Source organism: Mycobacterium hackensackense (assembly GCF_025822555.1).
In the GTDB taxonomy this organism is placed as follows: domain Bacteria; phylum Actinomycetota; class Actinomycetes; order Mycobacteriales; family Mycobacteriaceae; genus Mycobacterium; species Mycobacterium fluoranthenivorans.
Window position 1 is genome coordinate 112,539 of sequence record NZ_JACKUC010000029.1, and the last position, 56,375, is coordinate 168,913.

Genomic DNA, 56,375 nt, shown 5'->3' on the forward strand with positions numbered 1-56,375 from the left:
GCGAAGACTATTCGGGGTCGCGTAACGACCCGCTGCTGGTCGCGATGCGCGCGCTGACCGAGCCCTACGCCGAGTCCCGGGACGACTACGACACGTTCGCCGCCCTGGCCGAGCGCCTCGGTGTGGGTGACCAGTTCACCCAGGGCCGCACCGCGCGGCAATGGCTGCAGCACATGTACGAAAAGTGGGCGGCCGGACTCGATTTCGCGGCACCGACCTTCGACCAGTTCTGGGCCGACGGGCAGCTGCGGCTGCCCACCGAGCCCGGGCTGACCCTGCTGTCGGACTTCCGCGCCGACCCGCACACCCACCGGTTGCACACCCCGAGCGGGCGCATCGAGATCTTCTCGGCCGATATCGATGGTTTCGGTTATGCCGACTGCGTGGGCCATCCGGCCTGGTTCGAACCCACCGAATGGCTCGGCGGCGGGCGGGCCGCCACCTTCCCCCTGCATCTGCTGGCCAACCAGCCCGCGTCCCGCCTGCACAGCCAGCTCGATACCGGCGCACTCAGTCAGGGATCGAAAGTGTCTGGGCGCGAACCGATCCGGATGCACCCCGAGGATGCCGCCGAACGCGGGTTGGCCGACGGCGACGTGGTGCGGGTGTACAACGACCGGGGCGCATGCCTGGCCGGGGTGGTGACCGACGCCGGTGTGCGCGCCCGCGTGGTCCAGCTGTCGACGGGCGCCTGGTACGACCCGCTGGACCCGGCGGACCCGGATGCGCTGTGCGTGCACGGCAACCCGAACGTGCTCACCGACGACGTCGGCACATCCGCCTTGGCGCGGGGCTGCACCGGCGCGCACGTGCTGGTGCAGGTGGAGAAATTCGCCGGGCCCCTACCACCGGTGCGGGCTCATCAGCCTCCGGTGTTCGCCGAGCGCTGATCGGCGGGCAGCCGAGGGGCCACCAGGTCGATGAACGCGTCGGCCACCCGGTAGGCGTCCCCGATCGGGTAACCGTTGTGGATCGCCCCGGACAGCATGGTGCTGATGATGCCCCACAACATGATTGCGGTGTCGAACGACTCCTGGTGCCCCAGCGCGGCGAAGTCCGCGGCCAGGGTGCGCTGAGCGGTCTCGGCGAACTGCTGCATCAACGGCTGGGCGTTGGCATCGGTGGTGTTCTGCAACAGCATGCACACCTTGAAGAAGGCGGGCCAGCGCTCGAAGCTGGTGATGATATCGCGCACCTTCTGTCGCACCCGGCGCTCGGCCGGGCGGTCGTCCCGGGCATTGTCGTCGAACACCGGCTGCGCCCACTCCATCAGCACGGCGGCGTAGACGTGCTCCTTGGAACTGAAGTAGCGGTAGAGCGTGCCCAGCGCGACATCGGCCGCGACGGCGACGTCACGCATCTGGATCTGCTCATAGTCGTGCACCTTGAGCGCCGCCAGCGCCGCCGCCACGATCTGCGACCGGCGCGCCTGCTTGTAGCCCGGCAAGTCCGTGCTCGCGGTCATCGGACCTCAATTCTTCGGCAGTCCCAGGATCATCGTCGCGATGATATTCAGCTGGATCTCGACGGTGCCACCCCCGATCACCTCGGCGGGCATCATCAGACTCTGCGCCACGGCCGAGTGCTCGCCGCCGCCCACCATCGCCGCACGTCCGCTGAAGGCCAGCGCATCGGCGGTGACCCGCCGCACGATCTGCGCGGTCGCCACCTTGCCGACGCTGGAGGCCGGCCCCGGGCCGTGGCCCGCCAGGCGATTGAGGGTGTCCCGGACGGCAAGCGCGCCAATGGCATTCGAGCCGGCCCTGACCTCGCCGAGAGCCTGCCGGACCGCGCCCGCGTCTGCGCCGGACCGGCTCGCCAACGTGCGCAGTTCGCTCTCCTTGTCCAGCTTGATATAGGCCCCGATGGCGACCCGCTCGTTGGCCATCGTCGCCAGCGCATGCGACCAGCCCGCGGTCGGCTCCCCCACCAGCATGGCGTCGGGCACGAAGACGTCGTCGAAGAACACCTCGTTGAAGTGTTCTTCACCGCTTGCCGTGCGCAACGGCCGCACCCGAATGCCCGGTGTCGCCATGTCCACCAGGAAGTACCCGATTCCCTTGTGCTTCTTGGCATCGGGATCGGTGCGGGCCAGCAGAGCACCCCAGTCGGCACGCTGCGCCGACGAGGTCCAGACCTTCTGCCCGTTCACCAGCCAGCCGCCGTCGGTCTTGGTGGCCCGGGTCGACAGCGACGCCAGATCGGAACCCGCGCCGGGCTCGGAGAACAGCTGGCACCAGCCGATCTCGCCGCGCAGTGTCGGATCGGCGAACTGGGCCCGCTGCGCATCGGATCCGGCGGCCAGCACGGTCGGCAGGATCCACTGCGCGATGCCCAGTGACGGGCGGACCAGATTCGGCCGCTTCTCGAACTCCTCGTCGATGATCAACTGTTGGACGGGACTGGCATCCAGTCCCCACGGCGCGGGCAGGTACGGCGCGACCAGGCCCGCGGCCGCCAGGGCGGTCCGCTGCGGCCCGGTCCAGAATTCCGCGTATTCCGGGTTCTGCCGGCCCGGAGTGTCGTTGCTCAACTGCGCCGCACGGTCCAGCGTCGAGGCGACGATGGCCCGGAAATCCGGTTCCACGTCCTCGATCTCGATGCTGAAATCGCGTCCCGGCCAGCTCGGATCACCCAGGGCGTGTGCCCATTCGCTGCGCGATCCCACGGCTGCGGCCAGGCTGATCGCGCGCTTCCAGTACAGATGCAAATCGTGCTCCCAGGTGTAGCCGATGGCGCCGAACATGGTCAGCGCGTCGATCACCAGCTCGGGCAGCCGGCAGACGGCCACGATGGCGGCGCCGGCGGCGGCGATATGGTGCTGGGGTACGGACTGGTCCGCGGCGCGGACCGCGTCCCACGCCGACGCGGCGGCCAGCTCACTGTTGATGAACAGCATCGCCGCTTTGTGCTGGAGGGCCTGAAACGACCCGATGGGGCGGCCGAACTGTTCCCGGACCTTCAGGTAGGCCACCACGTTGTCCACACACCAGCGGGCGATACCGGCGGCTTCGGCTGCCAGCAGGCTCACGGCGATACACCGGGCACGCACCGCATCGATACCGGTGAGCACATCGTCGACGCCGACGCGGACACCGTCGATCTGCAGCACGCCCACATCACGGGTCAGGTCGGTGGGGGTCTGCGCCGCCACGTGCACCCCGGCCGTGGCGGTGTCGAGGACGAACCAGTGCAGCGCACCGGAATCGGTGCCCGCACTGACGATGACCCGTTCGGCCCCGCACAGGCCGATCTCCGGGCCGACGGCCCCTGACAACGACCAGCCGACGTCGGTGGCCGCCGCGCGCAGCTGCCCGGCCTGCGGCAGGACCAGCGTCGCCGGGTGGCCGGCCACGATATCGGCGAGCAGCCGCGCGGCGGCGGTTGCCGGTTCCGCGGTCGCGGCCACCGCCCCGGCGATCACGGTCGGTAGCAGCGGTCCGGGCAGCAGACCGTAGCCGGCGGCGTCGATGACGCAGGCGGCCTCGGCCAGGCCGCCACCCTGTCCGCCGATGTGTTCGGGCAGGTGTACCGCGTGCAGGCCCTGATCCACCAGCGCGGCCCAGAACCCCGGTCGCCCGCCGGCCGCGAGCTCGTCGAACTGCGACCGGGTCAGCTCCAGGCCGCCGTGCCTGGCCGCGAAACCTGCCATCGCGTCGGTGATCTGCACCTGCTCGTCGGTCAGCGCCAATGCCACGGTGTGGGCCCTCCCTAGCCTGCGGTGTAGTGCAAGAGTGTCACCCCGGCGTCCGGTTCGTCGCCGGGGATGTCGGTGAACACCGGGGTGACCGGCATTCCCACCCGCAGTGCGTCGGCATCGATGCCGACGAACTCGGTGGCCAACCGCGGCCCTTCCCGCCACTGCACGACCCCGAGCAGGTGCGGCACGGCGTCGGCGAACTGCGGCGCGACGGGCCGCTGCGCGACAGCGAAGCTGACGACCGTTCCCGCGCCCGAGATCTGGCGCCATTCCAGGTCATCGGCCAGGGTGCCGGGTGCCAGGACCCGAGGGTAGAACACGTACGCGTCCGACGACGGCGAGTACTGGATCCAGATCTCGTGGCGGCGCAACCCATCCCAGAACGGCGCGGAGGTCGGCGTGGCCAGCGGAAGCGGCCTGCCCAACGGAATGGTCATCTAGTCGCCCTCCAAGACGAGCGCTTCCTGTTCGCTCAGCACACCGCCGTTGCCCGAGACGAAGGCGCGGTGACAGTCGGGCACCTGGGTCTGGCCGGCGCGACCCATCAACTGCCGGGTGGCATCGCAGATATGGTGCATCCCACCGGCATTGCCCGGCTGGCCGTAGCCCAACTGGCCGCCCGCGGTGTTCATCGGGAAGTCGCCGCGGAACGTGAGGTCGTGGTCGGTGACGAATTGCATCCCCTTGCCCTTCTCGCAGAAGCCGGCGTCTTCGAGGGTGAGCAGCGCGGTGATGGTGTAGCAGTCATAGATCGACACCATGTCCATATCGGCGGGAGTCAGTCCCGCCATGCCGAAGGCCGACCCGGCGACCTTGACCATCGGGGTCTGCAACGGGTCTGCCGCGTAGACGGGCGACTTGTAGGGCACCCGCTCGCCGAAGCCCTTCACCCAGACCGGCCGGTGACGGCTTTTACGGGCCAGTTCCGCGCTGGTGACCAGCACCGCCGAACCGCCCATGCACGGCATCACGATCTCGAGCATGTGCAGCGGGGACGCGATGATGGGACTGTCGAGCACATCGGCGACGGTCAGCGGTTTGTCCTTGAACACCGCCCCCGGGGTGTGGTTGGCGTTGACCCGTTGGTCGACGACGATCTTGGCCATCGCCGACTCGTCGTAACCGTATGCGGCGGCGTACATCTGGGCGACCTGCGCGTAGGGACCGTTCTGTCCCAGGTAACCGTAGGGAATCTCGAATTCGGCCTGCGGGGACCCGTAGCGAAAGCTGGACGCACCGAAGTACAGGGCGTCCCCCGGGTCGTACGGCCGCTGCGCCGACATCGGGGTGAGGTAGTTGGCCGGGATCGCGCAGAGCACCGCCTGACAGATCCCCAATTCGATGGCCGCCGCGGCGCGCCAGACCATCGCCGCACCGGAGGCGCCGCCCAGATCGACGATTTCGGCGAAGTTCACCGCCAGCCCCAGATATTCGGCGACGGTCGACGGAACGAACAGCTGCGATTCCATCACTCCGCAGGTCACCAGGCCGTCGACCTGATCGGCCGACAGTCCCGCGTCGGCGATCGCCGCCGCGGCCAACCGGGCCCACTGTTCGAGGATGAACTCCGGTGCACCGGTCGGCCTCCGGGTGGCCGGCAACTCGTGGAAGCCGACGATGGCGGCCTCGCCCCGCAATCCCATGCGGCGCTCCCTTCTCCAGACCAGGCGACATTATTAGAATGAGATTCTACTTTCAATTCCTCCACAAAGGAAGCCGCCTGGATCGCAGGTCGCCGCGGCAACTTCGCTATTAACGTCTCCGTTACCGCGCCCGGTGCGACGATCGCTGCGGGACGATGCCGTCGGACGACGAGGTGAGCAGATGGATATCGCAAAACGATCCGTACTGACCGTGCTGGCGCTGCTGACGGCGGTGTTCGTCGCCATCGGTGCGACGATGAGCATGGCCGTCGCCCTGGCCGCGACCGTGCTCCTGGTGCCCGGCACCGGTGTCCCGGATGCGACCAAGGTGGACAACTACATCGCCCACGCGCTGGACTACTACGTCGCGCCCTACACACCGTCGTGCTCGAGCACGTCGACCGACTGCACGGTGAAACCCATCGACTACCCGGCACAGTTCTGGCCCATCCCGCTGGCCGGGTGGGGCGGCCTCAGCGGCGCCAAGTGGGATGTGTCGACGGGTAAGGGCCTGGCCACCCTCGAATCCACACTCGACGGGACACTGCATCCGACGCCACCCGGAACACCGAACACCCCGATCGTCATCTTCGGGTACTCGCAAGGCGGCAATATCGTCAGCCGCGAGAAGCGCAATCTCGGTGATCTGGGCGCCAATCCGGACGCCATCTCATTCGTGATGATCGGGAACACCAACCGGCCCAACGGCGGACTGTTCGAACGGCTCGCCCTCCTGGGGCACGTACCGATCCTGGACGCCACCTTCGGCCTGCCCGCGCCGACCAACACCTGTGACGAGCGCTGCGCCACCGATATCGCGTTCGAGTACGACGGCGTATCCGACTTCCCGCTTTATCCGCTCAACGCACTGGCCACCCTCAACGCCCTGGCCGGCTTCTGGTACGTGCACGGCAGTTACCTGGCACCCAATGGCCGCACCGGTCCGAACGAACTACCCGACGGATACACCGAAGACGAGCTGAAAGCTGAACTCGACAACCAGGCCAACTGGAGCGACTACGGCGACACCCGCTACATCACCATCCCCACCAAGACGCTGCCGCTGGTGCGGCCGTTCCTGGAATTCGGCGGGTTCACCCACACCACCTTCATCGTCAAGCCGATCGTGGACCTGCTCGAACCGGTCCTGCGCGTGCTCATCGACACCGGGTACGACCGCACCCTCAGCCCCGGCGTGCCAGCCCCCTTCCGGCTGATCCCGCTCAACATCAACCCCGTCAAGCTCACCGGCGACATCGTCAAGGCCCTCGGCGAAGGCGTCAAGGCCGCGCTCGCCGATATCGGCATCAAAGCACCGCCGAAGCCCGCACCTGTCACCTCGACCAACCTGGCCGCGGCGAATGCCACCTCAAACAACCTGGCGACCGCCAAGAAGGATGCTCAGCAAGCCCCGAAAACCTTGGTGGACAACAAGACCGAAGCCACCGAAGCCGGCGACAACAAGAAGACCGAGACCCCGGAGGCCACCGACACCAAGACCGAGCCGCCCAGCACGCCCGTCACACCCCGGCCCAAGGTGCGTGGGCCGATCGGCTCCGGGCCGCTGGCCCAGCTGGTACGTCAGTTCCACGACGCCGTGACCGGCAAGCACGGCACCACCTCCGGCACCACCAAGACCGGCACCGACGCGCAGACCCCGCCTGAGACCAAACCGGACACCACATCTGAATCGAAGCCCGAAACCACGAGCACCACCGCAGAATCCACCACACCGGCGGCCGCCAAGGACAGCAGCTCAACAGCCGCGGCGGCGGCCTGACCCGTCCGCGTCTATCCGCTGCTGTACTCGCGCAGGCTCGCGGCCAGCGAAACCGGCACCCGCGCGGCGATTCTGGTGCCGTCCGCGGTGTGCTCGGTCGTGTCGATACGCCCCTCGGCGTGCACCCGGGCCACCAGGTCACCCCGGTCGTACGGGATGGTCACGTCGACGAAGGCGTCGGTCGGTTCGACCAGGGCGGTCAACCGCTGCTGCAGCAGGTCGAGTCCCTCGCCGGTGCGTGCGGACACGAACACCGCGTCGGGTAGCGCACGGCGCAGTTGGGCCAGGGCCAGATCCCCGGCGGCGTCGATCTTGTTGACCACCACGAGTTCGGGCGCCACGGGCCGGTCATGCTCGGCGTACACATCGCGCACCACCTGGCGCACGGCACTGATCTGGGCCATCGGATTCACATCGGAGCCGTCGACGACGTGTACCAGCAGATCCGCATCGACGACCTCCTCCAGCGTCGAGCGGAACGCCTCGACCAGCTGAGTGGGCAGGTGCCGCACGAATCCGACGGTATCGGTGAGCACGAACGGGCGACCGTCCGCCAGTTGCCCGCGCCGCGTGGTGGGTTCCAGGGTGGCGAACAACGCGTTCTCCACCAGCACCCCGGCACCCGTGAGCGCGTTGAGCAGACTGGACTTACCCGCGTTGGTATAGCCGACGATCGCCACCGCGGGGATGTCGGCCGAGCGCCGCTTGCCCCGCTGGGTATCGCGAATCTTCTTCATATCGCGAATCTCGCGGCGCAGCTTGCTCATTCGCTCGCGGATGCGGCGCCGGTCGGTCTCGATCTTCGTCTCACCGGGACCGCGGGTGCCCACCCCACCGCTGCTGCCGCCGGCGCCGCCGCCCTGGCGCGACATCGACTCGCCCCAGCCCCGCAGCCTGGGCAGCATGTACTCCATCTGCGCGAAGGCCACCTGAGCCTTGCCCTCGGCGGAGGTCGCGTGCTGGGCGAAGATGTCCAGGATCAACGCGGTGCGGTCGATGACCTTGACCTTGACGATCTTTTCCAGCGAGTTCAGCTGGGCCGGGGACAGCTCGCCGTCGCAGATGACGGTGTCGGCACCGGTGGCCAGCACCATCTCGCGCAGTTCCTGTGCCTTGCCCGATCCGATGTAGGTCGAGGGATCCGGCTTGTCGCGGCGCTGGACCAGCCCTTCGAGCACTTCCGAGCCGGCGGTCTCGGCCAGGGCGGCCAATTCGGCCAGGCTGGCATCGGCATCCGCGGCGCTGCCCTCGGTCCACACCCCCACCAGCACCACCCGCTCGAGGCGCAACTGGCGGTATTCGACCTCGGTGACATCGGCCAGTTCGGTCGACAGGCCGGCCACGCGGCGCAGCGCGGCGCGGTCTTCGAGGGCGAGTTCGCCGACGGTCGGGTCGCGATGCGGAGATTCAGTCATGAGTGATACCGATGGTGGCACGCCCGGTTGCCGATTGGCGAACCGTTTTCGGCGATGCCGAAGATCGGGCCCGGTTCAAATCTGTGCATCCCACCAGGTGTCGGCGAGCTCGCCGTGGGCGACGAGCACCGATGGGCCGCGCAGGTAGCTGGTCGCCTCGGTGACGGTGACGGTGACCTCGCCGCCGGGGATCCGCACCAGCAGCGAACCGGTGCTCGCCCCGGTGTGCTGCAGGGCTGCGACCACTGCGGCCACCGTTCCCGTTCCACAGGAACGGGTTTCGCCGACACCACGTTCGTGTACCCGCATCGAGACGAACCCGTCGACCGGCGGGCCGGAGCGCCGCGACTCGGGGAGTTTCTGGGGCGCGGTCAGCACCTCGACGTTGACCCCTTCGGGGAACTGCGCCGCATCGAAGGACACCGGCGCCGCGACATCGAGCACCGCCAGCGCCGTCGTGCTGAGGTCGGTCACGCACGCCAGGTGCGGGTTGCCGACGTCGACGGCCAGCCCGTCGAAGCTGCGCCCGGCGACGACGGCCGATCCGCTTCCCACCACGTTCGCCTTGCCCATGTCGACGGTCACCTCGGCGTTGACGCCATCGCCGTGGTGCACCACCACCGGGCGCGGCCCGGCCAGCGATCCCACGACGAATTCGTCGCGTCGCTCCAGCCCGGAGGCCCGCAGGTAGTGGGTGAACACCCGGACCCCGTTCCCGCACATCTGGGCGATCGAACCGTCGGCATTGCGGTAGTCCATGTACCAGTCCTGCGCAGCCACCCCTTCGGGCAGCACCCCGAAGACCCCGGCGCGCAATGCCGCGCCGGCGGTGGTGACACGCAGCACGCCGTCTGCCCCCAGTCCGCGGCGCCGGTCGCACAATGCGGACACCGCGGCCGGTGTCAGATCCAGGGCGGCGTTGAGGTCGGGCAGCAGCACGAAATCGTTCTGCGTACCGTGCCCCTTCGCGAACTTCATTTGTCCAGGATAGCCATTGCGGCCTTGGCCAGGTCCGCCGCCGAACCGTCGAGCCAGTGCACCCGGTGGTCGCGGCGGAACCAGGACCGTTGCCGGCGCACATAGCGGCGGGTACCCACGAAGGTCGGTTCCCGCGCGGACGATCCGTCGCCGCCGGCGTCCAAGTCGGCCAGCACCTGGGCGTAACCCAGCGCCCGCGACGCCGTCACGCCCGTGCGCAGCCCCTCGGCGATCAGTCCCGTCACTTCGGCGACCAGCCCGTCATCGAACATCGCATCGGTGCGTTGCTGCAGCCGCTCGTCCAAAACAGCGGTGTCCCAGTCCAATCCGATGATCGCGGTGTCCCAGCGCGGTGTGCCGATCCGGGGCGCCGAGGCGGCGAACGGCTGGCCGGTGAGTTCCACCACCTCCAGCGCGCGCACGATGCGCCTGCCGTCACTGTCCAGGATGGAAGCGCCGGCCTGCGGATCGACCCGGGTGAGTTCGGCGTGCAGGGCCGCGACACCCACCTCGGCCAGCCGCGCCTCCCAGCGGGCCCGCACCTCCGGGTCGGTGGCCGGGAACGACCACTGATCCAACAGCGACTGGATGTAGAGCATCGATCCGCCGACGATCACCGGTACCGCGCCGCGGTTCATGATCGCCTCGATATCGGCGGCGGCGCTTTCCTGGTAGCGCGCGACCGACGCGTTCACGGTGACGTCGATGACATCGAGTTGGTGATGCGGGATGCCGCGGCGCTGCGCGACGGGAAGTTTGGCGGTGCCGATGTCCATGCCCCGGTAGAGCTGCATCGCGTCGGCGTTCACGATCTCCCCGCCGAGCTGTTCGGCCAGGTCCAGCGCCAGCGCCGATTTGCCGGTGCCGGTGGGTCCGATGACGGCGACCGGCCTCACGGTGCATCTCCCCCGGTCGCTGCGCTCCAGCCCGCCGGTGCATCTCCCCCGGTCGCTGCGCTCCAGCCCGCCGGTGCACATCCCCCCGCCGGCGTCCACACACCCACGAAGTAGCCCACCCCGTAGGGCGCCCCGCGGTAGAGCTCCTGGGCGACGGAGGGATTCCCCAGCCCGGCCAGCACCTGATAGGCGGCCCGGCCCACCACATTCGGGTCCAGCCGGGCCAGCGCTGCGGTGTCACCCGTGGCCAGGGCATCGTCGAGCGCCTGCTGGACGGCAGGCGAATCCGGGTCGTGCCCACCGGGGGCCGACGCGGTCAGGGTGTGCATACCGTCGGCGACGACGAGCACGCCGATGGCGTCGCCGGTCTGGTCGATCGCGGCGCGCAGCTCACGCCCGGCGGCCAGTGCCGCGGGCGTATCCAGATCGTCGCGGTACACCCTCACCTCGGCGCATGCCTGCGCTGCCACCTGCGCCCGCACCCACCCGGCGATCAGCGCGCACAGCGGCAGCTCGGTCACCGGGCCGGCCGCGTCGGGCGACAGACGCACCCGCAGATCGACCCCGTAACCGGCGAAGGTGCCCAGCTCACCGGGCCCGATCAGCCCGGTGTCGCGGCCCGTCCCGACCACGATCCAGCGCGACGGCAGGGCCGAGGCCGCCGTCATGACAGCCGTGCGCATATCCGCCAGTTCGGCGGCGGCCGCGCCGGCAAGCTCCGGCACCAGCACAGGAGCCGACGGGATCACTGCGATGGCGGCCAACACGCCAGCCACGTTAGCGCGAGCGGCGGGTGGGCTCCGCCGCCCAACCCGCCCCACCGCGGGCCGGCACCGCGACGACCAGCGCGGCGAGTGCCGCCGGAGCGGCGATATCGGCGTCGCGCCTCCGCCGAATCGGGCGGTCCGGGAACCCGACAACGGGCACGCATCGCGAAGGCGTGCGCATGTCCGCCGGTGACCTGCTTCAATAGCGTGCGGAAGCTATTGGGCGCCGCGTCGCGCGGCAGGTGCGCGGATCACACCGCGCGGAGGTGTGAGGAACAGTGATGACGACCAGCGATTCGAATACTCCCAAGCCGGCGCCGCGCCCCGGGCCGAGGCCGGGCCCACGTCCGGGTCCCCATCCGAGCGCCGCACCCGCCGCGGTCCCGGTCGCCCCGGCCCCGGCCACCAGTGCCGTCGATCCGCACCGGTTCGGGCGCGTCGACCCCGACGGCACCGTGGTGTTGATCACCTCCGCCGGTGAGCGGGTCATCGGCTCCTGGCAGGCCGGTGATGCCGAGGCCGCGTTCGTCCACTTCGGACGCCGCTACGACGATCTGCACACCGAGGTCGCCCTGCTCGAGACGCGACTCGCCTCGGGCAGCGGTGACGCCCGCAAGATCAAGACGGCCGCGGCCGGCCTGCTGGAGGGGCTGCCGAACGCCGCCGTGCTCGGCGACGTCGATGCCGTGCACGCCAGGCTGACCGCCATCGTCGAGCATGCCGGCGACGCCGCGGCCGCCGAACGCGCGCGGCGCGACGAACACCGCGCCACGCAAACCGCCCGCAAGGAAGCGCTGGCCGCCGAAGCCGAGGAGCTTGCCGCCACCTCCACCCAGTGGAAGGCCGCCGGGGACCGGCTGCGCGAGATCCTCGACGAGTGGCGCACCATCACCGGGCTGGACCGTAAGACCGACGACGCCCTGTGGAAGCGGTACTCGGCCGCCCGGGAGGCGTTCAACCGGCGCCGAGGTTCGCATTTCGCGGAGCTCGACCGGGAACGCGTCGGTGTCCGGCAGGCCAAGGAAGCCCTGTGCGAGCAGGCCGAGCGACTCAGCGATTCGACCGACTGGGCCGCCACCGCGTCGACCTTCCGCGATCTGCTGGCCCAGTGGAAAGCCGCCGGCCGGGCTGCCAAGGATGTCGACGACGCTCTCTGGGCCCGGTTCAAGGCCGCCCAGGACACGTTCTTCGCGGCGCGTAACGCCATCAATGCCGAGCGCGACGCCGAGTTCGGGGCGAATGCGGCGGCCAAGGAGGCACTACTGGTCGAGGCCGAGGCGCTCGACGTCAGCGATCCCGATGCTGCGCGGGCGGCATTTCGCGCGATCGGCGACAAGTGGGACGCCATCGGCAAGGTGCCGCGCGAACGTTCGGCCGAACTCGAACGCCGGATGCGGGCGGTCGAGAAGAAGGTCCGCGACGCCAGTGCGGTGAACCATGTCGACGCCGAGGCGCAGGCCCGCGCCGACCAGTTCCGCGAGCGCGCCGAACAGTTCGAGAAGCAGGCCGAGAAGGCGGAGGCCGCCGGGCGCACCAAGGACGCCGAGCAGGCCCGAGCCAGCGCCGCGCAGTGGCGCGAATGGGCGGGGACCGCCGCCGAGGCCGTGCACAAGAAGCGCTAGGCGGTCGACTCAGTCCGCTTTCGTCGCCGGCGGATCGTCGCCGCCGAAATCGTCGAGCAGGCCCTTGCTTTGCCGCTGTGCGACCGCGCGGCGGCGCTGCTCCTCGGCGGCCAGCTGTACGGCGGTGCGCGCCCATACCACCCGCGCCCAGTTGTAGGTCAGCAGGATGATCGCGATCCAGCCGATGATCAGCCCGATGCCCGGTCCGGGATGTCCGTGCGTGGCGGTCTGGCGCGACCACACGGCCAGCATGCCGGCCGGGCATGCGACCGCCGTGCCGGCCAGCGCGATCCAGGACAGCGTCCAGCGCCGGGTCAGTAGCGCGGCGATGGAGAAGCCCACGCCGAACACCAGGGCCAGCCAGACGAACACCCGCGAAGGCAGTGCCACGCCGTCGTTGATGGCCGTCTGGTCGCCGGTCAGCACATCGAGTCCGCGGGTGCCGCCCATGTGCGGCAGCACGAACGACAGTGCCACCACGAACACCAGCACGGCGACCACGACGGCTCGTGCACCGGGGTCGATCTCGGAGGCCACGCGGCGCTCGGCGGCCTCAATATCGTCCTTGTAGGCGTCGAAATTCTTGTCGCTCATCGCGAGCACCCCGCTTGTGCCGGCGCCTGCGCCGGCTCGCCGATACCGGGCATGCCGAGGCCCACCCCGGTCACCGGGCGCTGTCCCGCGGCGTGCGCGTCCCCGGCTCGGGTGCGGCGATGACTCAGGACGGCACCGTCGGCCACCAGGTGATGGGGCGCTGCCCGGGTGATCTCCGTCGTCACGATGTCACCCGGCCGGATCTGCGCCGCACCGGGGGCGAAGTGCACCAGGCGACCGTCGCGGGCCCGGCCGGACATTCGGGACGTGGCCGCATCCTTACGCCCTTCGCCGGCCGCGACCAGCAGTTCGACCGTGCTGCCGATCTGTGCCTTGTTCTCCTGCCAGGAGATGTCCTCCTGCAGCGCGATCAGGCGCTGATAGCGTTCCGTGACAACGGCTTTGGGCAGCTGATCGGGCAGTTCGGCGGCCGGCGTGCCGGGCCGTTTGGAGTACTGGAAGGTGTACGCGCCGGCGAATCGCGCCTGACGCACCACATCCAGGGTCGCCTGGAAGTCCTCCTCGGTTTCGCCGGGGAACCCGACGATGATGTCGGTGGTGATCGCGGCGCTCGGGATCGCCGAACGCACCCGGTCGATGATGCCGAGGTAGCGCTCGGCCCGGTAGGACCGGCGCATCGCCTTGAGCACCCGATCCGAACCGGACTGCAGCGGCATGTGCAGGGTCGGGCAGACATTCGGGGTGGTGGCCATGGCCTCGATCACGTCATCGGTGAATTCGGCCGGGTGCGGGGAGGTGAACCGTACCCGTTCCAGGCCCTCGATACGTCCGCACGCGCGCAGCAGATCGGCGAACGCGCCGCGGTTACGCGGAATATCGGGGTCGGCGAACGACACACCGTAGGCGTTGACGTTCTGCCCCAGCAGGGTGATCTCGAGCACTCCCTGGTCGACCAGCGTCTGCACTTCGGCCAGGATATCGCCGGGCCGGCGGTCGACCTCTTTGCCGCGCAACGACGGGACGATGCAGAACGTGCACGTGTTGTTGCACCCCACCGAGATGGAAACCCACGCCGCGTAAGCGGATTCACGCGAGGCCGGCAGCGCCGACGGGAATTCTTGCAGCACCTCCGCGATTTCCACCTGCGCCGCTCGCTGATGCCTGGCCCGTTCCAGCAGCACCGGCAGTGACCCGATGTTGTGGGTGCCGAACACCACGTCGACCCACGGGGCCTTGGTGAGCACTGCGTCGCGGTCCTTCTGCGCCAGGCAGCCGCCGACGGCGATCTGCATGTTGGGGTCGGCGCTGCGCCGGGGCGCGAGGTGGCTGAGATTGCCGTAGAGCTTGTTGTCGGCGTTCTCGCGCACCGCGCACGTGTTGAACACCACGATATCGGCGTCGGCGCCCTCCTCGGCCGCAACGTAGCCGGCGGCGTCGAGCAGCCCGGCGAGCCGTTCGGAATCGTGCACGTTCATCTGACAGCCGTACGTGCGCACCTGGTAGGTGCGTGGGGTCGGATCAGCGCCTACGGACGCCTTGCCCTCGCGCGCCACCATGGAAGTCACGACAATCATGTTACGGGGGTGTCGATACGCCCCAAGCTGAGCGTTACCTGGGTAGGGTCAGAACCCATGACCACCGCGACCTCGGTCCCGATGATCTCGATACAGGGGGTCGACAAACACTTCGGTTCCCTGCATGTCCTCAAGGACATCAACCTCGACGTGCCGCGCGGGCAGGTCGTGGTGATCCTCGGACCATCGGGTTCTGGCAAGTCGACGCTGTGCCGGACGATCAATCGGCTCGAACCCATCGACTCGGGCACCATTGCCATCGACGGCGTCGTCCTGCCCGAGGAGGGACGCAAACTGGCGCAGCTGCGTTCCGACGTCGGCATGGTTTTCCAGTCGTTCAATCTGTTCGCGCACAAGACAATTCTGGAAAACGTCATGCTGGCGCCGGTCAAGGTGCGTAAGACCGACAAGGACAAGGCCCGCACCGAGGCGCAGGCGCTGCTGGAGCGAGTCGGGATCGCCAGCCAGGCCGACAAGTATCCGGCGCAGTTGTCCGGCGGCCAGCAGCAGCGCGTGGCCATCGCACGGTCGCTGGCGATGCACCCCAAGGTGATGTTGTTCGACGAACCGACCAGTGCCCTCGATCCGGAGATGATCAAAGAGGTGCTGGCCGTGATGACCGACCTCGCCACCGAGGGGATGACCATGCTGGTGGTCACCCATGAGATGGGATTCGCCCGGCGGGCGTCGCAACGTGTGGTGTTCATGGCCGACGGCGCGGTGGTCGAGGACGCCGAACCCGAGCAATTCTTCACCAATCCACAGTCGGACCGCGCCAAAGACTTCCTCGGCAAGATCCTGAACCACTGAATCAGTAAGGAGCGCTCATGTCATCGCGAATCCGGGTAGCCGCCGCCCTCTTGGTGGCCGCCGCCCTGCCGTTGTCGCTGGCCGCCTGCGGTGGCGGGGGCAACGACAGCAAGAAGGTGACCGTCGGCATCAAGTTCGACCAGCCCGGCCTGGGCCTGAAGAATCCGGACGGCACCTTCAGCGGTTTCGACGTGGACGTCGCGACGTATGTCGCCGGCCAACTCGGATACAAGCCGGAGGACATCGAATTCAAGGAGTCCCCCTCGGGGCAGCGCGAGACGCTGATCCAGAACGACCAGGTCGACTACATCGTGGCCACCTATTCGATCACCGATGCCCGCAAGGAGAAGGTCGACTTCGCCGGGCCCTACCTGATCACCGGGCAGAGTCTGCTGGTCAAGGCCGACAACTCCGATATCACCGGCCCCGAGTCGCTGCAGAACAACAAGAAGCTCTGCTCGGTCAGCGGCTCCACCCCCGCGCAGCGCATCAAGGACAAGTACCCCGGCGTGCAGTTGCAGCAGTACGACACCTATTCGGCCTGCGTCGAGGCGCTCAAGACCGGTGCGATCGACGCGGTGACCACCGATGAGGTGATCCTGGCCGGTTACGCCGCCCAGAGCCCGGGCACCTTCAAGATCGTCGGCAAGCCGTTCTCCGAGGAGCGCTACGGCATCGGCCTGAAGAAGGGCGATACCGAACTGCGCACCAAGATCAACGACGCCATCACCAAGATGGAAGCCGACGGCGCCTGGAAGGCGGCCTTCGACAAGAATCTCGGTCCGGCCGGTATCGCCACACCGACGCCGCCGACCGTCGACAAGTAGGCGGGCAGCCGGTGCTGCATTTCGGCGGGCGCGACTACAACATCCTCGGCGCGTTCGCGACGACGGTCGAACTGACCGCCTACGCCGCGGTCGGTGCGGTGATCCTGGGCACCCTGCTCGCGGCGATGCGGCTGTCCCCGGTGCCCATCATGCGGGCGATGGGCACCACCTACGTCAACGTGGTGCGCAACACCCCGCTGACGCTGATCCTGGTGTTCTGCTCGTTGGGGCTGGCGAACACCTTGCACATCACCCTGACCGATCCGAAGTCGCCGACGTCGATCGTCGACAGCAACTTCCGGCTGGCGGTGCTCGGATTGACGGTCTATACGGCGTCGTTCGTGTGTGAGGCGATCCGGTCCGGGGTGAACACCGTGCCCATCGGGCAGGCCGAAGCGGCCCGATCACTCGGTCTGACGTTCAGCCAGAATCTGCGGATCATCCTGCTGCCGCAGGCGTTTCGTGCGGTCATCATCCCGTTGGGCTCGGTGCTGATCGCGCTGACCAAGAACACCACCATCGCCTCGGCGATCGGCGTGGCCGAGGCCGCCCTGCTGATGAAGGAGATGATCGAGAACTCCTCGGCGCTGCTGGTCGTCGGTGGGATCTTCGCGGCCGGATTCGTGATCCTGACCTTGCCCATGGGGTTGCTCTTCGGCTGGCTCGGCAAACGCTGGGCGGTGCTGCGATGAGCGGGTCCGTTCTCTATGACGCCCCCGGCCCCCGGGCCCGGGTGCGGCACGCGATTCTCGCCGTGGCGACGGTGGCGGTGTTCGCCCTGATCTTCGGCTGGCTGATCTGGAAGTTCGCCGCCGCGGGACAGTTCACGGCGGCCAAGTGGGAGCCGTTCCTGACCGCAAACCTCTGGAAGAACTACGTGCTGGAGGGTGTGCAGGGCACCTTGACCGCCGCGGCCCTGTCCATCGTGCTGGCGCTGGCGCTCGGTTGCGTACTGGGCGTGGGCCGGTTATCCCCGGTGCCTGTGGTGAGCTGGGCGTGCGCGACGTTCGTGGAGTTCTTCCGCGCGGTGCCGGTGCTCATCATGATGCTGTTCGCGTATGCGCTGTTCGCGGCGTACGACGTGTTCCCCTCGAAACAGCTGGCCCTGGCGGGCGTGGTCACCGGGCTGACGCTGTACAACAGTGCGGTGATCGCCGAGATCGTCCGGACCGGTGTGCACGCCCTTCCCCGCGGGCAGGGCGAAGCCGCCTCGGCCCTGGGTCTGACGTGGGGGCAGACCATGCGCTCGATCCTGTTGCCGCAGGCCATCACGTCGATGTTGCCGGTGCTGGTATCGCAGATGGTGGTGGTCCTCAAGGACACCGCGATCGGCTACCAGATCACCTTTGTCGAGATGGTCCGCCAGGGCACCAGCGTCGGGACGTCCTACGGCAACTTGATCCCCGCGCTGATGGTGATCGCAGCGCTGATGATCAGCCTGAACTTCGCCCTATCGGCACTGGCCACCCGCCTGGAAGCCCGCTTACGCCGGTCCAAGAAGGGGCCGGAACCGCTGGCCGCCCGACCGTTGGTACAGGACGGCTCCGCGGTCTAGACGACGGACGTCCGCTAGACGACCCGCCGGGCCCGCTCCTGCGCCAGCTGCGTCTTGACCACATCGAAAGCCATGGTCTGGTGGTAACCCCGGCGGGCCAGCATGCCGACCAGCCGCCGGGTGACCTTGGCTTCGTCGTCGAGGTTCTCCCGGCGCAGCCTGGCGGCCACCAACTGCTCGGCCTGCACCCGCCACTCCCCCGCGTCGACGCTGTCGAGCGTCTCGGCGATCACCTCGGCGTCCACCCCTTTGGTGCGGAGCTCAGAGGCCAACGCGCGCTTGCCTTTTCCGGAGTTGGCACGCCGGGAGCGCACCCACTCCTGCGCGAAGGCGGTGTCGTCGATGAGCCCGACCTGGGTGAGCCGGTCCAGCACCCGGGCGCTGATATCGTCCGGGTAGCCCCGCTTGGTCAGCTGCGCTTCGAGTTCGGCCCGGGTGCGGGCTCGCACGGTGAGCAGACGCAGGCACACATCCCGCGCCTGCTCCTCGCGCTTGGGTCCCTCGGCCGGCCCGGTCTCAGAAGTCGACTGGGGCGGGCAGAACGTCATCACTGGTCACCACGGCACCGATGCCGAGCTTTTCCTTGATCTTCTTCTCGACCTCGTTGCCGACATCGGGATTCTCCAGCAGGAACTTCCGGGCGTTCTCTTTACCCTGCCCGAGCTGTTCGCCCTCATAGGTGAACCATGAGCCGGACTTGCGGATGAAGCCGTGCTCAACACCCATATCGATGAGCGAGCCCTCCCGGCTGATGCCGTGCCCGTACAGAATGTCGAACTCGGCCTGCTTGAACGGCGGGGACACCTTGTTCTTGACGACCTTCACCCGGGTGCGGTTACCCACGGCGTCGGTGCCGTCCTTGAGCGTCTCGATCCGGCGGACGTCCAGACGCACGGAGGCGTAGAACTTGAGCGCTTTACCGCCGGTCGTGGTCTCGGGCGAACCGAACATCACACCGATCTTCTCGCGCAGCTGGTTGATGAAGATCGCGGTGGTGTTCGAATTGTTCAGCGCACCAGTCATCTTCCGCAGCGCCTGGCTCATCAGGCGGGCCTGCAGGCCGACGTGGCTGTCGCCCATCTCACCCTCGATCTCGGCGCGCGGCACCAGGGCGGCCACCGAGTCGATGACCAGGATGTCCAGCGCGCCGGAACGCACCAGCATGTCGGCGATCTCCAGGGCCTGCTCACCGGTGTCGGGCTGGGACACCAGCAATGCGTCGGTGTCCACGCCGAGCTTCTGGGCATATTCGGGGTCCAGCGCGTGCTCGGCGTCGATGAAGGCGGCGATACCGCCGGCGGCCTGGGCATTGGCCACCGCGTGCAGGGCGACGGTGGTCTTACCCGAGGATTCCGGGCCGTAGATCTCGACCACCCGGCCTCGCGGCAGGCCACCGATACCCAGCGCCACGTCCAGCGCGATCGACCCGGTGGGGATGACCGAGATGGGCTGACGCACCTCCTCACCGAGGCGCATGACCGAGCCCTTGCCGTAATTCTTCTCGATCTGGGCCATCGCCAGTTCGAGTGCCTTTTCGCGATCCGGTGCCTGTGGCGCCATGGTGATACCTCTCCGGTAGTCGTGCGGTTGACCGGTGTTCCGATCGGTTGGGCGTGACACTAAGACAAACCACCGACAAGTCCGCTCAGTCGATTGCCCACCACATTAGCGAACAGGTGTTCGAAGGCAAGGTGACACGCCGCACCCGTGGCGGGAGGACCCGTGACCGTCCGGCGCAGACGGCTTCGTTGTGCCTCCGCCGATCTGGACCTATCGTGGATTGATCCAGCCCGGATCGGGGCACATGTGCACGAGTTGTCCATCACCCAGAGCGTCGTCGATGCGGTATGCGAGCATGCCGCGGGCCGCCGGGTGCACAGCGTCAGGGTCGAGGTGGGCGCACTGTGCGCGGTGGCACCCGATGCGATGCGGTTCTGTTTCGACCTGGCCGCCGCGGGGACCGTCGCCGACGGCGCACGGCTGGACCTGGACATCCCACCCGGCTCGGCCCACTGCCGAGGATGCGGCGCACGCTTCGCGGTGACCGACCCGATCCTGCTGTGCCGCTGCGGCAGCGCCGACGTCGAGGTACTCACCGGCCGGGAACTCAAGATCCTGTCGATGGAAGTGAGCTGAGATGTGCGCCACCTGTGGCTGCGGCGAGGACGCGGCGATCATCACCCTGCCCGGGCACCACTCGCACGACCATCCACATTCCCACGACCACCCACACAGCCACTCCCCTACCGAGACCATTTCGCTGGAACAGAAGGTTCTCGCGAAGAACGACCACATCGCCCACCTGAATCGGGCCCGGCTGGCGGAGAGAAATATCCTGGCCCTCAACATCACCAGTTCACCGGGGGCCGGCAAGACCACCCTTCTCGAACGCACCATCAGCGGGCTGACCCCGCATCGCACCATCGCCGTCATCGAAGGCGATCAGGAAACCCTGCTCGATGCCGAACGCATCCGGGCCGCCGGTGCGCGGGCCGTGCAGGTGAATACCGGGGCGGGCTGTCATCTCGATGCGCAGATGATCGAGAGTGCATTGAATACCCTTGCCCCTGAGCCGAATTCACTGCTGTTCATCGAGAACGTCGGCAATCTGGTCTGCCCGGCGCTGTTCGACCTGGGCGAGCGCGCGATGGTGGTCGTCATCTCGGTCACCGAAGGCGCAGACAAGCCGCTGAAGTATCCGCACATGTTCGCGGCGGCGGGATTGATCATCGTCAACAAGGTCGATCTGCTCCCCTACGTGGACTTCGACCTCGATGTCTTCGGGCACGCGGTGCGCTCGGTGAACCCGACAGCGGACGTCCTGCTGCTGTCGGCGGCGACGGGCCAGGGCATGAGAGCCTGGTACGACTGGATCGACTCCGGCCCTGGCGTTTTGGGCGAGCGGAGGTCCGGGTCCACCCGATCCATTGACAAGGCAAACCCCTCGGAGTAAACCGAGTAACAGCACCGCACAACGGGCCGTACGTCGACTCCTGCGGTGGCGGGGATCCAGCTCATCCCCGGGAAGATCGACGCAGGGGCCCAGCCCGTCCCGGAAAGAACTGCGCTATGCCCACTTCGGCAGCAGTCAAAGCAGAAGAGACGTTGATCCACGTGCTCTGGATCAACGCCGGTCTGAGTTGCGATGGCGATTCCGTGGCGTTGACTGCCGCCACCCAGCCCAGCATCGAGGAGATCGCGCTCGGCGCCCTTCCCGGCCTGCCCAAGATCGCCGTGCACTGGCCGCTGATCGACTTCGAATGCGGCCCGGCCGGCGGCGCCGACGACTTCCTCGAGTGGTTCTTCCGAGCCGACCGCGGCGAATTGGAGCCGTTCGTGCTGGTCGTCGAGGGATCGATACCCAACGAGCAGCTACACGAGGACGGCTACTGGTGCGGGTTCGGCAACGACCCCGCCACCGGACAACCGATGACGACCAGCGAATGGCTGGATCGGTTGGCTCCCAAGGCAACCGCGGTGGTGGCCGTGGGCACCTGTGCGACCTACGGCGGCATCCATGCGATGGCCGGAAACCCGACCGGCGCGATGGGTGTGCCCGACTACCTCGGCTGGGACTGGAAGAGCAAGGCGGGTATCCCCATCGTCTGCGTCCCGGGCTGCCCCATCCATCCCGACAACCTGTCCGAGACGCTCACGTACCTGTTGTACATGGCGACCGACCAAGCTCCGATGATCCCGCTGGACGAGGCGTTGCGGCCGACGTGGCTGTTCGGGGCGACTGTGCATGAGGGTTGCGATCGGGCCGGATACTACGAACAGGGCGACTTCGCCCGTGAGTACGGTTCGCCCAAATGCATTGTCAAACTTGGCTGTTGGGGTCCGGTCGTGAAATGCAACGTGCCGAAACGGGGCTGGATCAACGGGATCGGTGGCTGCCCGAATGTGGGTGGTATCTGTATCGGCTGCACCATGCCGGGGTTCCCGGACAAGTTCATGCCCTTCATGGACGAGCCGCCGGGCGGCAAGGTGTCCACCGCGGCGTCGGGTCTGTACGGCTCGGTCATCCGCAGCCTGCGGCACATCACCGGACACACCGTGGACCAGGAACCACGCTGGCGGCACCGGGGCACCACGCTCGAATCGGGTGCCACCCGCACCTGGTGACTGCGAACGGCTGCGGCTCCGCATCCGTCACTGCGAAAAGGTTCATCGAGGGAGCGAAGTCCATGACAACGATCATTCCGGGGCCCTCAGAGGTGAAGCGCGAGCCTGGCCAGCTGGTGGAGATGGCCTGGGATCCGATCACCCGGATCGTCGGCAGCCTCGGCATCTACACCAAAATCGACTTCGAGAACCGCGAGGTGGTGGAATGCCACAGCACGTCGTCGATCTTCCGCGGCTACTCGATCTTCATGAAGGGCAAAGATCCGCGCGACGCGCACTTCATCACCAGCCGCATCTGCGGGATCTGCGGTGACAACCACGCCACCTGCTCCTGCTATGCGCAGAACATGGCCTATGGCGTGAAACCGCCGCATCTGGGCGAGTGGATCGTCAATCTCGGCGAGGCCGCCGAGTACATGTTCGACCACAACATCTTTCAGGAGAACCTGGTCGGCGTCGACTACTGCGAGAAAATGGTCTCCGAGACCAATCCGAGTGTGCTGGCCAAGGCCGAGAACACCGCCGCTCCACACGCGCCGGAGCACGGATACCGGACCATCGCCGACATCATGCGCTCGCTCAATCCGTTCACCGGCGAGTTCTACCGGGAGGCCCTGCAGGTCAGTCGCTGGACGCGGGAGATGTTCTGCCTGATGGAAGGCCGGCACGTGCATCCGTCCACGCTGTACCCCGGCGGCGTCGGCACCGTCGCCACCATCCAGCTGATGACCGACTACATGACCCGGCTGATGCGCTATGTCGAGTTCATGAAGAAAGTCGTCCCCATGCACGACGACCTGTTCGACTTCTTCTACGAAGCGCTACCCGGCTACGAACGGGTCGGGCTGCGCCGCACGCTGCTCGGCTGCTGGGGCTCCTTCCAGGATCCCGAGGTGTGCAACTTCGCGTACAAGGACATGGAGCGCTGGGGCGACGCGATGTTCGTGACCCCCGGTGTGGTGGTGGACGGCAAGCTGGTCACGCACTCGCTGGTGGACATCAATCTCGGGATCCGGATCCTGTTGGGCAGTTCGTACTACGACGACTGGACCGACCAGGAGACCTTCGTACGCAACGATCCCCTGGATAATCCGGTGGACCGGCGGCACCCGTGGAACCAGCACACCAACCCGCACCCGCAGAAGCGGGATATGGACGACAAGTACAGCTGGGTGATGTCACCGCGCTGGTTCGACGGCAAGGACCACCTCGCACTGGACACCGGCGGTGGTCCACTGGCCCGGCTCTGGTCCACCGCACTGGCCGGGCTCGTCGATATCGGCTATGTGAAGTCGACCGGGCACAGCGTGCAGATCAACCTGCCCAAGACCATCCTGAAGGGGCCGGTCGAGCTGGAGTGGAAGATCCCCGTACACGGCAGCAACACCATCGAACGCAACCGTGCCCGCACCTACTTCCAGGCCTATGCGGCGGCGTGCGCGCTACATTTCGCGGAGAAGGCACTCGTCGAGATCCGCGCCGGCCGCACCAAGACCTGGGAGCGCTTCGAAGTTCCCGACGAGGCGATCGGCTGTGGGTTCACCGAGGCCGTCCGGGGCGTGCTGAGCCACCACATGGTGATCCGGGACGGCAAGATCGCCAACTACCACCCGTACCCGCCGACCCCGTGGAACGCCAACCCCCGGGACAGTTACGGCACCCCGGGGCCCTATGAGGATGCGGTGCAGGGACAACCGATCTTCGAGGAGAACGACCGGGAGAATTTCAAGGGCATCGACATCATGCGCACGGTCCGGAGTTTCGACCCCTGCCTGCCCTGCGGGGTGCACATGTATCTGGGTGACGGGAAGACGCTGGACAAGCTGCACTCGCCCACCCAGTCCGTCACCGGGGAATAGCCTGTGGGCCCGCCTGGATTGTCAGCGCCCGAGGAAACCCAGGACGACGCCTATTGGCGCACGGCGGGCGATCGGATACAGACCCTGCTCGACGCCAGCGCGACGGGCGGTCCCCTGGCACGCGAACGCGCCGAGCAGCTGGCAGGTGAGATCACCGACCTGTACGGGGCTGCGCTGCAACGGATCATGCGGCTGACCGGCGCCGCCCATTCCGCACTCACCGAGGAATTCGCCGCCGACGATCTGATCGCCAGCCTGATGCTGGTCCACGGTCTTCATCCCCACGATATGACGCGGCGCATCGAGGACGCCCTCGACAAGGTCCGGCCCTACCTCGGCTCGCACGGCGGCGATGTCACCCTGCTCGGCGTCACCGACACACCCGGCGGCGCCGTGGTCCGCTTACAGTTCGCGGGCAGTTGCAAAAGCTGCCCATCCTCGGCGGTGACGCTGGAGCTCGCCGTCGAGGACGCCATCCATGCCGCGGCCCCGGAGGTCACGGCAATCGAGGTGGCGCCCGCCGACAGCGCAGCGACCACCGGTGTCATCCCGGCGCAATCGCTGCTGAGCCGGGTCCACCGCAGTGCGCACACCCAGGCCGTCTGGCATCCCGTGCCGGAACTCGCCGACCTCGGCGACGGCGAGGTGGGTGGATTCCGGGTGTCCGACGCCACGGTGCTGGCCTGTCGGGTCCGCGACGAGGTGTTCGCCTACCGGGACCGGTGCGGGAACTGCGGCGGATCCCTGGCCGGTGCGGCACTGCACCGCCGGATGACGTCCACCGACCCGGTGTTGCGGTGCCCGCGCTGCCACGCGCATTTCGACGTCGTGCGTGCCGGGGCCTGTATCGACGGGAATGACGGTGCCGCAGTTCATCTCGACCCGATGCCGGTACTGGTGCGCGACGGCGTGCTGTCCATCGCCGCGGGTGTCTCATGACCGGCGCCTACGACGTGCTGGCACGGATCCGGGCCAACCGCGCCGAGCCCGCCCCGGCCGGTGAACGCTGCGAGATGTGCTCCGAGCAGATCGCCGGCGAGCATCAGCACGTGGTCAATATCGAAGGCCGCCAACTGATGTGCGTCTGCCGCGGCTGCTATCTGCTGTTCACCGACACCACCGCGGCGCTGCGCTACCGCGCGGTGCCGGACCGCTATCTGGCCTTCCCCGACTTCGCGCTCGGACGCCGCGAGTGGGAACTGCTCCAGATCCCGGTGGGATTGGCGTTCTTCTTCGACAATTCCGCGCTCGAGCGCACGGTGGCGTTCTATCCGGGGCCGGCGGGAGCGACCGAGTCCGAGCTGGACCTGACGATCTGGGATCAGATCCGCACCGCGGACCCGCGGGTCGACTTGCTTGCCGAGGACACCGAGGCACTCATCCTGCGGGTACCCGACGAATCCGTGATGCCCCCCGAGAGCTATCTGGTGCCCATCGATGCCTGCTACGAGTTCGTGGGCCGGCTGCGCATGCTGTGGCACGGCTTCGACGGCGGCCAACAGGTACGCCGGTTCGTCGACGAGTTCTTCGCTCACGTCGCCGCCCGCAGCAAGGTGGTCCGGCGGTGAGCGATGTGACGTTCGCGGTGCTGGCGGTGGCTCCCGAGCCGTACGCGGTGACACCGCTGCTCACCGCGCGAATCGGGATCGCCGCCGGCGACGAACCCGTGCACGCCATCGCGCTGCGCTGTCAGGTGCGTATCGACCCGCTGCGCCGCGGCTACACCGACGACGAGGCGGCCGGCCTGCTCGACCTGTTCGGCACCCGAGACCGGTGGAGTACCACCCAACACAGCTTCCTGTGGCAGCACACCACCGCGATGGTGCCGGGGTTCGTGGGCACCACGCAGGTCGAACTCCCCCTGGTGTGCACCTACGATCTCGAGGTCACCGCGGCCAAGTACCTGCATGCCCTGAGGGACGACGTCATCCCCTTGCAATTCCTGTTCAGCGGCACGGTATTCACCAAGGGCCACCACAACTTCGCCGTCCACCAGATCCCGTGGGACCGCGAAGACCACTACGACATGCCGGTCTCGGTGTGGCACGACCTCATCGATCTGCACTTCCCGAACACCGGCTGGGTGCGGTTGGACCATGACACCTTCAAGGCACTGGTCACCTACAAATCCGCGCACGGCATGCTGGGACTCGACGCCGCCATCACCGCGCTGCTGGAAACCGCCGTGCAGGACGCCCGATGAGCACCGCGGCAGATCAGGTCAGAGCCGTCGCCGATGCAGTGCTCTACGAGGGCTACCTGCTCTACCCGTACCGGGCGACCTCGGGAAAGAACCAATCCCGCTGGCAGTTCGGCGTACTCGGCCCGGCACGGGCGGCCGAACGGAGCCTCGGCGAGGACGACACGTTGTCGGCCCAGGTGCTCCTGGCACCCGGACCCGATGTCGCGCTGACGATCACCGTGCGATTCCTGCAGTTGCAGCACCGTGCGGTACAACGTCGAGCCGGCGACGGATTCGAACCCGTCGCCGAACTCACCACTGGAGCTCGATCATGGCTGACCTGGGATGAAGCGGTCGAATGCGAACGGTCATTCGGGCCGTTGGACCGATCCGCACTGGCCGTCCCGCAGACCCTCCCGCTGGTCGTCCCCGCCGGCTGCGACACCGAACAGATCGACGGCGGCCGGCTGGTGCGCACCCGCACGGAGCTGCACGCAGAGCTGACCCTGCGTACCGAATCCGATGGCGGGCTGCAACGAATCAGTCTGTCCTTGCGCAATATCGGCCCGCCACCGGCGGACAAGGACACCGCGATCGTGGCCTCGTTGATCGGCACGCACCTCATCGCCCGGGTGACCGGCGGCGATTTCGTGTCACTGCTGGAGCCGCCGGCATCGGCTGCCGACGCGGTGAGCCGCTGCCGGCAGTACCGGTGCTTTCCCGTGCTGGCGGGCCCGCCCGGCGACACCTCCGTGATGCTGGTCTCGCCGATCATCCTCTACGACCACCCCGAGATCGCCGCACAGAGCGAAGGAGCGCTCTACGACTCGACCGAGATCGACGAGATCCTCACGCTGCGGGTGATGACGATGACCGATGACGAGAAGGCGCAGGCCCGGGCCACCGATCCGCTGGCCGCCAAGATCATCGACCGCTGCGATGCGATGTCACCGGAGGCGCTGCTGAACCTGCACGGCGTGCTGCGCGATCCGCACGGTGGCGCCACGGCACCGGGACTCATACCGGAGATCCCGGACGGGGTCGACTGGTGGGATCCGCTGGCGGACAACGCCGTCGACCCCGAGATCGACGCGGTCCTGGTCGGCGGGGTGCGGGTGAGCCGCGACAGCCGAGTCCGGCTGCGGCCCTCACGGCGGGCCGATGCACAGGATATCTTCTTCGCCGGCAAGATCGCGCGGGTCACCTCCGTGCACGAAACCGTCGACGGTGACCGGCAGATCGGCGTGGTCATCGAGGACGCCCCGGGCGCCGACCTGCACGACTGGTACGGCCGCCATCTGTACTTCGCACCCGACGAGGTCGAACCACTGAATGTCGAACCGATGATCGAAGGGAAACCGAAATGGAAGTAGTGGGTTGGGTGGCCGTGACGGCCGCCGTCGTGGTGGTGGTGGCCGGAGTCGTCCTCGGATTGCGCTCCATCCCGGATGCGCGGCGCTACCTGCGCATGCGCCGGATGTGACGGAGGCGGCGATCACGCCACGAATTCTGGTTGCCGGGATCGGCAACATCTTCCTCGGGGACGACGGGTTCGGCCCCGAGGTACTGCGCCAGGCCCACCCGGCGCAGCCGGGTGTTCACCTGGTCGACTACGGCATTCGAGGTGTGCACCTGGCCTACGACCTGCTCGACGAATGGGACGCGCTGGTGCTCGTCGACGCCCTGCCCTGCCGGGGCGAACCGGGCACCGTGCACATCTTCGAGGCCGATCACGAATCACGTTTGACCACCACCGGTCTGGATGCGCACGCGATGGATCCCGCCACGGTGTTCGCCAGCCTGGAAGCACTCGGTGGAACCCCACCGCACACCGTCGTCATCGGTTGCGAGGCCGGCAGTGTCGAGGACGGCATCGGCCTGTCCGGCCCGGTGGCGGCCGCCATCCCGGGTGCGGTCGGTGCCGTCGACCGTGTCGTCGCCGACCTGCTGGCCCGCATCCCGGCGCGGGAGGGCTGAATCATGTGTCTGGGGATACCGGGCCGGGTGATCCGGAGGCTCGACGGCTACGGCGATCAGCTGGCGCTGGTCGAGGTGGCAGGCGAACCGCGCAAGGTGAACGTCGGCATGCTGCCCGAGGAGACGTTCGGCCCCGGCGACTGGGTGATCATCCACATGGGCTTCGTGGTCGAGAAGACCGACTCCGCAGGCGCGCACGCCGCACTGGACGGGTTGAAGCTGATGGGCAGCGGCACCGACGGACCCGGGCCATGACAACCACCGATCGGCGCCGCCGGCTGAACATCCAGGTGCACGGCGTGGTCCAGGGCGTCGGCTTCCGGCCGTTCGTGTACACCACCGCGGCCGCGCTGGGCCTGGCCGGTTCGGTGCGCAACGACAGCTCGGGCGCGATCATCGAGATCGAAGGTGACGCCGCCGACGTGGCCGGTTTCCTGACCACGTTGCAGGATCGGCCACCACCCCTGGCGGTGATCGATGCCGTTCAGACACAGGATCTTCCGCCGCGAGGTGGCACCGGTTTCGCCATCGCCGACACCACCCACTCCGGTGCGGGCCGCACGCTGGCCTCCCCCGACGTGGCGATCTGCGATGACTGCGTCGCCGAACAACGCGATCCCACCGACCGGCGATACCGGCACGCTTTCGTCAACTGCACCAATTGCGGCCCACGTTTCACCATCACGGCGTCGCTGCCCTATGACCGCGCCGCCACCACCATGGCGGCCTTCCCGATGTGTGGCGCATGCGCCCGGGAGTACGCCGACCCCGCCGACCGGCGCTTCCACGCACAGCCCATCTGCTGCCCCGACTGCGGACCGATGCCGGCCTTCCAGGATCACGACGGGCACCGCACCCTCGGCGAGGACGGGCTGGCGCGGGCGCGAGACCTGTTGCGCCGTGGCGGGATCCTGGCCGTCAAGGGTATCGGCGGCTATCACCTGGCCTGCGATGCCGCCGACAGCGCAGCGGTCACCGAACTGCGGATCCGAAAACGCCGCGGCGACAAGCCGTTCGCGGTGATGGTCGCCGACCTGGCGACTGCGCACACCATCGCCGAGGTGAACCTCCCCGCCGAGCGGGTGCTGACGGGCCCGCAACGCCCGATCGTGCTGCTACCTCGCCGCCCCGGTGGCCCGGTGGACCGCGCCGTCGCACCGCACCTCCCCGACCTCGGCGTCCTGCTGGCGTACACACCGCTGCACCTGCTGTTGTTCGGGCTGCCCGGTGACGAACCCGGCCCGACCGCACTGGTGATGACGTCGGGAAACCTCGGCGGCGAACCGATCTGCTTCACCGATCACGATGCGGTGGACCGGCTCGGGCCACTCGCCGACGGCTGGCTGCTGCACGACCGAGCGATCCTGGCACCGTGCGACGATTCGGTGGTCCGGGTGTGCGCGCGGCGTCAGATACCCATCCGCCGCTCGCGCGGATATGCACCGCTGCCGGTCGCGCTCCCGGCACCGGTACCACCGACTTTGGCGGTGGGGACCGACCTGAAGAACACCATGGCCGTGGCCGCGGGGAAGTACGCCTGGCTGAGCCAGCACATCGGCGATATGGACGATCTGGCCACCCTGTCGGCGTTCGACTCGGCCCGACACCATCTGCAGGCGCTGACCGGTGTGACGCCGGAGATCCTCGTCGCCGACGCACACCCCGGCTACCGGTCGACGGCCTGGGCGCACCGCAACGCCGCGGGCCGGCCGGTCCGGTCCGTGCAGCACCACCATGCCCATATCGCCGCGGTGATGGCCGAGCACGGTCTGGACGGTGCGCAGCCGGTTCTCGGATTCGCCTTCGATGGAACGGGTTACGGCCCCGACGGCGCGATCTGGGGCGGTGAGGTGTTGCTCGCCGACTACAAGGGCTACCGGCGGCTGGCTCAGCTGAAGTACGTGCCGCTGCCCGGCGGGGATATCAGCGTGCTGCGTCCGTACCGGATGGCACTGGCACACCTGTGGGCGGCCGGCCTGCCTTGGGATGACGACCTGGCCCCCGTGCGCGCCTGCCCGGACGAGGAACGCCGTGTACTGGCCCACCAGTTGCAGACCGGACTCGGATGCGTTCCGACGTCCAGTATGGGCCGGCTGTTCGATGCGGTGTCGGCGCTGGCCGGAGTACGCCAGGTGGTCGCCTATGAGGCCCAGGCCGCGATCGAACTGGAGGGCTACTCACGCGACAGGTGCTGTGGCGCAACGGTGTACGCCTTCCGCATCGAAGCGGGCGACCCGGCGGTCATCGACCCCGGCCCGGTGTTGGCCGCCGTGCTCACCGACGCGCGACTCGGTGTGCCGACCGGCGTGATCGGGGCGCGGTTTCACCGGGCGGTCGCCGACCTGATCATCGAACTCGCCCGGAGCACCGCCCGCACGGGACCGGTCGTCGCGCTGTCCGGTGGGGTGTTCCAGAATGCGCTGCTGCTCGGCCTCGCCGTGGACGGCCTGGAAGCCCGAGGTGTCGAGGTCCTCACCCACCACCGTGTGCCGCCGAACGACGGCGGTATCGCGCTCGGCCAGTTGCTGGTGGGGAACTCGTCGTGAGAGATGTCGCTCGAAAGGAGGAGCCATGTGTTTGGCAGTTCCGGGAAAGATCCTCAACCTTGCCGACCGGGACGGCACCCTGATGTCGCTGGTCGACTTCGGCGGCATCCAGAAAGAGGTCTGCCTGCAGTACATCCCCGACGCGGCGGTCGGCGACTACGTCGTCGTTCATGTGGGATTTGCGATCCAGCGCCTCGACGAGGAATCGGCCAAGCGGACGTTGGCGGAGTTCGAGCATCTCGGGGTGCTCGACGAGGAATTCGGGGACGGATTCGAGATCGCGGCACGGCAGGCGGGGCTGACCCCGCCGGAGCGCACGGCAACCACCGAGGTGACACCATGAAGTATCTGGATGAGTTCAGCGATCCCGCACTGGCCGGCAAGCTGGTCGAACAGATCCGCGCAGCCACCAGCAGACGCTGGTCCATCATGGAAGTCTGTGGTGGACAGACACATTCGATCATCCGGCATGGCATCGACCAGCTGCTGCCCGACGAGATAGAGATGATCCACGGTCCCGGCTGCCCGGTCTGTGTCACACCGCTGGAGATGATCGACAAGGCCCTGGACATCGCCGCCCGACCCGACGTGATCTTCTGCTCGTTCGGCGACATGCTGCGGGTACCGGGCAGCGCGAAGGATCTGTTCCGGGTCAAGAGCGAAGGCGCCGATGTCCGGGTGGTGTACTCACCACTGGATGCGCTGACCATTGCGCGCGACAACCCGGACCGGCAGGTGGTGTTCTTCGGTATCGGCTTCGAGACGACCGCACCCGCCAACGCCATGACCGTGTACCAGGCCAAACGCCAAGGTATCGGCAACTTCTCGCTTCTGGTGTCCCATGTGCTGGTGCCGCCGGCGATCGCGGCGATCATGGAGTCGCCGACGTGCCGGGTGCAGGCCTTCCTTGCCGCCGGGCACGTGTGCTGTGTGATGGGCACCGGCGAGTACCCGCCGCTGACCGAGAAGTACCGGATCCCGATCGTGGTCACCGGGTTCGAGCCGCTGGACATCCTGGAAGGCATCCGGCGCACCGTGATCCAGCTGGAATCCGGCCGTCACGAACTGGAGAACGCCTATCCGCGCGCGGTGCAGGAACAGGGCAATGTCGCCGCAAAGGCGATGCTGGCCGACGTTTTCGAGGTCACCGACCGCACCTGGCGTGGCATCGGCATGATCCCGCGCAGCGGTTGGCGATTGTCGCGCGCCTACCGCGACTTCGATGCCGAACACCGGTTCTCGGTGAGCGGCATCCACACCGCCGAGTCGGCGATCTGCCGGTCCGGTGAGGTGTTGCAGGGCCTGATCACACCGCATGAGTGCGCGGCGTTCGGCCGCGAATGCACCCCCCGAAATCCGCTGGGCGCGACGATGGTCTCCTCGGAGGGCGCCTGCGCCGCCTACTACCTCTACCGACGACTGGAAGTGACCCATGTCTGACGTATCGATCGACCTCGAATCGTGGGTGTGCCCCGCACCGCTGCGCGATGCGCCCAACATCGTGATGGGGCACGGCGGGGGTGGCGCGATGTCGGCGGAGTTGATCGAACATCTCTTCCTGCCCGCCTACGGCACGGCGGCCGACGCGGGGCTCGGCGATGCCGCGGTCATCGGGCTGGGCGGTGTGCGGCTGGCGTTCTCCACCGACACGTTCGTGGTGCGGCCGTTGGTCTTTCCCGGCGGCACGATCGGCGATCTGGCGGTCAACGGAACGGTCAACGACCTGGCGATGATGGGCGCGCAACCGCTGGCCTTGTCCACCGCGTTCATCCTGGAGGAGGGCACCGCGCTGCAGGACATCGCCCACGTGGCGAGCGCCCTGGGTACCGCCGCGCTGGCCGCCGGGGTCCGGCTGGTCACCGGAGACACCAAGGTGGTCGACGCCGGCCACGGCGACGGCGTCTTCATCAACACCGCCGGTATCGGCGTCGTCGACGACCGGGCCGATATCCGTCCGCAGCGGGCGGTCCCGGACGATGTGGTGATCGTCAGCGGCGATATCGGGGTACACGGGGTGGCGGTGCTCAGTTGCCGCGAGGGCCTGGAGTTCGCGACCACCATCGCCAGTGACACCGCGCCGCTGCACGGTCTGGTGTCCGCGATGCTCGACACCGGTGCCGATCTGCACGTGCTGCGCGACCCCACCCGCGGCGGCGTGGCCGCCACGTTGAACGAGATCGCCACGGCCGCAGGCGTCGGGGTGGCACTGGACGAACGCAACTTCCCCATCCCCGGCGAGGTGCGCGACGCGTGTGGGCTGCTCGGCTTGGACCCGCTGCAGGTGGCCAACGAGGGCAAGCTGCTGGCCTTCGTGCGCCCGGCCGACGCCGACCGGGTGCTGGCCGCCATGCACGCCCATCCGCTGGGTGCGCACGCCGCCGTGATCGGTCACTGCGTTCCCGACCATCCGGGCATGGTGGTGGCACGGACCGCACTCGGCGGCACTCGGGTGGTGGACCTGCCCATCGGCGAACAGCTACCGCGGATCTGCTGAATGAGCCCGGATACCGCGCACGACGACCTACCGCCGGGCCACGCGCTGTTCGCCCGGTACGCCTATCCGCCCAACGAGCTGGGTTACTGCGGGCCGGTGAATCCGGATGCCCGCGGACCTTCCGGACTCGCCGGCCACGCCGTCGAATTCGACGGCGCCTGGCCGTACCTGCGAGCCCTCGCGGACGCGGCCGGCCTCGACGATCCACTCGACGCCGAGGTGGTCCGCGCCTACTGGGTGGGCGGCGCCCTGCTGGCTGACGTCGACCCGAGCGAGTTGCTGCAGCGGCTGCGCACCGCGTTTCACCGACAAGCCACCGGGATGTTGACGGCCCCGTTGGATCCGGCCGGGGTGCTCGCCCACCACAGCTTCCACGTGTTCGCGGTCTATCCCTGGATCCGGTTACTCGATCGCGACCCGGCGACACCGCTGCGCGTCATGCAGAACTGCCGTATCCGCTGGGGAACGGTCGTATCGGTCACCGACGAACACGTACTGATGCTGTCGCGGCCGCTGACACTCTCCGACGGTGATCTCCGGCTGGGAGCGCCTGCCCCCGAACACGTCCGGTGGCGCCGCGACGGTGTGGCGCTGGCGGCCCGGCCGGCACCCGGTGAAGCCGTCTCCGCGCATTGGGACTGGGTGTGCGGGACGCTCGACGACACCGAATGCGCCGCACTCGACACCGCCACCACAAGGACGCTGGAGTTGGTCGCGGCGGCGCGGGCTCACCACACGTCGCGCGGCACCTCGAAGTCCGCACACAGCGCCCGCCACACGTCGCGCGGATCGACACCGGCCTCGATGGCCTCCGCAGCGGTACGCCCGATCCCACTCAACACGTGGTCCACCAGCACCGAGGCGCCATAGGCCGCGCCGAACTGCCCGGTGACACGTTCGTTGAATTCGGTGAGCCGCACGCCACCAACCTACCGAGCAGCCGACAGCGCGTCATGGCACACCCGTACCGGATCCGCCACCGTGCCGGCACTCGCCGCAGCCCGTTGCGCCGCGGCGCGATGGGACGGGCCCGACAGCACCTCGGACACCGCCGTCACCAACGCTTCCGCCGACAACGGCCGGATCAGCGGCCCGCTGCCTTGCCGCACAACACGATTGGCAATCTCCCACTGGTCGCCGCCGCCGGGCACCGTCACCAGCGGCACGCCGTGCAACAAGGTCTTGGACACGATCCCGTGCCCACCACCACACACCATCACATCGGCCTGGGCCAGGAGTTCGTCTTGGCGGCCCAGCCCCACCACCGCCCACGGCGGGATCTCCATATCGGCGCCGGCCAGCCGGGATACCGCCACCCGCGTGCCCTCGGGCAGATTCTGCCCGGGCCTCAACGCCGACAGCGCGACCTCCGCCAGGCCGGCGGTACCGGTCGTCGCCGTCGACGGGGCGACCACCACCAGTGGCCCGTCACCCGCCGGAGGGTGCAGCACGTGTGAGGTCGGCTCGAAATGCAGCGGCCCGACCACCACGGCCTCCGCCGGCCAATCCGGGCGGGGCACCTCCAGGGCCGGAAGGGTGGCGATGAGCCGGCGCGACGGACCCGGATCTGCTGCCGGCAGCCCGATTCCGGCGCGCGCCAGGGCGCGCTGCCGGTCCCCGTCCCGGACCGACCGTGCCGTCAGTGCCCGCATCAGCCCGTCGCGGGCCCGTCCGCGCAATCCCACGCCCGGGGCGAGGCCGCTGCCCAACGGCGGCAGGCCTTTCGACGGCAGGTACAGCGGATGTGGGTTGAGTTCGACCCACGGCAGCCCGAGCAGTTCGGCCGCCATCCCCCCGCACACGGTGATGACATCGGAGACCACCAGGTCCGGCCCCAGGGAACGCAGTCCAGCCATATTGAGCTGCGCCATCCTGGCCGCACGGTGGTGGATCTTCGCGCCGGCGTCGCCGTCGTCCTCGCCGTCCTGCGGATCCAGCCCGGCCAGCAGCACCGCGTCGACTCCGGCGGCCCGGGCGGTCTCCAGCCACTGCGCGCCCGTCAGCAGCGTCGGTGCGTCGCCGGCAGCCAGCAAGCGCAGGCACAGTGCGATCGCCGGGAATGCATGTCCGGGATCAGGCCCGGCGACCACCGCGACGCGCACGCGCCCACCCTGCCACACGCGCCACCCTCTACCCTGAGAGACATGACCGAGCAGCAGGTGGCCGCCGCGCACCGGGCGGGGGCCGACAACATCGCCACCGTCGAGGCATTCCTGAACGCACTGCGTGCACCCGACCTGGATGCCGCCGCCGAACTTCTCGACGAGAATCTCGTCTACCAGAATGTCGGCTTCCCGACCATCCACGGCCGCCGCCGTGCCATCAAGCTGTTCCGCGCCATGGAACGGCCCAGCCTCGGCTTCGACGTGTTGATCCACCGCTCGGCCGCCGACGGTGCGTCCGTGCTCAACGAACGCACCGATGTGCTGATCTTCGGCCCCGTGCGGCTGCAGTTCTGGGTGTGCGGGGTGTTCGAGGTGCACGACGGCCGCATCACCCTGTGGCGCGACTACTTCGACCAGTTCGACTTCGCCAAGGCCATCGTGCGCGGCGTGCTCGGCGCGGTGATCCCCGCCCTGCGTCCCCAGCTGACATGAGCGACCGCACCACACCCAATCTGTTCCAGCTGATCGGCTACTGCTGTAACCGGCGACTGCCGGATTCGATGCTGGACTGGGTCCGCAACGACCTGACCGGACCGGGCGCGACCCGGCGGGTGATGGTGCGCGTGCTGGTCCCGGCGGTGCTGATCCTCATCCCGTTCTGGTTCGTCCCCACGGACTTCGTGACACGGGCGAGCATGACGATCCCGATCCTCATCCCGTTCATCTATTTCTCGCACGCGCTGAACAAGATCTGGCGCAAGCACATGCTCCGGGTGCACGGTCTGGATCCGCATCTGATCGACAAGATCCAGCGGGAAAAAGACGCCGACAAGCACCGGTCCTACATCGAGCGGTTCGGGCCACGCCCGGACGGTGCCGAGACCGGCACCCACGACATCTAGGCGATCTACGCGCCGCGCAACTGGCCCAGCTCGTGGTACGCCTGCGCCCAGCCCTGCAGCCGATCGGTGGCCCCGGTCAGCTCGTCGCGGTAGCGCGCGGCCGTCGTCGGCGCATTGACCGCCGACACCAATTGCGCTGCAGCGGTGACCATGTCGCCATACTGGCGGGCGCCGGCGTGCAACTGGACGGTGAACGCGTCGATGGTGGGTGCCAGATGGGTCCTCGATTGCGGCGACACGGCGGCGGCTCGCTCCATCGCCACCACCTCGGCTGCCGTCGCGCTCATGGTCGACGCCGTCTGCGCCGCCACCATGGAGATCTCGCGCAGTTCACCGTCGGGTAACAGCCGCGATCGCGACAGCACGCCCAGCAGCGACAGCAGTCCGCGTTCGGAGGAAGCCAGCGCCGCCATCGGTGCGCGGGCCACCGACCCGCGGGGCGGCAGCCGTCGCGGCGCGGCGGTCTCCGGCAGCGGTTCGCGCCGCAACCAGCGATACCGCAGGAACAGCAGCGTGGTCGGGAAGGCGGCAGCGGCAGCGATCGCACCGGTGACGATGAGCGCCCACACCGGGGTGCTCCAGGACGCCAGCACGCCGGTCACCAGGATCCAGAATCCGGTGGTGGCCGCGAAGAACCACGCCAGCCGCCGCGCCCAGCGCCGCTTACGCAGCAGTTTGGCGCGCGGGTCGGCAGCGGCGGCCAGCTTCTGGGCAAGCACATCGGAGAACTCGGCAGCGGTGTCGATACCCCGCTGCATCAGGCCCGAGATGGTCTCCCGGCGGCCCGACTGCGAACTCCCCATCATGTGCGAAACCTACTGGGAGAGCCGGTCTTCGGGAGCAGCCGCCGGCGGGTTGACGGCCGGCCCGGCCGGCGCGGCAGCAGCGCCGCCGGACGGGAGTGCCTCACCGCGCATCGACGCCCTGATCTGCTCCAGCCGGGAATGCCCGGCCATCTGCACGCTGGCCTGCTGCACTTCCATCATGCGGCCCTGCACCGAGTTCTGAGCCAGCTCGGTGGCGCCCATCGCGTTGGCATAGCGGCGCTCGATCTTCTCCCGCACTTCGTCGAGGTTCGGGGTGGTGCCGGGCGCGGCGATCTCGCTCATCGACTGCAGCGACTTGCTGACCTGCTCCTGCATCTTGGCCTGCTCGAGCTGGCTGAGCAGCTTGGTGCGCTCGGCGATCTTCTGCTGCAGCACCATCGCGTTCTGCTCGACCGCCTTCTTGGCCTGCCCGGCCGCCTGCAACGACTGGTCGTGCAGGGCCTTGAGGTCCTCGACGCTCTGCTCGCCCGTCACCAGCTGCGCCGCGAACGCTTCCGCGGCGTTGGTGTACTCGGTGGCCTTGGCGGTGTCCCCGGCGGCGGTGGCCTGGTCGGCCAGCGTCAGGGCTTGGCGGACGTTGGCCTGCAGCTTCTCGATATCGGCGAGTTGACGGTTCAGGCGCATCTCCAGCTGCCGCTGGTTGCCGATGACCTGGGCAGCCTGCTGGGTGAGCGCCTGGTGCTGACGCTGCGCCTCTTCGATGGCCTGCTGGATCTGGATCTTCGGGTCGGCGTGCTCGTCGATCTTGGAGTTGAACAGCGCCGTGAGGTATTTCCACGCCTTGACGAACGGATTGGCCATGGGAACGTTTCCGCCTTCGTATCTGTCGAGATTGCGCTTTTGCTTGGTGCCAACCTATCGGTTAACCAGGGCGTCAGGCCACCGCCATGGACACAACCTGAGGAATGACGACCTTGGTGGTCTCGTCGATACGTCCGACGCCGTAGCCCGCACCCGCCTCCTGACGCGCCATCTGTTCACCGGCGTCGAACAGCACGCTGGACAACGGCACGTCGAGCGCTTCGCAGATCGAGGCGAGCAGCTCACTGGACGGCTCCTTGCGGCCACGCTCCACCTCGGACAGGTAGCCCAGGCTGACCCGGGCGGCGTCGGACACGTCGCGCAGGGTCCGGCCCTGGGCGGTCCGCGCATGCCGCAGCACCTCGCCGATCACCTGGCGCAGCAATGTCGTCGTCATCGCGGTCTCCTTCAACGTCGGGCGGGTTGACCTACTCGGATCAACGCGACCGGTGCGCCGTCGGTTCCCGAAGTCAGGAACGTGTCCGGGAATCCTTGATGGCCGAGATCACATAGTCCATGCCCGTCAGCACCGTCAGCACCACGGCGACCCACATGATCACGGTCGCCGTCGAGAACCAGATGGGCGGCCACGCCGCCAACGGCAGGATCAGAAGACCGATCGCCACCGCCTGGACCAGCGTCTTCAGCTTGCCACCGCGGCTGGCCGGGATGACCCCGTGCCGCAGCACCGCCAGCCGCAACACCGTCACACCGATCTCGCGGACCAGGATGACGACGGTGATCCACCAGGGCAGATCGCCGAGCATCGACAGACCGACCAGGGCCGCGCCGATCAGCAGCTTGTCCGCGATCGGATCGGCCAATTTGCCGAACTCGGTGACCATGCCATAGCTGCGGGCCAGCGCGCCGTCGAAGTGATCGGTGATGACCGCCACCGCGAAGATCACGAATGCAATTGTCCGCCAGAATGTTTCATGGCCGTCACCGATGAACAGGGTGTAGACGAACACCGGCACGAGGACCAGGCGCACGCCCGTCAGCAGGTTGGCGATATTGGCGACGGACGCGCGGGGTACCGCAGGATCGATATCTGGTTGGCCCGGCACGGGCATCAGAATATCGGTTGCTCCAACCGATACTCTCGCTGCTGTGAATGAGGCGCCTGATCAGCTGGTCGATCCCCTGATTGTGCGCAGGGCCCGGACGTCCGATGTACCGGCAATCAAAGCGCTCGTCGACATCTACGCAGGGAAGATCCTGCTGGAGAAGAACCTGGTCAACCTCTATGAGGCCGTCCAGGAGTTCTGGGTCGGCGAGCTCGATGGCCAGATCGTCGGCTGCGGTGCCCTGCACGTCCTGTGGGCCGATCTGGGTGAGGTGCGCACGGTCGCGGTGCACCCGAAGGTGCGCGGCGCGGGCGTCGGGCACCGGGTGGTGGCGCAGCTGCTCGACGTGGCGCGCGAACTGCACCTACAGCGCATCTTCGTGCTGACCTTCGAGACCGATTTCTTCGGCCGCCACGGGTTCACCGAGATCGAGGGCACCCCGGTGACCGCCGAGGTGTACGAGGAGATGTGCCGCTCCTACGACACCGGTGTCGCCGAGTTCCTCGATCTGTCCTACGTGAAACCGAACATCCTGGGCAACACCCGGATGCTGCTCACGCTCTGAGAGCGCGCCGCTCTAGAAGTCCTCGTCGTCGGCATCGGCGCCGTTGGCGTCGGCCCCACCGCGGATCAGTGCCAGCGTCCCGGCCAATTCGTCGGGCTTGACCAGCACCTCGCGCGCTTTGGATCCCTCGGACGGCCCGACGATCTGGCGGGTCTCCATCAGGTCCATCAGCCGGCCCGCCTTGGCGAAGCCGACCCGCAGCTTGCGCTGCAGCATCGAGGTGGAGCCGAACTGCGAGGACACCACCAGCTCGACGGCCTGCAGGAAGACGTCCATATCGTCACCGATATCGGGGTCGACATCGGTGCGCTCACCGGTCGGCTTGGCCTTGGTGACGCCGTCGATGAATTCGGGTTCGGCCTGGGCCTTGGTGGCCTCGACGACGGCGTGGATCTCCTCGTCGGTGATGAACGCACCCTGCATACGGGTCGGCTTGTTGGCGCCCATCGGCAGGAACAGCCCGTCACCCATGCCGATCAACTTCTCGGCTCCGGGCTGGTCCAGGATGACGCGCGAGTCCGTCAGCGAGGAGGTGGCGAACGCCAGCCGGGACGGCACATTGGTCTTGATCAGGCCGGTGACCACGTCCACCGAGGGACGCTGGGTGGCCAGCACCAGGTGGATACCGGCCGCGCGCGCCTTCTGGGTGATCCGCACGATCGCCTCTTCGACATCACGCGGCGCGGTCATCATCAGGTCGGCGAGCTCATCGACGATGGCCAGGATGTAGGGATAGGGCTTGTACACCCGCTCGCTGCCCAGGGGTGCGCTGATCTCCCCCGAACGCACCTTCTCGTTGAAGACGTCGATGTGACGCACGCGGGACGCCTGCATGTCCTGGTAGCGCTGTTCCATCTCCTCGACCAGCCAGGCCAGCGCCGCGGCGGCCTTCTTCGGCTGGGTGATGATCGGCGTGATCAGGTGCGGGATGCCCTCGTACGGCGTGAGCTCCACCATCTTCGGGTCGATCAGGATCATCCTGACCTCTTCCGGGGTGGCCCGGGCCAGCAGCGACACCAGCATCGAGTTCACGAAACTGGACTTACCCGAGCCGGTCGACCCGGCCACCAGCAGGTGCGGCATCTTGGCCAGGTTGCACGAGATGAAGTCGCCTTCGATGTCCTTGCCCAGCCCGATCACCAACGGGTGATGGTCGCGGCGGGTGCTCGGCGCGGTGAGCACGTCGGCCAGGCGCACCATCTCCCGGTCGGTGTTGGGCACCTCGATACCGACGGCGGACTTGCCCGGGATCGGCGCCAGCATGCGCACACTTTCGGTGGCCACCGCGTAGGCGATGTTGCGGTGCAGCGCGGTGATCTTCTCGACCTTCACGCCGGGGCCCAGCTCGACCTCGTAGCGGGTGACCGTCGGCCCGCGGGTGCATCCGGTGACCGCGGCATCGACCTTGAACTGCTGCAGCACCGAGGTGATCGCATCGGTCATGTGCTCGTTGGCGGCGGTGAGCTTCTTGGGCGGTTCGCCGGCGATCAGCAGGTCCAACGCCGGCAGCACGTACGGCCCCTCGACGACCCGGTCCACGACCAGGGTGTCGTCCTGCTTCTTCTTGGGTGTCTCCAGCTTCTTGCGGACCGGTTTGGACGCTTCGATCGCGCGTGGCTCCGGCAGTGTCGGCGCTGCGCTCGCCCCGTCGTCATCCGAGATCGGTTCCGGTAGTGGGTAATTGTCCATCGGCGTACCAGCCGGGCGAGTCAGCTCGGCGGTCGGCCAGGTCTGGATATCGCCGTCACCGTAGGTGGCGGGATCGTCGTAGTAACCGTCGGAGAAGTCGTCGGCGTACTCGTCCGACGCTGCGCGATCGTCGGCGTACTCGTCGTCGTATTCGTCGTACTCGTCGTCAAAAGCCCTGGTGCGGAACATGTCCCGCAGGGTGTCGGGCAGTTCTCTGATCGTCGTGCCGGTCACCAACAGCAGACCGAACAGCACCCCGATGACCAGCAGCGGGGTGGCGATCCACACGGTGAGCCCGTCGGACAGCGGGCCACCGATCGCGAAGCCGATGAAACCCGCGGCATGCCGGCGGGCGTCGGGATCCTGGGGTCCGCCCGACCAGATGTGCCACAGACCCAGCACCGGCAACGCGATCATCACCGAGCCCAGAATCAGGCGCGGGCGGGCATCGAGATCGGGTTCGGTGCGCATCAGCACCACCGCGACGACACCGAGGATGAGCGGCACCAGCACCACGGCCCCACCGATCACCGTGCGTACCGCGATATCGACCCAGCCGCCGACGGGACGGGCCGCGTCGAACCACGAGCTCGCCGCGACGATCACCGCGACACCGAGCAGGGCCAGCGCGATGCCGTCCCGGCGATGCCCCGGCTCGAGCTCGCGTGCACGTCCCACCGAGCGGGCGGTCGAGCCGGCGCCCTTGGCCAGCATCAGCCAGCCCGCCCGGGTGCCCCGGCCGACGGCGGCACCCGCGGTCGCCAGCGGTGACGAGTTCCGGCGCGGCGCCGGTCGGGCCGACTTTGCGGGCTTCCTGCGAGGGGCAGCGGGACGCGCGGGCTTGGCGGCGCCGCGGGTGCTGCTCGCCGAACCAGCCTTTGACCTGGTCGAACGGGTCGAGGACCTGGCTGCGGTCTTGTTGGCCATGGTCTCAAGCCTAGTCGCAATAGCCCCAGATTCAACATCTGCCACACCTGTCACAAATGGGTCTCGATTGCCTACCGATGCGTCATCACATGCGGAAATGTGCCGGGTCGCTGCGCTCCTGCCCTAGGTACGTAGACTGGACAACTGTCTGGTCACACTCATCGAGGAGCCGCCTAGTCATGCCTGTTGTCGTCGTCGCCACCCTGACCGCCAAGCCTGAGTCCATCGACCTCGTTCGTGACGCCGCCAAGACGGCGATCGAGGCCGTCCATTCCGAGCCGGGCTGCGAGCTGTACTCGCTTCACGAGGCCAACGGCACCTTCGTCTTCGTCGAGCAGTGGGCCGACGAGGAGGCGCTCAAGACGCACAGCACCGCACCCGCGATCGGTGCGTTGTTCGGCACCATCGGTGAGCACCTCGACGGCGCACCGGATATCAAGATGCTGGCGCCAGTGGTCGCCGGCGATCCCGCCAAGGGCAAGTTGCGGTAGGGCACCCGTGGCCGCCCTGACCGGCAAAGTCGCCTTCATCACCGGCGCCGCGCGCGGCCAAGGTCGCGCGCACGCGCTGAAACTGGCGTCCGAAGGCGCCGATATCATCGCCGTCGATCTGTGCGATCAGATCGCGTCGGTGCCCTACCCGCTGGCCACCCGGGACGACATGGCGGCCACCGTCAAGCTCGTCGAAGAGTCCGGCGCGCGCATCTTCGCCACAGAAGCCGATGTCCGCGACCGAGATTCCCTCAAGACCGCGCTGCGGGCAGGTACCGAGGCGCTCGGCGATCGACTCGATATCGTGATCGCCAACGCGGGTATCGCGCCGATGGCCGATGAGAACGCCTGGCAGGATGTGCTCGACGTGAACCTCACCGGCGTCTACCACACCGTCGACGTCGCGATGAAGCCGATGATCAAGTTCGGCAACGGCGGGGCGATCGTGCTCACCAGCTCGGTGGCCGGACTGGTTGGTCTGGGCTCGCCGGTCGGCGGGTCGGTGGGCTACGCCGCGGCCAAACACGGTGTCGTGGGCCTGATGCGGGTTTACGCGAATTTCCTGGCGCAGTTCAATATCCGGGTGAATTCAGTGCATCCCGCGGGGGTGAACACCCCGATGATCGACAACGAGTTCACTCGGTCGTGGCTTGAGGGTATGGCGCAGCAGTCGTTTCGCGGACCGGATATGACCAACGCCCTGCCGGTGCAGACGCTGGAGCCCGAGGATATTGCCAATGCGGTGTACTGGTTGGTGTCCGACGCGGCGCGCTATGTGACGGGGGTGGCGCTTCCGGTGGATGCGGGGTACGTCAACAAACGCTGAGCACAAATAAAGGGGGGCGGCCGATGGCAGGGAATCCGGAGGCGCAGACGGCTTTCGGGCCCATGGTGCTGGCGGCGATCGAGCACCATGAGGCGCCGCAACGCCGGTTGGTCGACGACGATCTGGCGCAGTCTTTCCTGCCCGGTGGCATGCGCACGGTGGTCCGGTTGCTGCGCCTGGGCGTGCTGCGCCGGGCGGTGATCGCCGCAACCGAGCGGTCCGGTCCCGGCCTGTGGGCCAGCATCGCCTGCCGCAAACGCTATATCGACGAACGCGTCTCCGATCCGGTCACCGAGTTCGATACCGTCGTCATCCTCGGTGCGGGCCTGGACACCCGCCCCTACCGCATTGCCCGCTACAGCGATCTCCCGGTGTTCGAGGTCGATCAGCAGCTCAACATCGACCGCAAAACCGCCACGGTACAACGGGTTCTCGGTTCGGTACCGGCGTCGGTACGCCTGGTGAGCGTCGATTTCGAGCGGGATGACGTGGTCGCCGCGCTTGCCGCCGCAGGTTTCCACGACACCGGACACACCTTGTTCATCTGGGAAGGGGTCACCCAGTACCTCACTCCGGGAGCCCTGCATGCGACGTTCGAGCAGCTGCGTGCCGTCGTACCCGGCAGCCGGATGATCTTCACCTACATCCGGCAGGACTTCCTCGACGGCGCCAACCTGTACGGCGCGCGATCGCTGCACCGCCGGTTCCGCGAACGCCGCCAGGTGTGGAAATCGGGTTTCGTGCCGGAACGGGTCGAGGAGATCCTGGCCGGCTACGGGTGGCGGTTGATCGAGCAGGCCGGCCCGAGCTACTACCGCGACACCTACATCCGTCCGACCGGACGGAAACTGGCCGCCTCGCCCATCGAGTGGGCCGCCGTGGCGGTGCGGGTCTGATCAGACCTCGATCACCGTCGGCACGATCATCGGCTGGCGGCGGTACACCTCGCCGACCCACTTGCCGACGGCTCGCCGCGCCGCCTGGGCGATGCGCCCGGTATCGGTAACCTGCTCGCCGGCAAGGCGTTCCAGTTCCTGCTGCACCTTCAACGCGGCGGGCTCCAGCGCCTTGGGATCCTCGGAGAAGCCGCGTGAGTGCAGATGGGCGGGGCCTGCCGGCTTGCCGGTGCCCCGATGCACGACCACCGTCACGGCGATGAAACCGGAAGCGAGGGTGAGCCGTTCGCCGACAACAGATTCGCCGACATCGCCGGTGATCAGACCGTCGACAAACATTTTGCCCACCGGCACGGCACCGGCGATCGATGCCACGCCGTTGACCAGGTCCACGCTGACACCGTTCTCGGCCAGCATGACGTTCTCCTCCGGCACCCCACTGAGCACTGCCAGCTTGGAGTTCGCGCGAAGGTGGCGCCACGTGCCGTGCACCGGCATCACATTGCGCGGCCGCACCCCGTTGTAGAGGAACATCAGCTCACCGGCGTAGGCGTGGCCCGTGACATGCACGCGCGCTTGAGCATTGGTGATGACGCGGGCACCGATCTTGGACAGCGAGTCGATCACGCCGTACACCGCCTCCTCGTTGCCGGGGATCAGTGACGACGACAGGATGATCAGGTCCCCCGCGGTCAGCGTGATGCTGCGGTGCTCGCCGCGCGACATCCGCGACAGTGCGGCCATCGGCTCGCCCTGGGTACCGGTGGTGATCAGCACGACCCGATCTGCGGGCAACAGTTCGGCCGCGCCGATGTCGATGACCTTGGAGTCGTCGACCTTCAGGAATCCGAGATCACGGGCGATGCCCATGTTGCGCACCATGGACCGGCCGACGAAGGACACACTGCGGCCCAACGCGACCGCGGCATCGATGATCTGTTGCACCCGGTCCACGTTGGAGGCGAAGCACGCCACGATCACCCGGCCGTCGGCGCCGCGGATCAGCCGGTGCAGCGTCGGTCCGATCTCGCTCTCCGACGGGCTGACGCCGGGATGCTCGGAATTCGTCGAGTCACACAGGAACAAGTCGACGCCGGCGTCGCCGAGCCGTGACATGCCGGGCAGGTCGGTGGGACGCCCGTCCAGGGGCATCTGGTCGAGTTTGATATCACCGGTGGCCAACACGGTTCCCGCACCGGTGTGCAGCGCGACGGCCAGGCAACCGGGAATCGAGTGATTCACCGCAAAGTACTGACATTCGAAGACCCCGTGCGTGGTGCGCTGTCCCTCCGCGACCTCAATGAACACCGGTTTGATGCGATGCTCACGGCACTTCTCGGCGATCAACGCCAACGTGAACTTCGAACCCACGATCGGAATGTCGCGCCGCAATTTCAACAGGTGCGGGATGGCCCCGATGTGATCCTCATGTGCATGCGTGATCACGACGGCATCGATCTCGTCGAGACGGCTCTCGACGTGCCGGATATCCGGCAGGATCAGGTCCACCCCGGGTTCGTCGTGGTTGGGGAACAGCACCCCGCAGTCGATGATCAGCAACCGGCCGAGATGTTCGAAAACCGTCATATTGCGACCGATTTCGCCGATACCACCCAGCGCGGTCACTCGCAGACCACCCGGAGCCAGCGGCCCCGGCGGAGCAAGATCAGTCATCATGCCAACACGCCGGCGGCGCGCAGATCTGCGGCCAACTTCTCGACCTCGGCCGGTTCAGCGGGCACCTGCGGAAGCCGTGGATTGCCGACCTCGATGCCTTGCAGACGCAACGCCTCCTTCGACATCGTCACCCCACCCAACCGGGCCTGCGCCTCGCAGAGCGGCCCCAATCCTGCATTGATCTTGCGCGCGGTGGCGATATCGCCGGAGTTGAAGGCGGACAGCAACTCTCGCAGCTGCCCGGCAGCCACATGGCCCCAGACGCTGATGAAGCCGGTGGCACCCATCGCCAGCCACGGCAGGTTCAGCGCGTCATCGCCGGAGTAGTAGGTGATACCCGTCTCGGCGATGATCTGACCGCCGCCGTGCAGATCGCCCTTGGCGTCCTTGACCGCGACGATGTTCGGGTGCGCCGCCAGGGTGCGGATGGTGTCCCACTCGATGGGGACCACCGAGCGCGGCGGGATGTCGTAGAGAATGACCGGCAGGTCGGTGGCGTCGGCGATCGCGGTGAAGTGCGCCACCAGACCGCGCTGGGTCGGCCGCGAGTAGTACGGCGTCACCACCAGCAGACCGTGCGCCCCCGCGGCGGCGCTGGCCTGGGCCAGGTGCACGCTGTGGGCGGTGTCGTAGGTGCCGGCACCCGCGATGATCCGTGCGCGGTCCCCGACTTCCTCCAGCACGGCCTCGAGTAGGGCGATCTTCTCGTCGTCGGTGGTGGTCGGCGACTCTCCGGTGGTCCCGGAGATCACCAGGCCGTCACACCCGGAGTCGACCAGATGTTTGGCCACCTTCTTCGCACCAGCCAGATCAAGCGAGCCGTCCGGGCCGAACGGCGTCACCATGGCAGTCAGCAGGGTGCCCAAACGCGCGCTGACGTCGATTCCGGTGGTGCTCACGGGGGCAAGATTACCCGGTGGTAGGTCCCATTTATGCATCCCGGGGGTGGTCAGAGCCGGACGTCGGCCCTGCGGGCCCGCCGACGCGGCGTTAGGGTCGCGCATGAGCCTTGCCCGCCGTCTGCTCGACGTGATCGATCTCGATGTCCTGCCGCTCACCGAACGAGGGGTGAGCGCCGGGAACAAGGTGTTCGGCGCGGCGATCCTGCGCAAGGACGACCTGTCCCTCGTGATCGCGGGGACCAATGACGAGACAAGTAATCCGCTGTGGCACGGCGAGGTGCACACTCTCAAGCAGTTCTACGAGCTCCCCCAGCATCCACCGACCGCGGAACTGCTCTTTGTGTCCACCCATGAACCGTGCACGATGTGCATGTCGGCGATCACCTGGGCTGGTTTCGACAACTTCTATTACTTCTTCAGCCACGAGGACTCCCGGGATGCCTTCGCCATCCCCCACGACCTGTTGATCCTGAAAGAGGTGTTCGGTCTGGAGCCCGGCGGTTATCGGCGCACCAATGCGTTCTGGACGGCGTACTCCATCCCCGAGTTGGTGTCCGCCGAAGAGGAACCGCTGCGCACCGAGCTGCTGGCCCGGCGCCAGTTGATCGAGGACCGATATGCCGTGCTGTCGGTGCAGTACCAGGAGTCCAAAGGCGGCAACGAGATTCCGCTGAGTTAGCGGCGAGCGGGCCCGGTCGGGGACGGCCCGACCCGACTCACTCCACAAGCACGCCGGCGCGGCGCATCGCCGTGGAGATGTTCTCGAAGTCGATGGCCACGTGCGCACGCGCCAGCGCCTCGGCATCGTCACCGCGACCGTCGGCGATCGCGTCGATGAGGTGCTCGTGCTCACGCAAGGCCCGAATCTCCATCTGCCGCATGGTCTCGGGTTCGCCCCACACGTGCGCGGGCGCACCGATGCTCACCGAGGCCTCCAGCTCCAGCAGCACCTGTTTGAGGACGGCGTTATGCGCCGCGTCCATGATGGCCAGGTGCAGCGCACTGTCGGCCTGTTGTGCCGCCAACCCGCTCTCGGCATGGCCGTACGCGGCCAGCCGGTCCCGCAGCATGGCGATATCACGTTCGGAACGGGATTCGGCCGCCGCCCGGCAGACCGCGCCGTGCAGCCGGCAGATGGCGTCGCACCGGTCGCGTAGCTCCCCGACCCGAATGGTCAGCGTGCGCCCCACCGAGTCGGTGGAGGACTCCGGCCATTGCAACAGCACGTAACTTCCGCCACCGCGGCCCCGCCTGGTTTCGACCAGTCCCCGCTCGACCAGCCGAGCCAGCGCCGCACGTACCGTCATCCGGCCGACGCACAGGGCCGCGGCGAGATCTCGTTCAGACGGCAGCCGCGCCCCGGGCAGGTACTCCCCGATGGCAATGGCCGTGACCAGCCGGTCGGTGATCTCGTCCACCCGCGAAGGCGACTGAAGCCGGCTCTCCAAGAGTCCGGGCATGCCCACGCCGACCGACCGGGTCATCGCGGCACTCCCTTCCACACTCATTGCCCACAGTATCGATACCGAATGTTAAAAGCTGATTAATGGTCTTGCAGCGAGACCTTTAACGTCCCATGCTGACCGTCATGCCACGTTTCACCCGCATGGTCCCGTTCCGCGAGCACGAGACCTGGGTCCAGCTCACGACCCCCGCCAACCCGCGCCCCGCGGCGCTGCCGCTGATCGTGCTGCACGGCGGACCCGGGATGGCTCACGACTACGTGGCCAACATCGCCGCACTCGCCGACGAGACCGGCCGCACCGTGGTGCACTACGACCAGATCGGCTGTGGCCGCAGCACCCATCTGCCCGACGCCCCGACCGACTTCTGGACCCCGGAACTGTTCGTCGAGGAATTCCACGCCGTCCGGACCGCGCTGGGCATCGAGTCCTATCACGTGCTGGGACAGTCCTGGGGCGGCATGCTCGGCGCCGAGATCGCCGTCCTGCGACCCGCCGGGCTGGCGTCGTTGTCCATCTGCAACTCCCCGGCCTCGATGCAACTGTGGGTGGAGGGCGCAGCCGAACTACGGGCGCAGCTGCCCGCCGACACGCAAGCCGCGCTGCACCGCCACGAGGCCGACGGCACCGTCACCGATCCCGAATACCTGGCCGCCACGGACGAGTTCTACCGCCGCCACGTCTGCCGGGTGGTGCCGATGCCCAAGGACTTCGCCGACAGCGAGGCACAGATGTTGGCCGAGCCCACCGTTTACCACACCATGAACGGCCCCAACGAGTTTCACGTCATCGGCACGATGCGCAACTGGACGGTGATCGAGCGCCTCCCCTCGATCACCGCACCCGTGCTCGTCGTCGCCGGCGAGTTCGACGAAGCCACCCCGGCGACGTGGCAGCCCTACGTCGACCACATCCCCGACGCCCGCAGTCACGTCTTCCCCGACACCAGCCACTGCACGCATCTGGAGAAACCCGAGGAATTCCGCGCGGTGATCGCGGATTTCTTGGCCCTGCACGATCTGGCCGCCGACGCCCGGGTCTGATCCCCACCACCAATCTGACAGGACACACCCATGGCCACCACCTCCGCCCACCTCACCACCGGTGAGGGGCAACGCAGCCTCGAATCATTCGGGTACAAACAGGAACTCAACCGGTCGATGTCGACCGTCGACCTCATCGTCTACGGGCTCGTGTTCATGGTGCCCATCGCGCCGTGGACCATCTTCGGCACCGTGTACAACAGCGCCGCCGGCATGGTGCCGCTGGTCTATCTCATCGGCCTGGTCGCCATGGTGTTCACCGCACTGGCATACGCACAGATGGCCAAGTCCTTTCCGCTGGCCGGCTCGGTGTTCGCCTACGTGGGCCGCGGCATCCACCCCGGGCTCGGGTTCTTCGCCGGCTGGGCCATCCTGCTGGACTATCTGCTGATCCCCACCTTGCTGTACGTGTTCGCCGCAGAATCCATGATCGGCCTCTTCCCGGGTACCCCGCGCTGGATATGGGCTGTCGTCTTCGTGGTCGTCAACACCGTCATCAATCTGCTGGGCGTCGGGTCGCTGAAGATCGTGAACCGGCTGTTCCTGGCCATCGAGCTGGTGTTCCTGGTGGTGTTCGTGGTCATCGCGGTGCGCGCCATCAACGGCCAGACCCTGCCCCATGTCATGTGGAGCACCACACCGATCTGGAACTCGGGCGCCATCAGCGCCCCGTTGATCGCGGGCGCCCTGTCCATCGCCGTTCTGAGCTTCCTCGGCTTCGACGGGATCTCCACGCTGGCCGAGGAATCCACGGGCAAGCGCAATCCCGCGGGCCGCGCGATGATCATCGCGTTGTTCGTCGTCGCCGGCCTGTTCATCGCCCAGACCTGGCTTGCCAGCCTGCTCGCCGGCGGCCGCGAATCCTTCAGCGACGACGAGGTCGGCAACGCCTTCTTCCTGTTGGTGCAGGCCGCGTCGAACACCGGATGGATGAACGCGTTCTTCGTGGTCAACGTGCTGGCCGTGGGATTCGCGAACGCCATGGCGGCTCAAGCCGCGACCAGCCGGCTGCTGTTCTCGATGAGCCGGGACCGTCAGCTGCCGGCATTCCTGTCCATCATCAGCTCACGCCGGGTGCCGTTCGCCGCCATCCTGGTGGTCAGCGCGCTGAGCCTGGTGCTGGTGCTGTTCTTCGTGGGCCAGATCGGGTTGATCTCCTCACTGGTGAACTTCGGCGCCCTGTTCGGGTTCTGCCTGCTGCACATCTCGGTGGCGTGGTACTACCTGGTGCGCCAGAAGTCGAAGAACTACCTGCTGCACCTGGTGGTGCCCGCGGTGGGCTTCATGATCATCGCCTACGTCCTGGTCAATGCCGATCCGCTGGCGAAGATCGGCGGCCTGGTGTGGCTGGCGATCGGCGCCATCGTGTTCGGCGTCAACGTCGTACGCGACCGGCGCGCATCGGTCCCCGCCCACGACGCCTAACCGCCGCCAGTCAACCGCGCAAAGCGATACCGCCGGCGATCGCCGGCGGTATCGCTTTGCGCTCTCGAGCGCCCGGACCTGACGCCGCACCGCCGCCCGGAAAGGGCATAGCCGCACCGCTGCATTCGACCCCATCTCCTCTTCAGCTGTGAAATTCCTCAGCAAATGGTCCGGCAAACCCGGGTCAATCGGACTGGATCGGTTGCGCAGAATGACTGGCGGATATTTACTACGTTTGCAACCGTGAGTTTGCGTTGCCGCATACACAATTCAGATCATCCACAGCTATCGCCGAAACTGTTCTGTCCCAGATGAATTGATACCAGTTCCGCACATCGGATCGATCGGCGTAATTGGCGGATGCTATGCATCGACAGTTTGCCGAAATCCGAATAATTATTGCCCCCTATGAGAAATATATGCGCGCACTGTGCCAATATGGCACACACAATTCGCTGGGAAACACTGACAATTCCTGTCAACCTGCTTAAGGTCTGCAGCATTCGCTGGAGCACTTTTAGTAGAGAGTGACTGGAGTCATGGCAATGAAGAAAATCCTTGGCCGCTGTGGCACCGATTCGGTCAAATTCGGCGCCCCACTGTTGGCCGCGATCGTGGTGACCGCGGGCGCGCATCTGTCCACGCCGCCGGAACCCCCTGCCATCCGGCAAGCCTCGTCGCCCTACGTGCTGACCGCCACGGTCGACACCAGTTCGACCGCTGCGGGCATCGCCGAATCCGACTTCTACTACATGTCCGCTGACGACCTCGCCTCCGCCATGGACAGCCTGGACTCGCTGGGTGTCACTCAGATTCGCATCCTGGTGCCCTGGCGCAACATCGAAGCCACCGAGGGCGAGTACGACTGGTCGAGTCTCGACACCGTCATCGCCGCTGCCGCCGAACGCGGGATCGCCGTCACCGCCTGTGTCACCAGTACCCCGACCTGGGCCTCGGACTACGGCTACACCGTCGCCAACGGGGAACCGTCCGATTACACGGACTACGCGTCGTTCGTCAGTGCACTGGCCACCCGGTACGGCGCCAGTGCCAACGACGGAAACCAGCTGATCTCGGCGTACGAGATCTGGAACGAGCCCAACGGATATCTGGGATGGTCGCCGACGCCGTCGGCGCAGGACTACACCGAACTTCTCAAAGCGGCCTACACCGCCATCAAAGCGGCCGACCCCGAGGCCACCGTTGTCGGCGGGGTGGTGGGCTCCGGAGTGTCGCTGGGTACGGACACGATCAATGCCGTCGACTTCATCGAGCAGATGTACGCCGCCGGTGCGGCCGATTACTTCGACGCGCTGTCGATCCACCCCTACGGCTTGGCGAGTGAATTCAGCGCCGGCACCGGCACGGTCGATTCGGCCATCGAGCAGGTAGAGGCGATCCGCGCCCTGATGGACGCCAATGGCGATACGGACAAGCTGATCTGGGCCACCGAGTACGGCATGCCCACCTCCGGCTCGTACACCGAGGCAATGCAATCGGAGTTTCTCCAGGATTTCCTCGAGGCGTGGTCGACGCTGTCCGGCGTGGGACCGATGTTCATCTACTCACTGGTGGACCAGAACACCGGCGACGGCAACATCGAGGACAACTGGGGCCTATACACCGACGACTGGACCGCCAAGGATGCGGCGGCCGTGCTGGCCGCCTGGCTGGCAGCCAACCCGACCCTGGCCGAAGCCGCGTACACGCCCGTCTTCCCCACCGAGACCGACGACGGCAACGCGTACACCCGATTCGTGAAGAACCTGCAGCAGTTCATCGTCTCGATCAAAGCCACGATCGGCACCACGTTCGGCGCCGCGTGGGCGCAGCTGACGAGCATCAAGGTGATCGCCACCGCGGTGACCAACAGTCTTTCGACGGCGGTGGGCAACGTACAGACCAGCATCACCACGGCACTGAACAGCGTGGTCAGTGCGGTCACGACGGCACTGTCGGCCGCCAAGGCATCGACCACATCGACGACCACCGGCACCACCGCCACCACCGCTCTGGCGGCGACGGCGAAATCGGCCACGGTGGCCTCGGCAGTCACCGCCGAGGCGGATACCACCGCTGCAGAGACGACGACGGTAGCCGAAACCTCCACGACATCAGCAACATCCGCGGTATCCGCCAGCTCTGCGGCATCCGAGACATCGGCTGTGTCGGCGGTGGCTCAGGCGGAGTCGACCGACACCGTCGCGGCTTCCGCCACGGAGGAGAAGGCGGCCACGACGACGGAAACCACCACCACGGATACCGCGAAGGAGTCCGGCACCTCGGGGTCGACGGACACCTCGTCGACCGCCAAAGCGGGCGATACCGATCCGGCGTCGACGTCCACGAAGGCACCGAAGCCGCCGAAGAAGACCAAGCGGACCAAGCCCGCCGAGGCGACCTCCGATGAGTCGACATCCTCGACAGCGTCCGCCACAGCGCCGCGGCGCACCGGACCGTCAACCGAGCAGCGCGCCGCAACCCACCGTCAGCCCGAGGCGTCCGAGGCCCACAGTTCCGAGTCGACGAGCACCTCGCACGAGAGTGCCGACTAGCTCCCGACCACGCGGCGCAGCGGCACGGCCAGATCCCCGCAGTCCCCGACGGTCACCCCGCCCAGGCCCAGCCAGCCGGCCATCGCCTGCAGCTCGGCGGAAAGGGCGGCGGCCACCCGGGACCGGTCCTGACCGTCCTCGGCGAACGCCCCGACCACATGCAGCGCGTTGTCGGTGCGTTTGAGGTCCACCCGGCCCACCAGCTCACCGTCGAGAAGGAAAGGCCATACGTAGTAGCCGAATTGGCGTTTCGGTGCGGGTACATAGATCTCGATGCGGTAGTGGAAGCCGAACAGGCGCTCCACCCGGGGCCGGAAGAAGATCAGCGGATCGAACGGGCACAGCAGCGCCGTGCCCCGGTCGAGGCGTGGCACCTTCTGCCCGGCTCGCAGGTAGGCGGGCGTTCCGTCGATCTCGACCGGCTCGAGTTCGCCTTCGGCGACCAGCGCCGCCACGGTGGGCTTGCTCTGCTTGGGATTCAGCCGGAAGTAGTCCCGTAGATCCGTCTCGGTCGCCACCCCGAGGGCACCGGCGGCACGCAAGATCAACTCGCGCAAGGCTTCCTGATCGTCGACCTCACGGGCCACCACGTCCGGCGGCAGCACCTTCTCGGCCAGGTCGTAGTGCCGCGCAAAACCCACCCGGGTCGCCGTCGTCAGCCTGCCGGAGGCGAACAGCGCCTCGGCCACCCACTTGGTATCGCTGCGATCCCACATCTCCTTCTTGGCGGGACCCTTGCGGCCGCGCGGCTCGGACTCCAGGTGCGCCTCGATCTGACCGGCGGTGGACGGCCCGAGCACGTCCACGGCGGCGAGGACGTCCTCGACCAGCTGCTGGTTCTTGCGGACGATCTCGGTACCCCACCGGCCGTGCGTGTATTCCCGCATGCGCCAGCGCAGCAGCGGCCAGTCCTCGACCGCCATCAGCGCCGCCTCGTGCGCCCAGTACTCGACCAGCAACCGCGGACTTTTCGCACTGTGGCTCCAGGCGGCCCGGTCCAGCACATCGCGGTCGTAGCCGCCGAGCCGGCTGAACACCGGCGCATAGTGGGCACGCACCGCGACCGATATCGAATCCAGCTGCAGCACCTGGATTCTGGAGATCAATCGCTTCAGATGCGCACGGGTGACGGCACCCGCGGGACGAGGCTCATGGAAGCCCTGCGCGGCGATGGCGATACGACGGGCCTGCGCAACGGTCAGAGAGGGCACCGGGTCATCGTGCCCTATGTCACCGACAAGCGGCGGTAACCGTTGAATCGGTAGCGCAGCCCGGAGCCGCTCGTCAACCACGGGCCATGGCTCACCGACCAGGAGTCGTCGAGCACCGGGGCGAACGCATCGCCGTCGACGTCGACATCGATCTCGGTGACCTCCACGCGGTCGGCCGACGGCAACGCCAGCGCATACAGCTGGGCCCCGCCGATCACCCAACCGTCGAGGTCATCGGGCAGCTCGGTGACCACCTCGGCCCCGTCGGCCACATAGCTCGCGTCGCGGGTCACCACCACGTTGCGGCGCCCGGGCAGTGGGCGCACCTTTGCGGGCAGCGACTCCCACGTCAGCCTGCCCATGATCACGGTCTGGCCGATGGTCAACTCTTTGAATCGGGCCTGGTCTTCGGGCAGCCGCCAGGGGATTCCGTTATCCCGGCCGATCACCCCCGAGGTGGACTGCGCCCAGATCAGCGCTGTCGTCATACCGCCACGGGGGCCTTGATCCCCGGGTGCGGGTCGTAGTTCTTGATCTCGATATCGTCATAGGTGTAATCGAAGATCGAATCACGATGGGCCAGAACGAGTTCCGGGTAGGGTCGCGGATCCCGGGACAGCTGCAGGGTGACCTGATCGACGTGGTTGTCGTAGATGTGGCAGTCCCCGCCCGTCCACACGAACTCCCCCACTCCCAAGCCGGCCTGGGCCGCCATCATGTGGGTGAGCAGCGCGTAGCTGGCGATGTTGAACGGCACGCCGAGGAACAGGTCGGCGCTGCGCTGGTAGAGCTGGCAGCTCAGCCGCCCGTCCGCGACATAGAACTGGAAGAACGCATGGCACGGCGGCAGGGCCATCTGCGGGATCTCGCCGACGTTCCAGGCCGAGACGATGTTGCGGCGACTGTCGGGATCGCGCTTGAGCAGTTCCAGGGCTTGGCTGATCTGGTCGATGTGCTCGCCGGACGGCGTCGGCCAGGACCGCCACTGCACGCCGTAGACCGGGCCCAGATCACCGGTTTCGGAAGCCCATTCGTCCCAGATGGTGACGCCGTGCTCCTGCAGCCAGCGCACATTCGAGTCACCCCGCAGGAACCACAACAATTCGTAGACGATCGACTTGGTGTGCACCTTCTTGGTGGTGATCAGCGGGAAGCCCGCGTTGAGGTCATAACGCATCTGGTGGCCGAACAGGCTGCGCGTTCCGGTACCGGTGCGGTCGGACTTCGGCGTGCCCCGCTCAAGCACCAGACGCAGCAGATCCTCGTACGGGGTGGCAATCGGCACGCGCACAGTTTACGTCCGAACACCTGAGGTAGAACGGACACCATGCCGATCACCCCAGACACCATCACCACTGCCGACGGCACCTGCACCGTCACCGTGGCCACCCCCGACGGGACCGGCCCCTGGCCAGCTGTCGTGATGTTCCCCGACGCCGGCGGCCTGCGTCCCACGTTCGACCAGATGGCGGCCCAGCTGGCCGCCTTCGGTTTTGTGGTGCTGGTGCCCGATATCTACTACCGCACCCCGGGCTGGGGACCTTTCGACCTCAACACCGTGTTCACCGACCAGGAGCAGCGCAAGCAGCTCTTCGAATTGATGGGCACGCTCACCCCGGAGGTCTTCGCGGCAGATGCCGAGGCGTTCTTCGATTATCTGGCGGCCCGGCCCGACGTCGCCGGCGACACGTTCGGGAC

Annotated in this window: 58 protein-coding genes and 2 pseudogenes (2 of these 60 cut by a window edge); 34 read left to right on the forward strand and 26 right to left on the reverse strand. The window is 67.5% G+C overall.

Features of this window, described 5'->3' with window-relative positions; all coding sequences use genetic code 11:
* On the forward strand, positions 1-890 hold the 3' end of the coding sequence (locus H7J86_RS03645; RefSeq protein WP_267289419.1) for a molybdopterin guanine dinucleotide-containing S/N-oxide reductase. It extends 1,393 nt beyond the left edge of the window; only the last 890 of its 2,283 coding nucleotides appear in the window; its start codon lies off the left edge, out of view; it ends in the stop codon at positions 888-890.
* On the opposite strand, the gene H7J86_RS03650 is transcribed toward H7J86_RS03645, so the two are convergent.
* From H7J86_RS03650 to H7J86_RS03665, 4 genes are read right to left on the reverse strand one after another with little or no spacing between them, the layout of a single operon-like run.
* Entirely contained in the window at positions 863-1,465 is a 603-nt protein-coding gene (locus tag H7J86_RS03650) for a TetR/AcrR family transcriptional regulator (protein ID WP_187099063.1), read from the reverse strand. The two genes, H7J86_RS03645 and H7J86_RS03650, sit on opposite strands and share 28 nt — an antisense overlap.
* A 6-nt stretch (positions 1,466-1,471) precedes the next feature.
* A complete protein-coding gene (locus H7J86_RS03655; RefSeq protein WP_267289421.1) occupies positions 1,472-3,697 on the reverse strand; it encodes an acyl-CoA dehydrogenase family protein in 2,226 nt (741 codons plus the stop codon).
* A 14-nt stretch (positions 3,698-3,711) separates the two neighbouring features.
* Positions 3,712-4,137: a Zn-ribbon domain-containing OB-fold protein gene (locus H7J86_RS03660; RefSeq protein ID WP_267289423.1), complete on the reverse strand. Its 426-nt coding sequence runs from the start codon at positions 4,135-4,137 to the stop codon at positions 3,712-3,714.
* On the reverse strand, positions 4,138-5,343 hold the full coding sequence (locus tag H7J86_RS03665; protein WP_090356528.1) for a thiolase family protein: 1,206 nt from the start codon (positions 5,341-5,343) through the stop codon (positions 4,138-4,140).
* 181 nt (positions 5,344-5,524) lie between these two features.
* Between H7J86_RS03665 and H7J86_RS03670 the strand changes: the two genes are divergently transcribed.
* The gene (locus H7J86_RS03670) at positions 5,525-7,123 is read left to right on the forward strand and encodes a PE-PPE domain-containing protein (protein ID WP_267289425.1); all 1,599 of its coding nucleotides are present in this window, start codon (positions 5,525-5,527) and stop codon (positions 7,121-7,123) included.
* Positions 7,124-7,134: 11 nt separating this feature from the next.
* Here the strand turns inward: H7J86_RS03670 and hflX are convergent, their stop codons facing one another.
* From hflX to H7J86_RS03695, 5 genes are all read right to left on the reverse strand, one after another.
* Positions 7,135-8,538 (reverse strand): GTPase HflX, encoded by a 1,404-nt coding sequence (gene hflX, locus H7J86_RS03675; RefSeq protein WP_090356531.1) that lies wholly within the window; start codon positions 8,536-8,538, stop codon positions 7,135-7,137.
* A gap of 75 nt (positions 8,539-8,613) precedes the next feature.
* Positions 8,614-9,516, reverse strand: coding sequence for a diaminopimelate epimerase (gene dapF / locus H7J86_RS03680; RefSeq protein ID WP_267289427.1), 903 nt, complete (start codon positions 9,514-9,516; stop codon positions 8,614-8,616).
* Positions 9,513-10,412 carry a tRNA (adenosine(37)-N6)-dimethylallyltransferase MiaA gene (gene miaA / locus H7J86_RS03685; RefSeq protein ID WP_267289429.1) on the reverse strand — a complete coding sequence of 300 codons (900 nt, stop codon included), beginning with the start codon at positions 10,410-10,412 and terminating at the stop codon, positions 9,513-9,515. The genes dapF and miaA overlap by 4 nt, the downstream gene beginning before the upstream one ends.
* A complete protein-coding gene (locus tag H7J86_RS03690; RefSeq protein ID WP_267289431.1) occupies positions 10,409-11,179 on the reverse strand; it encodes a class III extradiol ring-cleavage dioxygenase family protein in 771 nt (256 codons plus the stop codon). Before H7J86_RS03690 ends, miaA begins: the two co-directional genes overlap by 4 nt.
* Before the next feature lie 10 nt (positions 11,180-11,189).
* Positions 11,190-11,360: a hypothetical protein gene (locus H7J86_RS03695; RefSeq protein WP_267289433.1), complete on the reverse strand. Its 171-nt coding sequence runs from the start codon at positions 11,358-11,360 to the stop codon at positions 11,190-11,192.
* A gap of 100 nt (positions 11,361-11,460) precedes the next feature.
* Between H7J86_RS03695 and H7J86_RS03700 the strand changes: the two genes are divergently transcribed.
* Positions 11,461-12,801 (forward strand): DUF349 domain-containing protein, encoded by a 1,341-nt coding sequence (locus H7J86_RS03700; protein WP_267289435.1) that lies wholly within the window; start codon positions 11,461-11,463, stop codon positions 12,799-12,801.
* A gap of 9 nt (positions 12,802-12,810) precedes the next feature.
* Here the strand turns inward: H7J86_RS03700 and H7J86_RS03705 are convergent, their stop codons facing one another.
* Positions 12,811-13,395 carry an Rv2732c family membrane protein gene (locus H7J86_RS03705; protein WP_187099053.1) on the reverse strand — a complete coding sequence of 195 codons (585 nt, stop codon included), beginning with the start codon at positions 13,393-13,395 and terminating at the stop codon, positions 12,811-12,813.
* The gene (miaB, locus tag H7J86_RS03710; RefSeq protein ID WP_267290563.1) at positions 13,392-14,912 is read right to left on the reverse strand and encodes a tRNA (N6-isopentenyl adenosine(37)-C2)-methylthiotransferase MiaB; all 1,521 of its coding nucleotides are present in this window, start codon (positions 14,910-14,912) and stop codon (positions 13,392-13,394) included. The genes H7J86_RS03705 and miaB overlap by 4 nt, the downstream gene beginning before the upstream one ends.
* A 99-nt stretch (positions 14,913-15,011) precedes the next feature.
* Between miaB and H7J86_RS03715 the strand changes: the two genes are divergently transcribed.
* Genes H7J86_RS03715 through H7J86_RS03730 form a run of 4 tightly spaced genes read left to right on the forward strand, consistent with a single transcriptional unit; the run spans position 15,012 to position 18,122 of the window.
* Positions 15,012-15,740 (forward strand): amino acid ABC transporter ATP-binding protein, encoded by a 729-nt coding sequence (locus H7J86_RS03715; RefSeq protein WP_267290565.1) that lies wholly within the window; start codon positions 15,012-15,014, stop codon positions 15,738-15,740.
* 17 nt (positions 15,741-15,757) lie between these two features.
* A complete protein-coding gene (locus tag H7J86_RS03720; RefSeq protein ID WP_267289437.1) occupies positions 15,758-16,567 on the forward strand; it encodes a glutamate ABC transporter substrate-binding protein in 810 nt (269 codons plus the stop codon).
* Positions 16,568-16,578: 11 nt separating this feature from the next.
* Positions 16,579-17,259 carry an amino acid ABC transporter permease gene (locus H7J86_RS03725; RefSeq protein ID WP_090356545.1) on the forward strand — a complete coding sequence of 227 codons (681 nt, stop codon included), beginning with the start codon at positions 16,579-16,581 and terminating at the stop codon, positions 17,257-17,259.
* A complete protein-coding gene (locus tag H7J86_RS03730; RefSeq protein ID WP_090356546.1) occupies positions 17,256-18,122 on the forward strand; it encodes an amino acid ABC transporter permease in 867 nt (288 codons plus the stop codon). Before H7J86_RS03725 ends, H7J86_RS03730 begins: the two co-directional genes overlap by 4 nt.
* A 14-nt stretch (positions 18,123-18,136) precedes the next feature.
* Here H7J86_RS03730 and recX read toward each other — a convergent pair whose 3' ends face one another.
* Together recX and recA are read right to left on the reverse strand one after the other, a co-directional pair.
* Entirely contained in the window at positions 18,137-18,670 is a 534-nt protein-coding gene (recX, locus tag H7J86_RS03735) for a recombination regulator RecX (protein ID WP_187099049.1), read from the reverse strand.
* A gap of 19 nt (positions 18,671-18,689) precedes the next feature.
* Positions 18,690-19,682 (reverse strand): annotated as a pseudogene (gene recA, locus H7J86_RS03740) (recombinase RecA); the annotation flags it as partial.
* A 246-nt stretch (positions 19,683-19,928) separates the two neighbouring features.
* On the opposite strand from recA, the gene H7J86_RS03745 reads away from it, so the two are divergent.
* From H7J86_RS03745 to H7J86_RS03815, 16 genes and pseudogenes are all read left to right on the forward strand, one after another.
* Positions 19,929-20,258, forward strand: a complete 330-nt coding sequence (locus tag H7J86_RS03745; RefSeq protein WP_267290567.1) for a hydrogenase maturation nickel metallochaperone HypA/HybF — start codon at positions 19,929-19,931, stop codon at positions 20,256-20,258.
* A gap of 1 nt (position 20,259) precedes the next feature.
* Positions 20,260-21,075, forward strand: coding sequence for a hydrogenase nickel incorporation protein HypB (hypB, locus tag H7J86_RS03750; RefSeq protein ID WP_267289439.1), 816 nt, complete (start codon positions 20,260-20,262; stop codon positions 21,073-21,075).
* A 116-nt stretch (positions 21,076-21,191) separates the two neighbouring features.
* A complete protein-coding gene (locus tag H7J86_RS03755) occupies positions 21,192-22,247 on the forward strand; it encodes an NADH-quinone oxidoreductase subunit B family protein (RefSeq protein WP_090356553.1) in 1,056 nt (351 codons plus the stop codon).
* A gap of 62 nt (positions 22,248-22,309) precedes the next feature.
* Complete coding sequence (locus H7J86_RS03760; protein WP_267289441.1) at positions 22,310-24,106, forward strand: nickel-dependent hydrogenase large subunit; 1,797 nt, start codon at positions 22,310-22,312, stop codon at positions 24,104-24,106.
* Positions 24,107-24,109: 3 nt separating this feature from the next.
* Positions 24,110-25,045: a NifU family protein gene (locus H7J86_RS03765; protein WP_267289443.1), complete on the forward strand. Its 936-nt coding sequence runs from the start codon at positions 24,110-24,112 to the stop codon at positions 25,043-25,045.
* Positions 25,042-25,674: a DUF5947 family protein gene (locus tag H7J86_RS03770; protein WP_267289445.1), complete on the forward strand. Its 633-nt coding sequence runs from the start codon at positions 25,042-25,044 to the stop codon at positions 25,672-25,674. Before H7J86_RS03765 ends, H7J86_RS03770 begins: the two co-directional genes overlap by 4 nt.
* Positions 25,671-26,309 carry a DUF6084 family protein gene (locus H7J86_RS03775; protein WP_267289447.1) on the forward strand — a complete coding sequence of 213 codons (639 nt, stop codon included), beginning with the start codon at positions 25,671-25,673 and terminating at the stop codon, positions 26,307-26,309. The genes H7J86_RS03770 and H7J86_RS03775 overlap by 4 nt, the downstream gene beginning before the upstream one ends.
* A complete protein-coding gene (locus H7J86_RS03780) occupies positions 26,306-27,661 on the forward strand; it encodes a hypothetical protein (protein WP_267289449.1) in 1,356 nt (451 codons plus the stop codon). The genes H7J86_RS03775 and H7J86_RS03780 overlap by 4 nt, the downstream gene beginning before the upstream one ends.
* Positions 27,652-27,771: a DUF6893 family small protein gene (locus tag H7J86_RS33530; RefSeq protein ID WP_090356569.1), complete on the forward strand. Its 120-nt coding sequence runs from the start codon at positions 27,652-27,654 to the stop codon at positions 27,769-27,771. The genes H7J86_RS03780 and H7J86_RS33530 overlap by 10 nt, the downstream gene beginning before the upstream one ends.
* Before the next feature lie 11 nt (positions 27,772-27,782).
* Positions 27,783-28,265: a hydrogenase maturation protease gene (locus H7J86_RS03785; RefSeq protein WP_267290569.1), complete on the forward strand. Its 483-nt coding sequence runs from the start codon at positions 27,783-27,785 to the stop codon at positions 28,263-28,265.
* Between the two features lie 3 nt (positions 28,266-28,268).
* Positions 28,269-28,520, forward strand: a complete 252-nt coding sequence (locus H7J86_RS03790) for a HypC/HybG/HupF family hydrogenase formation chaperone (RefSeq protein WP_267289451.1) — start codon at positions 28,269-28,271, stop codon at positions 28,518-28,520.
* Positions 28,517-30,811 (forward strand): carbamoyltransferase HypF, encoded by a 2,295-nt coding sequence (gene hypF / locus H7J86_RS03795; protein ID WP_267289453.1) that lies wholly within the window; start codon positions 28,517-28,519, stop codon positions 30,809-30,811. The genes H7J86_RS03790 and hypF overlap by 4 nt, the downstream gene beginning before the upstream one ends.
* 25 nt (positions 30,812-30,836) lie before the next feature.
* Positions 30,837-31,154 carry a HypC/HybG/HupF family hydrogenase formation chaperone gene (locus H7J86_RS03800; protein ID WP_090356574.1) on the forward strand — a complete coding sequence of 106 codons (318 nt, stop codon included), beginning with the start codon at positions 30,837-30,839 and terminating at the stop codon, positions 31,152-31,154.
* Complete coding sequence (hypD, locus tag H7J86_RS03805) at positions 31,151-32,251, forward strand: hydrogenase formation protein HypD (RefSeq protein ID WP_267289455.1); 1,101 nt, start codon at positions 31,151-31,153, stop codon at positions 32,249-32,251. The genes H7J86_RS03800 and hypD overlap by 4 nt, the downstream gene beginning before the upstream one ends.
* Entirely contained in the window at positions 32,244-33,305 is a 1,062-nt protein-coding gene (hypE, locus tag H7J86_RS03810; RefSeq protein WP_267289457.1) for a hydrogenase expression/formation protein HypE, read from the forward strand. The genes hypD and hypE overlap by 8 nt, the downstream gene beginning before the upstream one ends.
* Positions 33,306-34,022: pseudogene (locus H7J86_RS03815) on the forward strand (DUF6390 family protein); the annotation flags it as partial.
* 11 nt (positions 34,023-34,033) lie between these two features.
* Here the strand turns inward: H7J86_RS03815 and H7J86_RS03820 are convergent.
* Together H7J86_RS03820 and H7J86_RS03825 are read right to left on the reverse strand one after the other, a co-directional pair.
* On the reverse strand, positions 34,034-34,225 hold the full coding sequence (locus H7J86_RS03820) for a DUF3046 domain-containing protein (protein WP_090356579.1): 192 nt from the start codon (positions 34,223-34,225) through the stop codon (positions 34,034-34,036).
* 9 nt (positions 34,226-34,234) lie between these two features.
* On the reverse strand, positions 34,235-35,407 hold the full coding sequence (locus H7J86_RS03825) for a glycosyltransferase (RefSeq protein ID WP_267289459.1): 1,173 nt from the start codon (positions 35,405-35,407) through the stop codon (positions 34,235-34,237).
* 42 nt (positions 35,408-35,449) lie between these two features.
* Between H7J86_RS03825 and H7J86_RS03830 the strand changes: the two genes are divergently transcribed.
* Positions 35,450-35,902, forward strand: coding sequence for a limonene-1,2-epoxide hydrolase family protein (locus tag H7J86_RS03830; protein ID WP_090356581.1), 453 nt, complete (start codon positions 35,450-35,452; stop codon positions 35,900-35,902).
* Entirely contained in the window at positions 35,899-36,312 is a 414-nt protein-coding gene (locus H7J86_RS03835; RefSeq protein ID WP_267289460.1) for a DUF5313 domain-containing protein, read from the forward strand. Before H7J86_RS03830 ends, H7J86_RS03835 begins: the two co-directional genes overlap by 4 nt.
* A gap of 5 nt (positions 36,313-36,317) precedes the next feature.
* On the opposite strand, the gene pspM is transcribed toward H7J86_RS03835, so the two are convergent.
* From pspM to pgsA, 4 genes are all read right to left on the reverse strand, one after another.
* Positions 36,318-37,118 (reverse strand): phage shock envelope stress response protein PspM, encoded by an 801-nt coding sequence (gene pspM, locus H7J86_RS03840; RefSeq protein ID WP_090356585.1) that lies wholly within the window; start codon positions 37,116-37,118, stop codon positions 36,318-36,320.
* Positions 37,119-37,127: 9 nt separating this feature from the next.
* Positions 37,128-37,940, reverse strand: coding sequence for a phage shock protein PspA (gene pspA / locus H7J86_RS03845; protein ID WP_267289461.1), 813 nt, complete (start codon positions 37,938-37,940; stop codon positions 37,128-37,130).
* Positions 37,941-38,013: 73 nt separating this feature from the next.
* On the reverse strand, positions 38,014-38,337 hold the full coding sequence (gene clgR, locus H7J86_RS03850; protein WP_090357243.1) for a transcriptional regulator ClgR: 324 nt from the start codon (positions 38,335-38,337) through the stop codon (positions 38,014-38,016).
* 73 nt (positions 38,338-38,410) lie between these two features.
* Entirely contained in the window at positions 38,411-39,013 is a 603-nt protein-coding gene (pgsA, locus tag H7J86_RS03855; RefSeq protein WP_267289463.1) for a CDP-diacylglycerol--glycerol-3-phosphate 3-phosphatidyltransferase, read from the reverse strand.
* Between the two features lie 58 nt (positions 39,014-39,071).
* On the opposite strand from pgsA, the gene H7J86_RS03860 reads away from it, so the two are divergent.
* Positions 39,072-39,572 (forward strand): amino-acid N-acetyltransferase, encoded by a 501-nt coding sequence (locus tag H7J86_RS03860; protein ID WP_170847224.1) that lies wholly within the window; start codon positions 39,072-39,074, stop codon positions 39,570-39,572.
* A gap of 12 nt (positions 39,573-39,584) precedes the next feature.
* On the opposite strand, the gene H7J86_RS03865 is transcribed toward H7J86_RS03860, so the two are convergent.
* Positions 39,585-42,188 (reverse strand): FtsK/SpoIIIE family DNA translocase, encoded by a 2,604-nt coding sequence (locus tag H7J86_RS03865; RefSeq protein ID WP_267289465.1) that lies wholly within the window; start codon positions 42,186-42,188, stop codon positions 39,585-39,587.
* 179 nt (positions 42,189-42,367) lie between these two features.
* On the opposite strand from H7J86_RS03865, the gene H7J86_RS03870 reads away from it, so the two are divergent.
* The 3 genes from H7J86_RS03870 to H7J86_RS03880 are packed head-to-tail and all read left to right on the forward strand — an operon-like array spanning position 42,368 to position 44,401.
* Entirely contained in the window at positions 42,368-42,679 is a 312-nt protein-coding gene (locus H7J86_RS03870; protein ID WP_090356591.1) for a putative quinol monooxygenase, read from the forward strand.
* A 7-nt stretch (positions 42,680-42,686) separates the two neighbouring features.
* The gene (locus tag H7J86_RS03875; protein WP_090356593.1) at positions 42,687-43,505 is read left to right on the forward strand and encodes a mycofactocin-coupled SDR family oxidoreductase; all 819 of its coding nucleotides are present in this window, start codon (positions 42,687-42,689) and stop codon (positions 43,503-43,505) included.
* A gap of 23 nt (positions 43,506-43,528) precedes the next feature.
* Positions 43,529-44,401, forward strand: coding sequence for an SAM-dependent methyltransferase (locus H7J86_RS03880; RefSeq protein ID WP_187099038.1), 873 nt, complete (start codon positions 43,529-43,531; stop codon positions 44,399-44,401).
* Here the strand turns inward: H7J86_RS03880 and H7J86_RS03885 are convergent, their stop codons facing one another.
* Together H7J86_RS03885 and dapA are read right to left on the reverse strand one after the other, a co-directional pair.
* Positions 44,402-46,078, reverse strand: a complete 1,677-nt coding sequence (locus tag H7J86_RS03885; protein WP_090356597.1) for a ribonuclease J — start codon at positions 46,076-46,078, stop codon at positions 44,402-44,404. It lies immediately after the preceding gene.
* Positions 46,075-46,977, reverse strand: coding sequence for a 4-hydroxy-tetrahydrodipicolinate synthase (dapA, locus tag H7J86_RS03890; protein WP_267289467.1), 903 nt, complete (start codon positions 46,975-46,977; stop codon positions 46,075-46,077). Before dapA ends, H7J86_RS03885 begins: the two co-directional genes overlap by 4 nt.
* A gap of 103 nt (positions 46,978-47,080) precedes the next feature.
* Here dapA and H7J86_RS03895 point away from each other — a divergent pair, with 103 nt between their 5' ends.
* On the forward strand, positions 47,081-47,659 hold the full coding sequence (locus H7J86_RS03895; RefSeq protein WP_090356601.1) for a tRNA-specific adenosine deaminase: 579 nt from the start codon (positions 47,081-47,083) through the stop codon (positions 47,657-47,659).
* A 37-nt stretch (positions 47,660-47,696) separates the two neighbouring features.
* Here the strand turns inward: H7J86_RS03895 and H7J86_RS03900 are convergent, their stop codons facing one another.
* A complete protein-coding gene (locus H7J86_RS03900) occupies positions 47,697-48,464 on the reverse strand; it encodes a FadR/GntR family transcriptional regulator (protein ID WP_170847225.1) in 768 nt (255 codons plus the stop codon).
* A gap of 104 nt (positions 48,465-48,568) precedes the next feature.
* On the opposite strand from H7J86_RS03900, the gene H7J86_RS03905 reads away from it, so the two are divergent.
* The 3 genes from H7J86_RS03905 to H7J86_RS03915 all read left to right on the forward strand — a co-directional run bounded on the left by H7J86_RS03905 (position 48,569) and on the right by H7J86_RS03915 (position 53,466).
* Positions 48,569-49,486 carry a proline iminopeptidase-family hydrolase gene (locus H7J86_RS03905; RefSeq protein ID WP_267289469.1) on the forward strand — a complete coding sequence of 306 codons (918 nt, stop codon included), beginning with the start codon at positions 48,569-48,571 and terminating at the stop codon, positions 49,484-49,486.
* A gap of 30 nt (positions 49,487-49,516) precedes the next feature.
* Positions 49,517-50,911 carry an APC family permease gene (locus tag H7J86_RS03910; RefSeq protein WP_267289471.1) on the forward strand — a complete coding sequence of 465 codons (1,395 nt, stop codon included), beginning with the start codon at positions 49,517-49,519 and terminating at the stop codon, positions 50,909-50,911.
* Positions 50,912-51,456: 545 nt separating this feature from the next.
* Positions 51,457-53,466 carry a beta-galactosidase gene (locus H7J86_RS03915; protein WP_267289473.1) on the forward strand — a complete coding sequence of 670 codons (2,010 nt, stop codon included), beginning with the start codon at positions 51,457-51,459 and terminating at the stop codon, positions 53,464-53,466.
* Here the strand turns inward: H7J86_RS03915 and H7J86_RS03920 are convergent.
* From H7J86_RS03920 to H7J86_RS03930, 3 genes are read right to left on the reverse strand one after another with little or no spacing between them, the layout of a single operon-like run.
* Positions 53,463-54,677, reverse strand: a complete 1,215-nt coding sequence (locus tag H7J86_RS03920; protein ID WP_267289475.1) for a winged helix-turn-helix domain-containing protein — start codon at positions 54,675-54,677, stop codon at positions 53,463-53,465. The two genes, H7J86_RS03915 and H7J86_RS03920, sit on opposite strands and share 4 nt — an antisense overlap.
* A gap of 14 nt (positions 54,678-54,691) precedes the next feature.
* A complete protein-coding gene (locus tag H7J86_RS03925; RefSeq protein ID WP_267289477.1) occupies positions 54,692-55,165 on the reverse strand; it encodes a dihydrofolate reductase in 474 nt (157 codons plus the stop codon).
* Positions 55,162-55,962 (reverse strand): thymidylate synthase, encoded by an 801-nt coding sequence (locus H7J86_RS03930; protein WP_187099034.1) that lies wholly within the window; start codon positions 55,960-55,962, stop codon positions 55,162-55,164. The genes H7J86_RS03925 and H7J86_RS03930 overlap by 4 nt, the downstream gene beginning before the upstream one ends.
* A 42-nt stretch (positions 55,963-56,004) precedes the next feature.
* On the opposite strand from H7J86_RS03930, the gene H7J86_RS03935 reads away from it, so the two are divergent.
* Positions 56,005-56,375, forward strand: partial view of a dienelactone hydrolase family protein gene (locus H7J86_RS03935; RefSeq protein WP_267289479.1) — the 5' end (the start) only. The gene runs 379 nt beyond the window's last position; the window shows 371 of its 750 coding nt (coding positions 1-371); the start codon lies at positions 56,005-56,007; the stop codon falls past the right edge of the window.

Coding starts and splice junctions, on each gene's coding strand:
- H7J86_RS03650 (WP_187099063.1), bottom strand. CDS start 1,465: ATGACCGCGAGCACGGACTTGCCGGGCTACAAGCAGGCGCGCCGGTCG.
- H7J86_RS03660 (WP_267289423.1), bottom strand. CDS start 4,137: ATGACCATTCCGTTGGGCAGGCCGCTTCCGCTGGCCACGCCGACCTCC.
- H7J86_RS03665 (WP_090356528.1), bottom strand. CDS start 5,343: ATGGGATTGCGGGGCGAGGCCGCCATCGTCGGCTTCCACGAGTTGCCG.
- H7J86_RS03670 (WP_267289425.1), top strand. CDS start 5,525: ATGGATATCGCAAAACGATCCGTACTGACCGTGCTGGCGCTGCTGACG.
- hflX (WP_090356531.1), bottom strand. CDS start 8,538: ATGACTGAATCTCCGCATCGCGACCCGACCGTCGGCGAACTCGCCCTC.
- dapF (WP_267289427.1), bottom strand. CDS start 9,516: ATGAAGTTCGCGAAGGGGCACGGTACGCAGAACGATTTCGTGCTGCTG.
- H7J86_RS03695 (WP_267289433.1), bottom strand. CDS start 11,360: ATGCGCACGCCTTCGCGATGCGTGCCCGTTGTCGGGTTCCCGGACCGC.
- H7J86_RS03700 (WP_267289435.1), top strand. CDS start 11,461: ATGACGACCAGCGATTCGAATACTCCCAAGCCGGCGCCGCGCCCCGGG.
- H7J86_RS03705 (WP_187099053.1), bottom strand. CDS start 13,395: ATGAGCGACAAGAATTTCGACGCCTACAAGGACGATATTGAGGCCGCC.
- miaB (WP_267290563.1), bottom strand. CDS start 14,912: ATGGTGGCGCGCGAGGGCAAGGCGTCCGTAGGCGCTGATCCGACCCCA.
- H7J86_RS03715 (WP_267290565.1), top strand. CDS start 15,012: ATGATCTCGATACAGGGGGTCGACAAACACTTCGGTTCCCTGCATGTC.
- H7J86_RS03720 (WP_267289437.1), top strand. CDS start 15,758: ATGTCATCGCGAATCCGGGTAGCCGCCGCCCTCTTGGTGGCCGCCGCC.
- H7J86_RS03730 (WP_090356546.1), top strand. CDS start 17,256: ATGAGCGGGTCCGTTCTCTATGACGCCCCCGGCCCCCGGGCCCGGGTG.
- recX (WP_187099049.1), bottom strand. CDS start 18,670: ATGACGTTCTGCCCGCCCCAGTCGACTTCTGAGACCGGGCCGGCCGAG.
- hypB (WP_267289439.1), top strand. CDS start 20,260: ATGTGCGCCACCTGTGGCTGCGGCGAGGACGCGGCGATCATCACCCTG.
- H7J86_RS03755 (WP_090356553.1), top strand. CDS start 21,192: ATGCCCACTTCGGCAGCAGTCAAAGCAGAAGAGACGTTGATCCACGTG.
- H7J86_RS03760 (WP_267289441.1), top strand. CDS start 22,310: ATGACAACGATCATTCCGGGGCCCTCAGAGGTGAAGCGCGAGCCTGGC.
- H7J86_RS03770 (WP_267289445.1), top strand. CDS start 25,042: ATGACCGGCGCCTACGACGTGCTGGCACGGATCCGGGCCAACCGCGCC.
- H7J86_RS03780 (WP_267289449.1), top strand. CDS start 26,306: ATGAGCACCGCGGCAGATCAGGTCAGAGCCGTCGCCGATGCAGTGCTC.
- H7J86_RS33530 (WP_090356569.1), top strand. CDS start 27,652: ATGGAAGTAGTGGGTTGGGTGGCCGTGACGGCCGCCGTCGTGGTGGTG.
- H7J86_RS03790 (WP_267289451.1), top strand. CDS start 28,269: ATGTGTCTGGGGATACCGGGCCGGGTGATCCGGAGGCTCGACGGCTAC.
- hypF (WP_267289453.1), top strand. CDS start 28,517: ATGACAACCACCGATCGGCGCCGCCGGCTGAACATCCAGGTGCACGGC.
- H7J86_RS03800 (WP_090356574.1), top strand. CDS start 30,837: ATGTGTTTGGCAGTTCCGGGAAAGATCCTCAACCTTGCCGACCGGGAC.
- hypD (WP_267289455.1), top strand. CDS start 31,151: ATGAAGTATCTGGATGAGTTCAGCGATCCCGCACTGGCCGGCAAGCTG.
- hypE (WP_267289457.1), top strand. CDS start 32,244: ATGTCTGACGTATCGATCGACCTCGAATCGTGGGTGTGCCCCGCACCG.
- H7J86_RS03830 (WP_090356581.1), top strand. CDS start 35,450: ATGACCGAGCAGCAGGTGGCCGCCGCGCACCGGGCGGGGGCCGACAAC.
- H7J86_RS03835 (WP_267289460.1), top strand. CDS start 35,899: ATGAGCGACCGCACCACACCCAATCTGTTCCAGCTGATCGGCTACTGC.
- pspM (WP_090356585.1), bottom strand. CDS start 37,118: ATGATGGGGAGTTCGCAGTCGGGCCGCCGGGAGACCATCTCGGGCCTG.
- pspA (WP_267289461.1), bottom strand. CDS start 37,940: ATGGCCAATCCGTTCGTCAAGGCGTGGAAATACCTCACGGCGCTGTTC.
- clgR (WP_090357243.1), bottom strand. CDS start 38,337: ATGACGACGACATTGCTGCGCCAGGTGATCGGCGAGGTGCTGCGGCAT.
- pgsA (WP_267289463.1), bottom strand. CDS start 39,013: ATGCCCGTGCCGGGCCAACCAGATATCGATCCTGCGGTACCCCGCGCG.
- H7J86_RS03865 (WP_267289465.1), bottom strand. CDS start 42,188: ATGGCCAACAAGACCGCAGCCAGGTCCTCGACCCGTTCGACCAGGTCA.
- H7J86_RS03870 (WP_090356591.1), top strand. CDS start 42,368: ATGCCTGTTGTCGTCGTCGCCACCCTGACCGCCAAGCCTGAGTCCATC.
- H7J86_RS03880 (WP_187099038.1), top strand. CDS start 43,529: ATGGCAGGGAATCCGGAGGCGCAGACGGCTTTCGGGCCCATGGTGCTG.
- H7J86_RS03885 (WP_090356597.1), bottom strand. CDS start 46,078: ATGATGACTGATCTTGCTCCGCCGGGGCCGCTGGCTCCGGGTGGTCTG.
- H7J86_RS03895 (WP_090356601.1), top strand. CDS start 47,081: ATGAGCCTTGCCCGCCGTCTGCTCGACGTGATCGATCTCGATGTCCTG.
- H7J86_RS03900 (WP_170847225.1), bottom strand. CDS start 48,464: ATGACCCGGTCGGTCGGCGTGGGCATGCCCGGACTCTTGGAGAGCCGG.
- H7J86_RS03905 (WP_267289469.1), top strand. CDS start 48,569: ATGCCACGTTTCACCCGCATGGTCCCGTTCCGCGAGCACGAGACCTGG.
- H7J86_RS03910 (WP_267289471.1), top strand. CDS start 49,517: ATGGCCACCACCTCCGCCCACCTCACCACCGGTGAGGGGCAACGCAGC.
- H7J86_RS03915 (WP_267289473.1), top strand. CDS start 51,457: ATGAAGAAAATCCTTGGCCGCTGTGGCACCGATTCGGTCAAATTCGGC.
- H7J86_RS03925 (WP_267289477.1), bottom strand. CDS start 55,165: ATGACGACAGCGCTGATCTGGGCGCAGTCCACCTCGGGGGTGATCGGC.